Source organism: Streptacidiphilus sp. MAP5-3 (genome assembly GCF_041262505.1).
Lineage (GTDB): Bacteria > Actinomycetota > Actinomycetes > Streptomycetales > Streptomycetaceae > Streptacidiphilus.
The window spans coordinates 1-55,108 of record NZ_JBGCCL010000017.1 but is presented as its reverse complement, the minus strand read 5'-3'; the positions used below and the strand labels follow the sequence as shown (position 1 = coordinate 55,108).

The 55,108-nt window shown below is 71.1% G+C and carries 56 protein-coding genes and 2 pseudogenes (1 of these 58 cut by a window edge); 39 read left to right on the top strand and 19 right to left on the bottom strand.

Going from position 1 to position 55,108, the window contains the following annotated elements; translation table 11 throughout:
* Positions 1 to 616 carry the 3' portion of a DUF1684 domain-containing protein gene (locus ABH928_RS23740; RefSeq protein WP_370069752.1) on the top strand. It extends 164 nt beyond the left edge of the window, so only the last 616 of its 780 coding nucleotides appear in the window; the start codon falls outside the window, past its left edge; the stop codon is at positions 614 to 616.
* Positions 617 to 635: 19 nt separating this feature from the next.
* Here the strand turns inward: ABH928_RS23740 and ABH928_RS23735 are convergent, their stop codons facing one another.
* The gene (locus tag ABH928_RS23735) at positions 636 to 1,475 is read right to left on the bottom strand and encodes a TIGR03560 family F420-dependent LLM class oxidoreductase (RefSeq protein WP_370069750.1); all 840 of its coding nucleotides are present in this window, start codon (positions 1,473 to 1,475) and stop codon (positions 636 to 638) included.
* A 98-nt stretch (positions 1,476 to 1,573) separates the two neighbouring features.
* Here ABH928_RS23735 and ABH928_RS23730 point away from each other — a divergent pair, with 98 nt between their 5' ends.
* Entirely contained in the window at positions 1,574 to 2,338 is a 765-nt protein-coding gene (locus ABH928_RS23730) for a trans-aconitate 2-methyltransferase (RefSeq protein ID WP_370069748.1), read from the top strand.
* A 20-nt stretch (positions 2,339 to 2,358) separates the two neighbouring features.
* Here the strand turns inward: ABH928_RS23730 and ABH928_RS23725 are convergent, their stop codons facing one another.
* Positions 2,359 to 3,321 carry an ArsR/SmtB family transcription factor gene (locus ABH928_RS23725; RefSeq protein WP_370069746.1) on the bottom strand — a complete coding sequence of 321 codons (963 nt, stop codon included), beginning with the start codon at positions 3,319 to 3,321 and terminating at the stop codon, positions 2,359 to 2,361.
* A gap of 141 nt (positions 3,322 to 3,462) precedes the next feature.
* Between ABH928_RS23725 and ABH928_RS23720 the strand changes: the two genes are divergently transcribed.
* The 4 genes from ABH928_RS23720 to ABH928_RS23705 all read left to right on the top strand — a co-directional run bounded on the left by ABH928_RS23720 (position 3,463) and on the right by ABH928_RS23705 (position 5,391).
* The gene (locus tag ABH928_RS23720) at positions 3,463 to 4,023 is read left to right on the top strand and encodes a hypothetical protein (RefSeq protein ID WP_370069744.1); all 561 of its coding nucleotides are present in this window, start codon (positions 3,463 to 3,465) and stop codon (positions 4,021 to 4,023) included.
* Positions 4,024 to 4,153: 130 nt separating this feature from the next.
* Entirely contained in the window at positions 4,154 to 4,771 is a 618-nt protein-coding gene (locus ABH928_RS23715) for a DUF998 domain-containing protein (protein ID WP_370069742.1), read from the top strand.
* A 44-nt stretch (positions 4,772 to 4,815) separates the two neighbouring features.
* Positions 4,816 to 5,025: a hypothetical protein gene (locus ABH928_RS23710; protein ID WP_370069740.1), complete on the top strand. Its 210-nt coding sequence runs from the start codon at positions 4,816 to 4,818 to the stop codon at positions 5,023 to 5,025.
* A 24-nt stretch (positions 5,026 to 5,049) separates the two neighbouring features.
* Entirely contained in the window at positions 5,050 to 5,391 is a 342-nt protein-coding gene (locus ABH928_RS23705; RefSeq protein WP_370069912.1) for a DUF1801 domain-containing protein, read from the top strand.
* Here the strand turns inward: ABH928_RS23705 and ABH928_RS23700 are convergent.
* A complete protein-coding gene (locus ABH928_RS23700) occupies positions 5,280 to 5,867 on the bottom strand; it encodes a hypothetical protein (protein ID WP_370069738.1) in 588 nt (195 codons plus the stop codon). The genes ABH928_RS23705 and ABH928_RS23700 overlap by 112 nt on opposite strands.
* A gap of 104 nt (positions 5,868 to 5,971) precedes the next feature.
* On the opposite strand from ABH928_RS23700, the gene ABH928_RS23695 reads away from it, so the two are divergent.
* The 15 genes from ABH928_RS23695 (at position 5,972) to hypE (ending at position 22,106) form a co-directional block, all read left to right on the top strand.
* Positions 5,972 to 6,511 carry an SRPBCC domain-containing protein gene (locus ABH928_RS23695; protein WP_370069736.1) on the top strand — a complete coding sequence of 180 codons (540 nt, stop codon included), beginning with the start codon at positions 5,972 to 5,974 and terminating at the stop codon, positions 6,509 to 6,511.
* Positions 6,512 to 6,679: 168 nt separating this feature from the next.
* Positions 6,680 to 8,521 (top strand): hydrogenase maturation protein, encoded by a 1,842-nt coding sequence (locus ABH928_RS23690; protein ID WP_370069734.1) that lies wholly within the window; start codon positions 6,680 to 6,682, stop codon positions 8,519 to 8,521.
* 138 nt (positions 8,522 to 8,659) lie between these two features.
* The gene (locus ABH928_RS23685) at positions 8,660 to 9,724 is read left to right on the top strand and encodes a hydrogenase expression protein HypE (RefSeq protein WP_370069910.1); all 1,065 of its coding nucleotides are present in this window, start codon (positions 8,660 to 8,662) and stop codon (positions 9,722 to 9,724) included.
* A 79-nt stretch (positions 9,725 to 9,803) separates the two neighbouring features.
* On the top strand, positions 9,804 to 11,573 hold the full coding sequence (locus tag ABH928_RS23680; RefSeq protein WP_370069732.1) for a nickel-dependent hydrogenase large subunit: 1,770 nt from the start codon (positions 9,804 to 9,806) through the stop codon (positions 11,571 to 11,573).
* On the top strand, positions 11,570 to 12,130 hold the full coding sequence (locus tag ABH928_RS23675; RefSeq protein ID WP_370069730.1) for a hypothetical protein: 561 nt from the start codon (positions 11,570 to 11,572) through the stop codon (positions 12,128 to 12,130). Before ABH928_RS23680 ends, ABH928_RS23675 begins: the two co-directional genes overlap by 4 nt.
* Positions 12,127 to 12,798, top strand: coding sequence for a DUF5947 family protein (locus ABH928_RS23670; RefSeq protein WP_370069728.1), 672 nt, complete (start codon positions 12,127 to 12,129; stop codon positions 12,796 to 12,798). The genes ABH928_RS23675 and ABH928_RS23670 overlap by 4 nt, the downstream gene beginning before the upstream one ends.
* Positions 12,795 to 13,526, top strand: a complete 732-nt coding sequence (locus ABH928_RS23665) for a DUF6084 family protein (protein WP_370069726.1) — start codon at positions 12,795 to 12,797, stop codon at positions 13,524 to 13,526. Before ABH928_RS23670 ends, ABH928_RS23665 begins: the two co-directional genes overlap by 4 nt.
* Positions 13,523 to 15,013 (top strand): hypothetical protein, encoded by a 1,491-nt coding sequence (locus ABH928_RS23660; RefSeq protein WP_370069724.1) that lies wholly within the window; start codon positions 13,523 to 13,525, stop codon positions 15,011 to 15,013. The genes ABH928_RS23665 and ABH928_RS23660 overlap by 4 nt, the downstream gene beginning before the upstream one ends.
* The gene (locus ABH928_RS23655; protein WP_370069722.1) at positions 15,010 to 15,552 is read left to right on the top strand and encodes a hydrogenase maturation protease; all 543 of its coding nucleotides are present in this window, start codon (positions 15,010 to 15,012) and stop codon (positions 15,550 to 15,552) included. The genes ABH928_RS23660 and ABH928_RS23655 overlap by 4 nt, the downstream gene beginning before the upstream one ends.
* Before the next feature lie 271 nt (positions 15,553 to 15,823).
* On the top strand, positions 15,824 to 16,273 hold the full coding sequence (locus tag ABH928_RS23650; protein WP_370069720.1) for a hydrogenase maturation nickel metallochaperone HypA: 450 nt from the start codon (positions 15,824 to 15,826) through the stop codon (positions 16,271 to 16,273).
* Positions 16,274 to 16,278: 5 nt separating this feature from the next.
* Positions 16,279 to 17,049: a hydrogenase nickel incorporation protein HypB gene (gene hypB, locus ABH928_RS23645; protein ID WP_370069718.1), complete on the top strand. Its 771-nt coding sequence runs from the start codon at positions 16,279 to 16,281 to the stop codon at positions 17,047 to 17,049.
* Positions 17,050 to 17,061: 12 nt separating this feature from the next.
* Positions 17,062 to 19,500, top strand: a complete 2,439-nt coding sequence (gene hypF, locus ABH928_RS23640) for a carbamoyltransferase HypF (protein WP_370069716.1) — start codon at positions 17,062 to 17,064, stop codon at positions 19,498 to 19,500.
* Positions 19,501 to 19,538: 38 nt separating this feature from the next.
* Complete coding sequence (locus ABH928_RS23635) at positions 19,539 to 19,898, top strand: HypC/HybG/HupF family hydrogenase formation chaperone (RefSeq protein ID WP_370069714.1); 360 nt, start codon at positions 19,539 to 19,541, stop codon at positions 19,896 to 19,898.
* A 2-nt stretch (positions 19,899 to 19,900) separates the two neighbouring features.
* Positions 19,901 to 21,040 carry a hydrogenase formation protein HypD gene (gene hypD / locus ABH928_RS23630; RefSeq protein WP_370069712.1) on the top strand — a complete coding sequence of 380 codons (1,140 nt, stop codon included), beginning with the start codon at positions 19,901 to 19,903 and terminating at the stop codon, positions 21,038 to 21,040.
* Between the two features lie 76 nt (positions 21,041 to 21,116).
* On the top strand, positions 21,117 to 22,106 hold the full coding sequence (gene hypE / locus ABH928_RS23625; RefSeq protein WP_370069908.1) for a hydrogenase expression/formation protein HypE: 990 nt from the start codon (positions 21,117 to 21,119) through the stop codon (positions 22,104 to 22,106).
* 22 nt (positions 22,107 to 22,128) lie between these two features.
* Here the strand turns inward: hypE and ABH928_RS23620 are convergent, their stop codons facing one another.
* Positions 22,129 to 23,223: a hypothetical protein gene (locus tag ABH928_RS23620; protein ID WP_370069710.1), complete on the bottom strand. Its 1,095-nt coding sequence runs from the start codon at positions 23,221 to 23,223 to the stop codon at positions 22,129 to 22,131.
* 250 nt (positions 23,224 to 23,473) lie between these two features.
* Here ABH928_RS23620 and ABH928_RS23615 point away from each other — a divergent pair, with 250 nt between their 5' ends.
* Positions 23,474 to 23,677: a DUF1918 domain-containing protein gene (locus tag ABH928_RS23615; RefSeq protein WP_370069708.1), complete on the top strand. Its 204-nt coding sequence runs from the start codon at positions 23,474 to 23,476 to the stop codon at positions 23,675 to 23,677.
* A 139-nt stretch (positions 23,678 to 23,816) separates the two neighbouring features.
* On the opposite strand, the pseudogene ABH928_RS23610 reads toward ABH928_RS23615, so the two are convergent.
* Positions 23,817 to 24,317, bottom strand: a pseudogene (locus tag ABH928_RS23610) (YceI family protein); the annotation flags it as partial.
* A gap of 65 nt (positions 24,318 to 24,382) precedes the next feature.
* Here ABH928_RS23610 and ABH928_RS23605 point away from each other — a divergent pair.
* Together ABH928_RS23605 and ABH928_RS23600 are read left to right on the top strand one after the other, a co-directional pair.
* Entirely contained in the window at positions 24,383 to 25,852 is a 1,470-nt protein-coding gene (locus tag ABH928_RS23605; protein WP_370069706.1) for a glucose-6-phosphate dehydrogenase, read from the top strand.
* 90 nt (positions 25,853 to 25,942) lie between these two features.
* Positions 25,943 to 26,107 (top strand): hypothetical protein, encoded by a 165-nt coding sequence (locus ABH928_RS23600; RefSeq protein WP_370069704.1) that lies wholly within the window; start codon positions 25,943 to 25,945, stop codon positions 26,105 to 26,107.
* A 33-nt stretch (positions 26,108 to 26,140) separates the two neighbouring features.
* Here ABH928_RS23600 and ABH928_RS23595 read toward each other — a convergent pair whose 3' ends face one another.
* Positions 26,141 to 27,061, bottom strand: a complete 921-nt coding sequence (locus ABH928_RS23595; RefSeq protein ID WP_370069702.1) for an NADP-dependent oxidoreductase — start codon at positions 27,059 to 27,061, stop codon at positions 26,141 to 26,143.
* Between the two features lie 124 nt (positions 27,062 to 27,185).
* On the opposite strand from ABH928_RS23595, the gene ABH928_RS23590 reads away from it, so the two are divergent.
* Positions 27,186 to 27,410 carry an Hsp20/alpha crystallin family protein gene (locus ABH928_RS23590; protein WP_370069700.1) on the top strand — a complete coding sequence of 75 codons (225 nt, stop codon included), beginning with the start codon at positions 27,186 to 27,188 and terminating at the stop codon, positions 27,408 to 27,410.
* 9 nt (positions 27,411 to 27,419) lie between these two features.
* Here ABH928_RS23590 and ABH928_RS23585 read toward each other — a convergent pair whose 3' ends face one another.
* The gene (locus ABH928_RS23585; protein ID WP_370069698.1) at positions 27,420 to 27,641 is read right to left on the bottom strand and encodes a DUF1918 domain-containing protein; all 222 of its coding nucleotides are present in this window, start codon (positions 27,639 to 27,641) and stop codon (positions 27,420 to 27,422) included.
* A 135-nt stretch (positions 27,642 to 27,776) separates the two neighbouring features.
* Here ABH928_RS23585 and ABH928_RS23580 point away from each other — a divergent pair, with 135 nt between their 5' ends.
* Together ABH928_RS23580 and ABH928_RS23575 are read left to right on the top strand one after the other, a co-directional pair.
* Positions 27,777 to 28,754, top strand: a complete 978-nt coding sequence (locus ABH928_RS23580) for a Dyp-type peroxidase (protein WP_370069696.1) — start codon at positions 27,777 to 27,779, stop codon at positions 28,752 to 28,754.
* Positions 28,755 to 28,795: 41 nt separating this feature from the next.
* Positions 28,796 to 29,593 (top strand): family 1 encapsulin nanocompartment shell protein, encoded by a 798-nt coding sequence (locus ABH928_RS23575; protein WP_370069694.1) that lies wholly within the window; start codon positions 28,796 to 28,798, stop codon positions 29,591 to 29,593.
* A gap of 78 nt (positions 29,594 to 29,671) precedes the next feature.
* Here the strand turns inward: ABH928_RS23575 and ABH928_RS23570 are convergent, their stop codons facing one another.
* Both ABH928_RS23570 and ABH928_RS23565 read right to left on the bottom strand, forming a co-directional pair.
* Positions 29,672 to 29,953 carry a hypothetical protein gene (locus tag ABH928_RS23570; protein ID WP_370069692.1) on the bottom strand — a complete coding sequence of 94 codons (282 nt, stop codon included), beginning with the start codon at positions 29,951 to 29,953 and terminating at the stop codon, positions 29,672 to 29,674.
* 10 nt (positions 29,954 to 29,963) lie between these two features.
* Entirely contained in the window at positions 29,964 to 32,516 is a 2,553-nt protein-coding gene (locus ABH928_RS23565) for an ATP-dependent Clp protease ATP-binding subunit (RefSeq protein WP_370069690.1), read from the bottom strand.
* A gap of 263 nt (positions 32,517 to 32,779) precedes the next feature.
* On the opposite strand from ABH928_RS23565, the gene ABH928_RS23560 reads away from it, so the two are divergent.
* Together ABH928_RS23560 and ABH928_RS23555 are read left to right on the top strand one after the other, a co-directional pair.
* The gene (locus ABH928_RS23560; protein WP_370069688.1) at positions 32,780 to 35,092 is read left to right on the top strand and encodes an FdhF/YdeP family oxidoreductase; all 2,313 of its coding nucleotides are present in this window, start codon (positions 32,780 to 32,782) and stop codon (positions 35,090 to 35,092) included.
* Between the two features lie 115 nt (positions 35,093 to 35,207).
* Complete coding sequence (locus ABH928_RS23555) at positions 35,208 to 36,596, top strand: glutamate decarboxylase (RefSeq protein WP_370069686.1); 1,389 nt, start codon at positions 35,208 to 35,210, stop codon at positions 36,594 to 36,596.
* 52 nt (positions 36,597 to 36,648) lie between these two features.
* Here ABH928_RS23555 and ABH928_RS23550 read toward each other — a convergent pair whose 3' ends face one another.
* From ABH928_RS23550 to ABH928_RS23535, 4 genes are all read right to left on the bottom strand, one after another.
* On the bottom strand, positions 36,649 to 36,981 hold the full coding sequence (locus tag ABH928_RS23550) for a thioesterase family protein (protein WP_370069684.1): 333 nt from the start codon (positions 36,979 to 36,981) through the stop codon (positions 36,649 to 36,651).
* Between the two features lie 69 nt (positions 36,982 to 37,050).
* Positions 37,051 to 37,482 carry a VOC family protein gene (locus ABH928_RS23545; protein WP_370069682.1) on the bottom strand — a complete coding sequence of 144 codons (432 nt, stop codon included), beginning with the start codon at positions 37,480 to 37,482 and terminating at the stop codon, positions 37,051 to 37,053.
* Positions 37,483 to 37,909: 427 nt separating this feature from the next.
* Positions 37,910 to 38,188, bottom strand: a complete 279-nt coding sequence (locus ABH928_RS23540; RefSeq protein WP_370069680.1) for a DUF3995 domain-containing protein — start codon at positions 38,186 to 38,188, stop codon at positions 37,910 to 37,912.
* A 42-nt stretch (positions 38,189 to 38,230) separates the two neighbouring features.
* A complete protein-coding gene (locus tag ABH928_RS23535; RefSeq protein ID WP_370069678.1) occupies positions 38,231 to 38,959 on the bottom strand; it encodes a hypothetical protein in 729 nt (242 codons plus the stop codon).
* 224 nt (positions 38,960 to 39,183) lie between these two features.
* Between ABH928_RS23535 and ABH928_RS23530 the strand changes: the two genes are divergently transcribed.
* Positions 39,184 to 39,858, top strand: a complete 675-nt coding sequence (locus ABH928_RS23530; RefSeq protein WP_370069676.1) for a hypothetical protein — start codon at positions 39,184 to 39,186, stop codon at positions 39,856 to 39,858.
* Positions 39,859 to 39,883: 25 nt separating this feature from the next.
* Here the strand turns inward: ABH928_RS23530 and ABH928_RS23525 are convergent, their stop codons facing one another.
* The 3 genes from ABH928_RS23525 to ABH928_RS23515 form a co-directional block, all read right to left on the bottom strand.
* Positions 39,884 to 41,179 carry an RNA polymerase sigma factor gene (locus ABH928_RS23525; RefSeq protein ID WP_370069674.1) on the bottom strand — a complete coding sequence of 432 codons (1,296 nt, stop codon included), beginning with the start codon at positions 41,177 to 41,179 and terminating at the stop codon, positions 39,884 to 39,886.
* Between the two features lie 22 nt (positions 41,180 to 41,201).
* Entirely contained in the window at positions 41,202 to 41,561 is a 360-nt protein-coding gene (locus ABH928_RS23520; RefSeq protein WP_370069672.1) for a YciI family protein, read from the bottom strand.
* Positions 41,562 to 41,699: 138 nt separating this feature from the next.
* Positions 41,700 to 43,400, bottom strand: a complete 1,701-nt coding sequence (locus tag ABH928_RS23515; RefSeq protein WP_370069670.1) for a PP2C family protein-serine/threonine phosphatase — start codon at positions 43,398 to 43,400, stop codon at positions 41,700 to 41,702.
* 314 nt (positions 43,401 to 43,714) lie between these two features.
* Between ABH928_RS23515 and ABH928_RS23510 the strand changes: the two genes are divergently transcribed.
* A complete protein-coding gene (locus ABH928_RS23510; RefSeq protein ID WP_370069668.1) occupies positions 43,715 to 44,287 on the top strand; it encodes a hypothetical protein in 573 nt (190 codons plus the stop codon).
* A 9-nt stretch (positions 44,288 to 44,296) separates the two neighbouring features.
* Here ABH928_RS23510 and polX read toward each other — a convergent pair whose 3' ends face one another.
* Positions 44,297 to 46,069, bottom strand: a complete 1,773-nt coding sequence (gene polX, locus ABH928_RS23505; protein WP_370069666.1) for a DNA polymerase/3'-5' exonuclease PolX — start codon at positions 46,067 to 46,069, stop codon at positions 44,297 to 44,299.
* 213 nt (positions 46,070 to 46,282) lie between these two features.
* Between polX and ABH928_RS23500 the strand changes: the two genes are divergently transcribed.
* Positions 46,283 to 46,984 carry a ComEA family DNA-binding protein gene (locus ABH928_RS23500; RefSeq protein WP_370069664.1) on the top strand — a complete coding sequence of 234 codons (702 nt, stop codon included), beginning with the start codon at positions 46,283 to 46,285 and terminating at the stop codon, positions 46,982 to 46,984.
* A 195-nt stretch (positions 46,985 to 47,179) separates the two neighbouring features.
* The gene (locus ABH928_RS23495) at positions 47,180 to 47,710 is read left to right on the top strand and encodes a hypothetical protein (RefSeq protein ID WP_370069662.1); all 531 of its coding nucleotides are present in this window, start codon (positions 47,180 to 47,182) and stop codon (positions 47,708 to 47,710) included.
* A 35-nt stretch (positions 47,711 to 47,745) separates the two neighbouring features.
* On the opposite strand, the gene ABH928_RS23490 is transcribed toward ABH928_RS23495, so the two are convergent.
* On the bottom strand, positions 47,746 to 47,997 hold the full coding sequence (locus ABH928_RS23490) for a hypothetical protein (RefSeq protein WP_370069660.1): 252 nt from the start codon (positions 47,995 to 47,997) through the stop codon (positions 47,746 to 47,748).
* Positions 47,998 to 48,051: 54 nt separating this feature from the next.
* Positions 48,052 to 48,474: a universal stress protein gene (locus tag ABH928_RS23485; RefSeq protein WP_370069658.1), complete on the bottom strand. Its 423-nt coding sequence runs from the start codon at positions 48,472 to 48,474 to the stop codon at positions 48,052 to 48,054.
* 286 nt (positions 48,475 to 48,760) lie between these two features.
* Between ABH928_RS23485 and ABH928_RS23480 the strand changes: the two genes are divergently transcribed.
* From ABH928_RS23480 to ABH928_RS23455, 6 genes and pseudogenes are all read left to right on the top strand, one after another.
* Positions 48,761 to 49,144 (top strand): DUF3592 domain-containing protein, encoded by a 384-nt coding sequence (locus ABH928_RS23480; protein WP_370069656.1) that lies wholly within the window; start codon positions 48,761 to 48,763, stop codon positions 49,142 to 49,144.
* A gap of 638 nt (positions 49,145 to 49,782) precedes the next feature.
* Entirely contained in the window at positions 49,783 to 49,872 is a 90-nt protein-coding gene (gene kdpF / locus ABH928_RS23475) for a K(+)-transporting ATPase subunit F (protein ID WP_196193981.1), read from the top strand.
* Positions 49,872 to 51,536, top strand: coding sequence for a potassium-transporting ATPase subunit KdpA (gene kdpA / locus ABH928_RS23470; protein WP_370069653.1), 1,665 nt, complete (start codon positions 49,872 to 49,874; stop codon positions 51,534 to 51,536). Before kdpF ends, kdpA begins: the two co-directional genes overlap by 1 nt.
* A complete protein-coding gene (gene kdpB, locus ABH928_RS23465) occupies positions 51,536 to 53,674 on the top strand; it encodes a potassium-transporting ATPase subunit KdpB (protein WP_370069650.1) in 2,139 nt (712 codons plus the stop codon). The genes kdpA and kdpB overlap by 1 nt, the downstream gene beginning before the upstream one ends.
* Positions 53,675 to 53,712: 38 nt before the next feature.
* Positions 53,713 to 54,342, top strand: coding sequence for a potassium-transporting ATPase subunit KdpC (gene kdpC / locus ABH928_RS23460; RefSeq protein ID WP_370069648.1), 630 nt, complete (start codon positions 53,713 to 53,715; stop codon positions 54,340 to 54,342).
* A gap of 137 nt (positions 54,343 to 54,479) precedes the next feature.
* Positions 54,480 to 55,108, top strand: a pseudogene (locus ABH928_RS23455) (histidine kinase); the annotation flags it as partial.

The following is a 55,108-nucleotide window of genomic DNA, read 5'->3' as shown; positions in this document are numbered from 1 at the left end:
CTGCGTCACCCTCACCGCCGCCCGCCACGACGGTCTCGCGGTTGACGACGAACCGCTCGACTGCACCGTCCGGCTCTGCCCGGACACGGCCGCGAAGCCCTCCCGGATCACCTACGGCGGACGGCGGTTGCTGCTGATCCTGCGCGAGGGTGAGTACGCGGTCCGCGTCTACGACCCGGCCGCTCCGGCGCGTGCGGCGTTCGCCGGGATCGCCGCGCACCCCTACGACGCGGCCTGGGTGCTCCCGGCGCGGTTCACGCCCTATCCGGACACTCAGGTGGTGCAGGTCGACCACGCCGACGGCCGCCCGCGCGGACTGGCCCTGGCCGGGGAGGTCGCCTTCGAGCTGGGCGGCAGCGCGCTCCGCCTCGCTGTCGGCCGGGCGGACACCGGCGCGCTGCACGCGGTCTTCGCCGACGCGGACGAGCAGTCCCACCGCTTCCGCTTCGTCGACCTCCCAGCCCCGGCGGAGGACGGCAGCACGGTCCTCGATCTCAACCGGGCCTACCTCCCGCCCTGTGCCTTCTCGGACCACTTCCTCTGTCCCTTCCCGCCGCCCGGCAACCGGCTCGCGGTGGCCGTCACGGCGGGCGAGAGCCGCGTGCTCCGACACTGAACAGCCGAGGGTGCGCCGCTCAGCGCACCTGCTCCAGCGCCGAGGCGAGCGGCTCCAGCACGGACGGCGTGTAGGGCGTCGGCAGGTAGACGATGCCGAGGTCCGCGCCCGCCTCCGCGAAGGCCGCCGCCTCGGCCGCCGTCGCCGACGGGTCCCCGGCGTAACGGAGTTGGGCCGATACGCGGATCTCGGCCGGATCCCGGCCGAGATCCGCGCAGTGCCCGTGCAGGATGTCGCGGGCCTTGCGGAAGTCGGCGAGCGGACCGGTGTCGAAGTTCCAGTGCTGCGCGAAGCGGGCCGCGGTGCGGAGGGTCCGAGCCGCTCCGCTGCCGCCGATGCAGAGCGGCGGATGGGGTCGCTGCACCGGCTTGGGCTCGCACCGGGCGTCGGCCAGCCGGTAGTGACGGCCGGTGAAGGTCAGCGTCGGTTGCGGCGAGAGCAGGCCGACCAACACCGCACAGGCCTCTTCGAGCCGGTCGCTGCGCTCGCGCGGAGTCCCCAGCTCGATCCCGTACGCGGTCGACTCCTCCGCGCTCCAGCCGGCGCCTATGCCGATCTCCAGCCTCCCACCGGAGATGACGTCGAGCGTGGCGGCCATGTTGGCCAGCACCGCCGGATGCCGGTAGTGGACGCCGGTGACCAGCGTGCCGAACCGCAGCCGCGTCGTCGCCTGCGCCAGCGCGGCCAGGGCGATCCACCCCTCGAACCGGGGGACGGTCGGGTCCGCGCTGTGCGTCGGGTGGAAGTGGTCCGAGGTCCACCCGGACTCGTACAGCGGGATCGTGTCGGCCTCCCGCCAGACGGCGAGCAGGTCGTCCCACGAGGTGCCCTGCGGCGAGGTCTTGAAGGCGAAGCGCATGCGGCGACCGTACCGGCACCCGGTCGCCCCGGACAGGCCGGAGCCGCCGTCGGAAAACCCCTTTGCCGGACGCGACTCGGCGGCGCGACACTGCCGGGATGGACTCCGAAGCCGGGCACATCGAGGTCGGTTACTCCGACGCGGACGACGCCGCCCTCTACGACCTGCTCAACCCCTGGGAGCCGGAGGTCCGTCCGAGCGGCGACGCCTTCTACCACGACCTGGTCATGGCGGCCGACTCCGTCCTCGACGTCGGCTGCGGAACGGGCCTGATGCTGCATCATGCCCGCGCGCAGGGTCACCGTGGGCGCCTCGTCGGCCTGGACCCGCACGTCCCCTCACTCGCGCGGGCCCGCCGCCGGGACGACGTCGAGTGGGTCGAGGGCCGTGCGGCGGACGCCCGCTGGCGGCAGGAGTTCGCCCTGGCGACCATGGTCAGCCACGCGTTCCAGTGCCTGGTCACCGACGAGGAGGTGCGCACCTCGCTCGCCGCGATCCGGGCGTCCCTCCGCGACGACGGAGTATTCGCCTTCGAGACGCGCCATCCGCAGGCCCGCGCGTGGGACGGGTGGACCTCGGAGAGCCCCTCGACCGTTCTCGACGGCGCCGGGCGGACGCTGCTCGTCTCGAACGCAGTGGAGTCGGTGACCGACGGCGTCGTCACCTTGACCGAGACCACGTCCGCCCTCGACGGCACGGTACTCCGGGTCAGCCGGGCCGCCCTGCGCTTCCTGGCGGTCGACGCCCTTGACGCCCTCCTCACCGAAGCGGGCTTCACCGTCACCGTGCGCCACGGCGACTGGGCCGGTGGCCCGTTGGACGATCGCAGCAGGGAGATCGTCACCCTCGCCCGCCGCAACTGACCCCTTCGGACACCGGCCCTTCACCCGCGCCCCAGCAGCCGCGCACCCAGCGGGGTGCAGGCGTGCCGCACGAACTTGCCGTCCCGGGAGGTGGTCACCAGCCCGGCCGCCCGCAGCGTCTTGGCATGGCCGGAGGCGCTGGCCGGGCTGATCCCGAGCTGCTCGGCCAGCCCGCCGGTGGTCTGGGGCCGCGCCAGCAACTGCAGTACCTGCGCCCGCGTCGGACCGAGCAGCGCCGCCAGCGGGTCCGTGGACCCGTCCGGCGGCGGAACCAGTGACAGCGCCCGCAACGCGGGGTAGACGAGCAGCAAGGAGCCGTCCGGCGCCCAGGCCGACAGCGGCGCGCCGCGCCAGAGCAGTGACGGCAGCAGGGTCACTCCCGCCCCGGTGAGCCGGACCTCGCGCTCGCGGGTGCTGGGCAGCCGCAGCACGCTGCCCGACCAACTCGACCCCGGGGCAAGCCCGGAGAGCAGCGCCCGCAGCCCGTCGGTCGCCAGTACCTGGCTGCGCCAGGTCACGTCCGCGGCGAACCCTGCCTGCAGCTGCGGCCACCACGGCCGCAGGAAGTCGCGGTGCGCGGCGGTCAGTGCGGTCTCCAACTCCCGCCAGGCACGCGGCTCACCGCGCGAGAGCGCCACCGCCCGTGCCGGGACGACCGGTTGGTCGCCCAGGACCCGGCGCAGTTCGCGTGCTGCCTCCTCGCGCGGCGTCGCAGCGACGAGGGCGACCGCCTCGGCGGCGTCGGTCAACGGTGGGTCGATGAAGACCGGTCCGAGCCCGGTGTCCGGCCGCAGCAGCTGCAGCAGGGACTGCACCGGCGGAGTGAGCGTGGGCAGCGCAGCGCGTCGCCACCGGGCCAGCACCGGATCGGGACTGCCCGCGCGCAGCAGCGTCAGCGCCAGCCCCGCCTCGACCAGCGGCGCGGGCGCGGCGGCGAGGCGCACCCTGAGCAGGTCCTCCGGCGTGAACCGCACGCGCAGCATGACCCGCCCCCGCCCCCGATCGCGTCCGTCCGGTCGCTCCCAGCCTGCCACGCTTCGGCCGGGCCCGAAATGATCGCACGTCAATTCACCTGCGGAGCAGGCTTGGTGCGCACCTTCCGCAACTGCCCTGACGGAGGCCATGTGTACCGAGAGCAGAGACGAGAGCACAGACCTGCCCGAAGAACCCGCACCGCCGTCGGCCTGCTGCTGAGCGCGGGCGTCGGCCTCGCGTTCGCCCTGCCCGGGACAGCGGCGGCGGACCCGCCCGGTCCGTGGCAGAGCTACCGCAGCGGGCCGTTCACCGACGCGGCGGGCGAGGTCTGCTCGTTCCCGCTCAGCGGCCACTCGGTGGCGGACCAGGAGAAGATCCGGACCTTGGCCGTGGACAGCTCGGGGGAGCCCACGGAGCAGGAGATCACCGGTCAGCTCGTGTTCCGCTACACCGACGACGCCACCGGGGCCTGGACGGACGAGAACCTGACGGGAACGGCGTGGCTCTACCACCACGCCGACGGCAGCCAGACCTGGGTGGTCTCCGGCCACCTCGGCCTGGGCATCCGGGCGGGCAACCCCTACGCGGCTCAGGGCTACTCGATCCTCGACGGCAGCCTGACCGTGCAGATCACGGCCGACCACTACCCGTACGTCACCCGGCACGACGGGTCCACCGAGGACCTGTGCCAGGAGCTCGGCCGATCCTGAGCCCGGCGCCACCACCCGTCCGCGTGTGCCTCCGCGTGCGCCTCCACACCCGCCTGCGTGCCCGTGCCCGTGCCCGTGCCCGCGTCCGTCTCGGAGCGCGCGTCGGACGGGTGCGACCTACCGTGGACTGATGCGACCTGTTCCCTGGTGGGCGCTGGTGTCGGCGGGGATCGCGCCTCTGTTGCTCGTCGGCGGGTGGTTGGTCGCGGCCTCGTTCCAGGGGCCGGGATACGACCCGGTGACCGACACGATCAGTGCGCTGGCAGGCGGAGGCGCGGCGGACTCCTGGCTGATGGCCGGGGCCATCGGCGGGCTGGGCGCATGCCATCTGGTCACGGCGATCGGGCTGCGCGTCGCGGGGGTTGCCGGGCGGGTCGCGCTGGCGGCCGGGGGAGTGGCGTCGATCGTGGTCGCGTTCTCGCCGGTCCCGAGCAGCGGCGGGTCGCTGCGACACAGCGCCGCCACGGTGGTGGGGTACTCGTTCCTCGCCGTATGGCCGGTGCTGGCCGCGTACCGGCCGCACACACCGGCCTGGGGGCTGCGTCCGCTGCTGTCGGCGGCGGTCACGCTCGTGTCGCTGCTCGGGGCGGGCTGGTTCCTGCTGGCCTTGTGGGGGCACGGCGCGGCGGGCGTCGCCGAGCGGGTGGTGACCGGCGTGCAGGCGCTGTGGCCGCTGGTCGTGGTCTTCTCCTGCCTGGAACTCGAACGCGTGCGCCATCGAAGAACGGTCGCCCCCGACCGCGCGTGACGACGCGGGATGCCTGCAGCGGCCGCCTGAGGCACGCTGGAAACATGAGCACCAGCACCCTGGTCACCGTGCACTCCGTCGTCCCCGGCACGCGTCCGTTCCGCCGGGTCGAGATCCAGGGCTACGACGCGGGCCCGGCCTTCCGACAGGAGGACGTGCTGCGCCTCTGCCGCGACCGCGGATTCCACGACGTGAACCTCGACGACCCGAAGACCGTCACCTGGATCGGCGGCGGTCGCGAGACCTGGTCCTGAAGCCCTGAGGACGTGTCCGTGGCGATGGACAAGGCGGTCAGCGACTACATCGACGCGATCCCGGCGGAGCAACGCCCGCTCTTCGACCGGATCCACGGGCTGATCCTCACCGCCTGCCCCGACGCCGACGTCGTCCTCTCCTACGACATGCCGACCTACCAGGTCGGCAAGCGCCGGATCCACGTCGGGGTGTGGCAGCACGGCGTCTCGCTCTACGGCTGGCGCCGCGCGCAGCAGACCGGTTTCGTCGAAGGTCACCCGGAGCTGCTCCACGGCAAGGCGACGCTCCGCCTGCGCCCTGAGGACGCGGCAGGGATGTCCGACGACGAACTGCGCACGTTCCTGGCCGCCGCGCTGGGCGACTGACCGGGGGCGGCTGAGCGTGGGTGACTGAGCGCGGATGACTGTGCCGACACCTTGCCGTAGGAGGCGTTGGCGAGGGCGTTGCCGACGATGTCCCTGACCGCGTTGGCGATGACCACGATGACCACGGCGACGATGCCCTTGGGCAGCCAGGAGACGATCGCGTTGATCATCACGCTGATCGGGTTGTGTCCGAAGACGCCGAAGGCGAGCTGTAGGGCCATCAGCATGATCGCGTAGTACACGATCTTGGCGAGGATGCCGGTCATGGCGTACGAGGAGCCCTGAAGCGGACGTCCGATACCCGCCCGCTCGGCGACCCGCTCCGAGCCGACCCGCCGCAGCAACCGGTCGAGGACCTTGGCGATGAAGCGTGCCACGATCCAGCCGACGATCAGGATCGCCAGGAAGGCGATGAACTTGGGGACAAAGGCTGCGAACTTGGACCAGGCGTTCGAGATACCGCCACCGATGTCCACATTGAGGGCGAGATGGAGCCGGCCGATGCGCGACGCTCCCTCGTGTGACCTACTGGGGTGGTCGCTCTCGGAACGAACGACACGAACGAAGGGAACCAACGGTCATGACCACCACCGATGACGCGGGCCGCTTTCTCGAACTGGACCGGGGCCGCTCGGCCGTCCGCTTCGAACGTGTCTACGCCCGCCCGGTCGCCGCCGTCTGGGCGGCGGTCACCGATCCGACCGAGCTGGCCCAGTGGTTCCCGGCGCCCAAGGTCACCCTCGACCTCGTCCCGGACGCCGAGATCACCTTCGGAGGCGATCCGTCCGCACCGGACCTCGTCACCACCGGCCGGATCCTCGTCGCCGAGCGGCCCCGTCGGCTCCATTTCACCTGGGGCGCCGACGAGTTGCACTTCGATCTCGCGCCGCTCCCGGGCGGCGGCACGCGCTTCGCGCTCACCGACGTCCTCGATGTCCGCGCCGCCGCCGCCCGCAACGCCGCCGGTTGGGAGCTCTGTCTCGCGGCCCTCACCGCCCACCTCGGCGGCGGCGAGCACGCAGGGCCCCACGCCGGTCCCTCCGCCGCCTGGGAGGACCGCTACGCCGCCTACCTCACCGCCGGGTTCCCTTCCGGTGCCCCGATCCCGGGTCGTGACTGAGTGTCGGACCGGTGCATCGGCGTTCGCCGGCAGTTCTGACTTTTCGATTGCGCCGGTGGGGCGAATCGGGTGACCCTGCGGTGCGGCGTCTTCACGGGGCTCCGGGTGCGCAGGAGGCTCGGTGGTGGCCGAGTCCCGCGCTTCCGCCGCGGGGGCCGGGAGGTTGTGATGGAGATTCTGCTCGTTGCGTCCGCCTTCAACAGCCTGACGCAGCGCGTCTTCGCCGCGCTGCGCGACCGGGGACACACGGTCGGGGTGGAACTCGCGAGCGGATCTGCGCTGGTCGCGGCGGTACGGCAACGGTCGCCGGAGCTGATCATCGCACCGATGTTGAAGACGGCCCTGCCCGACGAGGTGTGGACGACCGTCGCCTGTCTGATCGTCCATCCGGGGCCGCTCGGTGACCGCGGACCCTCCTCGCTCGACCGCGCCGTCCAGGACGGTTGCGACACCTGGGGTGTGACGGTCCTTCAGGCCGAGGCGGAGATGGACGCGGGCCCGGTCTGGGCCACCGTCGACTGCCCGCTTCCGCCGCGCGGTAAGAGCGACCTCTACCGCAACGAGATCGCGGACGCCGCGCTGGAGGCGGTCCTCCTCGCTGTCGAACGCTTCACCTCCGGCGCGCACGAGCCAGGTACTGGCGCCTACGAGCTTGGCACCCATGAGCCCAGTGCCCATGAGCCCAGTGCCCACGAGCCCGGTACCTACGAGCCGCTGTCGCAGGAACTCCCCGAGATCCGCCAACGGGTCGTCACCAGGCCTTTCCTGCGCCAGCCCGAGCGGCGCATCGACTGGTCCGCCGACTCCACGGCCGACGTGCTGCGCAAGCTCCGTGCGGCGGACTCGCAGCCGGGCGTGCTGGACGAGCTGCTGGACGGGGAGTGGTTCCTGCACGGCGGGCACGAGGAGGACCGGCTGCGCGGCCGTCCGGGGGAGCTGCTGGCGACCCGCCACGGCGCCGTCTGCCGCGCCACCGTGGACGGCGCGGTGTGGATCCCGCAGCTGCGCCCGCGTCGGACTCCGGGCGCGCAGAGCACCTTCGCGCTGCCCGCGACACTCGCGCTCGGCCCGCAGCTGCCGCGACTGCCCGAGGAGCCGGTGGAGCTGGAGCTCCCCGCCGGTCGCCGGACCTGGACGGACATCCGCTACCGCGAGCACGGCGAGGTCGGCACGCTGTCGTTCTCCTTCGCGGGCGGCGCGATGGGGACGAGCCAGTGCCGACGTCTCCTCGCCGCCTACCGCGAGGCCTGCAGCCGGCCCACCTCCGTGCTGCTGCTGGGCGGGCAGCGGGACTTCTTCAGCAACGGCATCCACCTCAACGTCATCGAGGCTGCGGCCGACCCCGGGTTGGAGTCCTGGGCCAACATCAACGCCATCGACGACCTGGTGGAGGCCGTGCTCACCACCACCGACCGGCTCGTCGTCGCCGCGCTCGGCGGCAACGCCGCAGCGGGCGGGGCGATGCTGGCACTGGCGGCCGACGAGGTCTGGTGCCGCGACGGCGTCGTGCTCAACCCGCACTACCGGCTGATGGGCCTGACCGGCTCGGAGTTCTGGACCCTGTCGCTGCCCCGACGCGTCGGCCCGCAGGCCGCGCACGCGCTGGTCACCCAGGCACTGCCGGTCAGTGCGGAGCGCGCGGCCACGATGGGCCTGGTGGAGCGGGTGATCGCCTGCCCGCCCGAGGAGTTCGGCGCGCACGCCGCCCATCTGGCGGAGCACCTGGCCGGGATGCCCGGCACGCCCGCCCGGATCGCCCGGAAGAAGGCCGCGAGGGAGCGTCAGGAGGCAGAGCGTCCGCTGTGCCTCTTCCGCGACGCGGAGCTGGAGCGCATGCACACCATCTTCTTCGACCCCGAGCAGCCCTACCACGCGCTCCGCCGGGCCTTCGTGCACAAGCACGCCGTCCTCGCCACGCCGGAGCACCTGCGGCCACCGCTTCCCCGGACGCCTCAGGCGCGGCCTCAAGGCCGGTCGGTCGCCCGGTCGGCTGTGCACACGTCACTCTGACAGCCGCGCTTGGGGGGCGACTGCGGCGTGGCGCGCGGTATCCAGTAACCAGGACGCCGTTGTCTGGATCCATTGACGTCCGGGTCCGTTGATTCCTTCCCCCAGGAGGCATCCATGTCGGATGCGAAGTCTTCCACCATGACCGCAGGGGCCACCGCTCTGAGCGCCGAGGACGACGAGGCGCCGATCCATGTTCTCTGGATCAACGCCGGGCTGAGCTGTGACGGCGACTCGGTGGCGCTGACGGCCGCCACTCAGCCGAGCATCGAGGAGATCGCCATGCGCGCGCTCCCCGGTCTACCGAGGATCGCCGTGCACTGGCCGTTGATCGACTTCGAGTGCGGTCCGGTCCAGGGCGCGGACGCGTTCATCGAGTGGTTCTTCAAGGCCGATCGCGGCGAACTCGAGCCGTTCGTACTGGTGATCGAGGGGTCCATCCCCAACGAGTCGATCAAGCCCGAGGGTTACTGGTGCGGCTTCGGCGACGACCCCGTGACCGGTCAGCCCATCACCACCAGCGAGTGGTTGGACCGACTGGCCCCCAAGGCGCTGGCGGTCGTGGCCATCGGTACCTGCGCGACCTACGGCGGCATCCACGCCATGGCGGGCAACCCGACCGGCGCGATGGGCGTGCCGGACTACCTCGGCTGGAACTGGAAGTCCAAGGCCGGGATCCCGATCGTCTGCGTGCCCGGCTGCCCGATCCAACCGGACAACTTCGCGGAGACGCTGACGTACCTGCTCTACCAGGCGGCCGGGTCCGCGCCGATGATCCCGCTGGACGACAAGCTGCGGCCGACCTGGCTGTTCGGCGCGACCGTCCACGAGGGCTGCGACCGCGCCGGCTACTACGAGCAGGGCGAGTTCGCGACCACTTACGACTCGCCCAAGTGCCTGGTGAAGCTCGGCTGCTGGGGTCCGGTCGTCAAGTGCAACGTCCCGAAGCGCGGTTGGATCAACGGCATCGGCGGCTGCCCGAACGTGGGCGGCATCTGCATCGCCTGCACCATGCCCGGCTTCCCGGACAAGTTCATGCCGTTCATGGACGAGCCGCCCGGCGGCAAGGTGTCCAGCACGGCCAGCGAGATCTACGGCGCGGCCATCCGCAGGCTGCGCGCGATCACGGCGCACACGGTGGACCAGGAGCCGAAGTGGCGCCACACCGGCCGCGAGCTCACCACGGGTTATCGCAAGCCCTGGTGACGATCAGTCAGAGATCGGTCGGAGCCGTCGGTCAGAGCTCCGGACGAACAGCGCAAGCAGAAGGGCACGGCACACGACGATGGCAGCGGGAGACGGCACCGGACTGTTGGAGATGTCCTGGGATCCGATCACACGGATCGTAGGCAGCCTCGGCATCCACACGAAGATCGACTTCAAGCAGAAGCGGGTCGCCGAGTGCTACAGCACCTCGTCCGTCTTCCGCGGCTACAGCGTCTTCATGCGCGGCAAGGATCCGCGCGACGCGCACTTCATCACCAGCCGCATCTGCGGCATCTGCGGTGACAACCACGCGACGTGCTCGGTGTACGCGCAGAACATGGCGTACGGGGTGAAGCCGCCGCATCTGGGCGAGTGGCTGATCAACCTCGGCGAGTCCGCCGAGTACATGTTCGACCACAACATCTTCCAGGAGAACCTGGTCGGGGTCGACTACTGCGAGAAGATGGTCAAGGAGACCAACCCGGGCGTGCTCGAACTCGCCGAGCGCACCGAGGCCCCGCACGCCGGCGACCACGGCTACCGGACCATCGCCGACATCATGCGCTCGCTCAACCCGCTGGAGGGCGAGTTCTACCGGGAGGCGCTGCAGGTCAGCCGCTACACCCGGGAGATGTTCTGTCTGATGGAGGGCCGCCACGTGCACCCCTCCACCCTCTACCCGGGCGGCACCGGCACGGTTGCCTCGGTGCAGCTGCTCACCGACTACCTCAGCCGGCTGATGCGCTACGTCGAGTTCATGAAGAAGGTGGTCCCGCTCCACGACGACCTCTTCGACTTCTTCTACGAGGCCCTCCCCGGCTACGAGGAGGTCGGCCGTCGCCGAGTCCTGCTCGGCTGCTGGGGTGCCCTCAACGACCCGGAGTTCTGCGACTTCACCTACCGCAACATGACCGACTGGGGCCGGCGGATGTTCGTCACCCCGGGCGTGGTCGTGGACGGCAAGCTGGTCACCAACGACCTGACCCGGATCAACCTGGGCATCCGCATCCTGCTGGGCAGCTCCTACTACCAGGACTGGGAGGGGCAGGAGAAGTTCGTCACCCACGACCCGCTGGGCAACCCGGTCGACGCCCGCCACCCGTGGAACCAGCACACCATCCCGGCCCCGCAGAAGCGCGACTTCGACGACAAGTACAGCTGGGTCATGTCGCCGCGCTGGTTCGACGGTCAGGACTACCTCGCCCTGGACACCGGCGGCGGCCCGATCGCGCGGCTGTGGTCCACCGCGCTCTCCGGGCTGGTCGACATCGGCTACGTCAAGGCCACCGGCCACAGCGTCGTCATCAACCTGCCCAAGTCGCTCACCAAGCCGGAGACCACCTTCGAGTGGAAGATCCCGCAGTGGAGCAACGCGCTGGAGCGCAACCGGGCCCGCACCTACTTCCAGGCCTACGCCGCCGGCGTCGCGCTGCACAGCATCGACATGGCGCTGGCCGAGGTCCGCGCCGGGCGCACCCAGACCTGGGAGAAGTTCGAGGTCCCGGACGAGGCGATCAGCTGCGGCTTCACCGAGGCCGTGCGCGGCGTGCTCTCGCACCACATGGTGGTCCGCGACGGCAAGATCGCCAACTACCACCCCTACCCGCCGACACCGTGGAACGCCAGCGTGCGCGACTCCTACGGCACCCCCGGCCCCTACGAGGACGCGGTGCAGAACACCCCGATCTTCGAGGAGAACCCGCCGGACAACTTCAAGGGCATCGACATCATGCGGGCCGTCCGCAGCTTCGACCCGTGTCTGCCCTGCGGCGTGCACATGTACGTCGGCGGCGGCAAGACCGTCCAGAAGATGCACGTCCCCACCGGCCTGAGCGGAATGGCCGGATGACGGGGGATCAGCACCCGTCCGACGCGACCGCGGCGCGGGTCGAGGAGTTGCTGGACCGCCTTGCGTCCAGCAGCGACCCGGCCGCGGCGGCCACCGCCGAGGAGTTGGTCCGCGCGCTGATGGACTTCTACGGAGCGGGCCTGGCCCGGGCGGTGGAGCTGCTGTCCGGGCGCAGCGGCAGCCCCCTGGACGCACTGCTCGACGACGAGGTCACCGCCGGACTGCTGGTCCTGCACGACCTGCATCCGGACGACGTCCCCGCCCGCGTCCGCCGCGCCCTGCGCGCGGCGGACGCGGGGGAGTGGGAGCTCGTCTCGCTCGACGTGGAGACGGGTGCGCTGACGATCCGTCAATCCTCGACCGACAGTGGTGGCGGTGGTTGCGGCTGTGGCAACAGCGCCGATACCGTACGCGTCCGGGTGCGGGCGGCGCTGGCCGGGTTCGCGCCCGAGGTGACGCAGGTCGACCTGCTGGCTGCCGAACCAGCCCGTCGTGAGCCGCCGTTGCTGCAGATCGGCCTGCGGCCCGGTGCCGCCGCGCCGGTGGAGGCACGATGACGGCGCTCCCGTCCACGCCTGCGGCCCGTCTCCGGACGGGCCTGCGGCGCTTCACCGGCCCCCGCCCGCCCGCCGTCGAACGCTGCGAGCTGTGCGCGGCGGAGGTCGGCCCGGGCCACCGGCACCTCGTCGACACCGAACGCCGGGTGCTGGCCTGCGCCTGCACCGCCTGCGCCATGCTCTTCGATCGGCCGGGCGCGGAGACAGCCACGGGCGCGGGCCGGTTCCGCACCGTCCCCGACCGCTACCTGTCCGACCCCGACGCCGCGCTGGACGACGGGAGTTGGGCGGGTCTGCAGATCCCCGTCGGCATGGTCTTCTTCCTGCGCGACGGTGCGAGCGGCCAGGTGACCGCCTTCTATCCGAGCCCGGCCGGGGCCACCGAGAGCGAGCTGGAGCCGCAGGCCTGGGAGGCGATCCGGGCGGCGACTCCGCTCGCCGACGAACTGGCCCCGGACGTCGAGGCGTTGCTGCTCCGTCACCACCAGCACCGCAGCGCGTGCTTCCTGGTCCCGGTCGACGCCGCCTACGAGCTGGTCGGCCGGATGCGGCGACGCTGGCAGGGCTTCGACGGCGGCGCGGAGGCGCACGCCGAACTGGAGCTGTTCTTCGACCACGTCACCCGCCGGGCGCACCGTGCGCAACAGCCATCGAAGGGACGCCCATGAGCGGGCTCGACTTCGCCTGCACCGAGGTCCGGGCCGAGCCGTATGCGGCCGGGCCGACCCTGCTGTTCCGGGTCAGGATCACCGCCCAGGGCGAGCCGCAGCGGGTCCATGCGCTCGCCCTTCGCTGCCAGTTCCGGATCGAGCCGGCCCGCCGTCACTACTCCGAGCCCGAGGCGGAGCGCCTCGGCGACCTCTTCGGCGAGCGCTCGCGCTGGGGCAGCACGCTGCATCCGCTCCAGTTCGCCCAGGTCGGCGTGGTGGTCCCGGGGTTCACCGGCAGCACCGAGGTGGAGCTGCCGGTGCCGGTCAGCTACGACCTGGACATCGCCGCGACCCGCTACCCCGACGCGCTGGCCGAGGGCGAGGTGCCGTTGCTGCTGCTCTTCTCCGGCACGGCTTTCCGCGGCTCCGGCGGGTTCCAGGTCGAGCCGGTGCCATGGGACAAGGAGGCGGTCTGCCGGATGCCGGTCGCCGTCTGGCGCGAGGCGATCGACGCACACTTCCCCGGCTGCGGCTGGCTCCGGTTGCCACGGGACACCATGGCCGCCCTCCAGGCCTACCGCTCCCGGCACGCGCTGCCGTCCTGGGAGGCCACCGTGGAGCGGCTGCTGGGTGAGGCGGATGAGGACGCGGAGGGCGGACCGGCTCTCGCCGCAGCTGCGGCCCGTGCCGTGACCGCCTTTCCTTCCGTCCCCACCATCCACACCGCCGAGGGGAGCCTGCGATGACCGCCGGCCCGGCCAGGACGGCACCCGTCGACGAGCTCCTCGCGACGGCCCGCCAGGTCGCCGACGCCGTCCTCTACGAGGGCTACGTCCTCTACCCGTACCGCGCCTCCTCGGCCAAGAACCGGATGCGCTGGCAGTTCGGCGTGCTGGTACCGCCGTCCTGGGGTCGGGACAGCGGCGAGCACGCGCACCAGCGGACCGAGTGCCTGCTGGAGCCGCGCGAGGGCGGCCGGCTGCACGTGCTGCTGCGCTTCCTGCGCACCCAGCGCCGAACCGTCCACGAGGTCGCGCCCGACGGCAGCCACCGGCCGGTCGCGGCCCTGGAGCTCCCGGATCGGGTGCTGGTGCCCTGGGACGAGGGCGTGGAGGAGGAGCTCCGCCTCGACGTCGACGTCACCGAACTCGTCGACGGTGGCGTGGAGTTGCCGTTCTCCCGGCCCGCGGCCGAGGAGACCGAGGAGCTCCGCGACGCGGCGGGTGCGCGGATCGGCAGGCTGGTGCGCCGCCGCGAGCGGGTCGACGGCGTGCTGCGACTCGTCGCCACCGAACTCCCGGGCCCCTACCCGGTGTTGCGGCTGACGGCGGTGGTGGAGAACGGCGGCGGGTGGAGTCCGCTCCCCGGCGAGGAGGCCGACCGGGAGGCGGCGTTGGCGCATGCCCTGGTCTCCGCACATCTGCTGCTCGGTCTGACGGCGGGCTCGTTCGTCTCCATGACCGATCCGCCCGAGTGGGCCAAGTCGGCCGTGGCGGAGTGCCGCAACGAGCACACCTGGCCGGTCCTGGCGGGCGTCGACGGGGCGGCCGACGTGCTGCTCTCCTCGCCGATCATCCTGGAGGACCATCCGCGCATCGCTCCCGAGAGCCTCGGCACGCTGTACGACGCCACCGAGATCGACGAGATCCTCGCCCTGCGCACCGCCACGCTGACCGACCAGGAGAAGCGCGAGGCACGCGGTACGGACGCGCGTGCCGCCGCCGTGATCGAGCTGGCCGACAACATGCCACCGGAGATCCTCGATCGCCTCCACGGTGCGATCCGCTCGCTGCGCGAGGTCGGCGGCACCCCAGCTTCGTCCGCTCCGTCCGCTTCGTCCGCTCCGACGGTTGGCGTTGCCGCGCCGTTCGACGCGCCGCCGGACGCCGACCTCGTCTACCAGGAGTTCGACCCGTTCCGCACGGAGACCCCCTGGTGGGACCCGGCGGCGGATGCCAGTGTCGATCCCGGCCGGGACCAGGTGCTGGTCGACGGCATCCCGGTGCGGGCCGGCAGTCGCGTGGTGCTGCGTCCCGGACGGAGGCGGACGGACGCACAGGACATCTTCCTGCACGGCCGGACCGCGCTGGTCGAGGCGGTGCTGCACGACGTGGACGGCGGTGTGCACGTCGCGGTCACGGTCGAGGGCGACCCCGGCGCGGACATCCAGCGCGAGCAGGGCCGCTTCCGCTACTTCCAGCCCGACGAGCTCACCCCGGTGGAGGCGTCGTGACCGACTCCTACCCGGCTCCGGAGCCGCCGCGCACGCTGATCGCAGGGATCGGCAACATCTTCCTCGGCGACGACGGCTTCGGCATCGAGGCGGTCCGTCGCCTGGCCGAGCAGCCGCTGCCGGAGGGTGTCGAAGCCGTGGACATCGGCGTCCGTGGCGTCCATCTCGCCTACCAACTCCTGGACGGCTACCACACGGTGGTGCTGCTGGACGCGATGGCCCGGGGCGGCGACCCCGGCACGGTGTACCTGGTCGAGGACGCCCGCGTCGGCAGCGCCCGGGCCGACGCGGGGGCGGAGGGGCCGGTGCTGGACGGGCACCGGATGTCGCCGGACGCCGTGCTCGCCCTGCTCGACCACCTCAGCGCCGGGACCGGTGGCAGCAGGCCGCAGCGGGTCGTGGTGGTCGGATGCGAACCGGCGAGCGTCGCCGAGGGCATCGGGCTCAGCGACGCCGTGGCCGCGTCCCTGGAGCGGGCCGTGGCCGTGGTCCTCGACCAGCTCCCGATCGCGACCGTCCAACTGCCCGAAACTGACTGACCACTCGTCATATTCGTGTACCGACAGACAGAAGAAGGAGGTTCGCCCATGTTCAAGCTTCTCTTCGGAGCGGTGCTGGTCGCCGCGGCCGGTGCGGTCGTCGTCAACCTGCCCGACATCAAGCGCTATCTGCGGATCCGCAGCATGTGAGCTGCGACCGAACGGTGGAGCCGGGACGGACGCGTCGGCGTGGCGCGTCCGTCGGCATGTTCGGCCGCCGTGTAATGGAGCGGCGTCGGGGCGCACCGAGCCCGATGCCCAGGGAGTCCGCATGCACGAGATGTCCATCGCGCTGGCCGTCGTCGACCAGGTGCAGGACGCCGCACGCGCGGACCGGCAGGGCGCGTCCGGCATGGCTCCGGTCGGCATGGTTCCCGACCGGGTCACGCTGCGGATCGGCGAGTTGGCGGGAGTGGTGCCCGACGCGCTGCACTTCTGTTTCCAACTGGCCTGCGAGGGCACCCTGCTGGACGGCGCCCGGCTGCTCACCGAGAGCGTCGAGGGCCGCGCCCACTGCACGCCGTGCGACCACCAGTGGTCCACCGGAATGCCGCCGGACCTCTGCTGTCCGCGCTGTGGCTCCGGCGCGAGCGGCCTGCTGGCGGGACGGGAACTGGAGATCGCCGAGGTCCACTGGAGCGAGCCGGGCGAGCCGGGAGAGCTGAGCAAGCCGGGCGAGCCGTGCCGACCGGCGGACCACTTCGTCGTCGAGGAGGCCTGAGGACCGTGTGCCGGGTGACCCAGCTGCAACAGGCGATCCTCGCCAAGAACGACCACCACGCCGACGGCCTCCGCGCAGCGCTGGCTGCGCGCGGCACCGGTCTGGTCAACCTGCTCTCCAGCCCCGGCAGCGGCAAGACCGCGTTGCTGGAGGCGGAGTTGACCCTGGCGCGGCAGCGCGGCGTCCCGGTCGCGGCCCTCACCGCCGACCTGGCCACCGAGAACGACGCCACCCGGCTGGCCCGTTCGGGCGTGCCGGTCAAGCAAGTGCTGACCGACGGGCTCTGCCACCTGGAGTCCGAGATGCTCGACGCGCATCTGGACGGCTGGCTGCCGGAACCGACCCGGCTGCTCTTCGTCGAGAACGTCGGCAACCTGGTCTGTCCCGCCTCCTACGACCTCGGCGAGTCGCTCCGCGTGGTGCTGGCCTCGGTCACTGAGGGGGAGGACAAGCCGCTCAAGTACCCGACCGCGTTCGGGCTGGCCCAGCTGGTCGTGGTGACCAAGAACGACCTGGCGGAGGCCGTCGAGTTCGACCGCGAAACGCTGCTCGCCAACATCCAGCGGGTCAACCCGGGCGTGGAGGTGGTCTTCACCTCGACGCGGCGCGACGGCGAGGGGGTCGGCCTGCTGCTCGACCGGGCCCTCGCGGTCGCCGACGGGGCACCGGCCCACCGGCCGCTCATGGCCGCCGAAGCGGCCGCGAACGGGCACGGGCACGGGCACAGTCATGGGCACGGGCACAGCCGTCACGACCACGACGCGCACGCGCACTGAGAGCCGCGACCGATGACCGCGCCCACGACCACCCCCGAGCGCCCCGCCGGCGGGGAACGTCGCCGCGTGACGGTCCGGGGCGTGGTCCAGGGCGTGGGCTTCCGGCCGTTCGTCTTCGGGCTGGCCAACGAGCTCCGGCTGGCCGGGTTCGTCACCAACACCGGTGAGGGCGTGGTCACCGAGGTGGAGGGCGCGCACGAGTCCGTCGCCGCGTTCTGCCTCCGGATCGCCGCAGACGCGCCGCCGTTGGCCGTGGTCGAGTCGGTCAGCCACGAGAGCGTCGCCGCCGCCGGTGAGACGGGCTTCCGGATCGAGGTCTCCCGGTCGGAGGGCCCGCGCCGCACGCTGGTCTCGCCGGACACCGCCACCTGCGCCGCCTGCCTGGCCGAGCTGGCCGATCCGCGGAACCGCCGCTACCGGCACCCCTTCATCACCTGCACGCACTGCGGCCCGCGTTTCACCATCGTCACCGGCCTGCCCTACGACCGGGCCAACACCACCATGGCCCGGTTCCCGATGTGTGCGCGCTGCGAGCGCGAGTACACCGACCCCGCCGACCGCCGCTTCCACGCCCAGCCGGTGGCCTGCCACGACTGCGGCCCGACGCTGCGACTGCTGCTCGCAGACGAGGGAGGCGACGGCCGTCCGCCCTTGGACGCCCCGGGCGCCCCGGACTCTGACCCGATCGCCGCCGCCCGGCGTCTCCTTGCGGACGGTCGGATCCTGGCCGTGAAGGGCCTCGGCGGATACCACCTCGCCTGCGACGCGACCAATGCGGCGAGCGTCGCCCTGCTGCGCCGCCGAAAGAACCGCGGCGACAAGCCGTTCGCGCTGATGGTCGCCCAACTCGCCGACGTCGAGCCGCTGGTGTGTATCGACGACGCCGAGCGCCGACTGCTCACCGGAAACCGCCGCCCGATTGTGCTGCTGCGGCGTCGTGGTGATGTGGCGTCAGAAACGCTCGACGGTACGGTCCCGGCCGCCGAGGTCGCACCCGGCAGTCCGGATCTGGGCGTGATGCTGCCCTACACCCCGTTGCACCACCTGCTGCTCGGCCTCCCCGGCGACCGGCCCGGCCCGCGTCTGCTGGTGATGACCAGCGGAAACCTCGGCGGTGAGCCGATCGTCACCGACGACGCGGAGGCGCTGACCAGGCTCGCGCCGCTGGTGGACGCGTGGCTGACGCACGACCGGCCGATCCAGGTGCCGTGCGACGACTCCGTCGTGCGGGTGGTGGACGGCGAGGAACTGCTGGTCCGGCGTTCGCGCGGCTACGCGCCGCTTCCGGTCACGCTGGCCTTCCCGGTCCGGCCCGCGTTGGCGGTCGGCGGGGACCTGAAGAACGCCTTCTGCCTCGGTCAGCAGCGTCACGCGTGGCTCTCCGCGCACGTCGGCGACATGGACGACCTCGCCACGCTCACCGCGTTCAAGTGTGCCGAGCGGCAGTTGGAGAGCATCACCGGCGTCACGCCGACCCTGCTCGCCGCCGACGCGCACCCCGGCTACCGTGCCTCGGGCTGGGCGCGCCGCAACGCCGGGGAGCGGCCGGTGCGGTCGGTGCAGCACCACCACGCGCATGTGGCCGCAGTGATGGCCGAGAACGGCCTGGACGGCACCGGTCCGGTGCTCGGCGTCGCCTTCGACGGAACCGGCTACGGCGACGACGCGGCCGTGTGGGGCGGCGAGTTTCTCCTCGCCGACTACGACGGCTACCGACGGCTCGCCCATCTCGCCTACGTCCCGTTGCCCGGTGGCGACGCGGCGGTGCGCCGCCCCTACCGGATGGCCCTGGCCCACCTCTTCGCCGCCGGACTGCCGTGGGACGACCGCCTGCCCTGCGTCGCCGCCTGCCCGGACGACGAACGGCCGGTGCTGGAACGGCAGTTGCAGCGTGGTCTGGCCTGCGTGCCGACATCGAGCACGGGCCGCCTCTTCGACGCGGTCTCGTCCCTCGCGGGCGTCTGTCACCAGGCGCGCTACGAGGCGCAGGCCGCGATCGAGTGGGAGGCCGCGGCCTACGCCTGGCAGCGCGACGGCGGCGCGTCCGGCCGTGGCTACCGCTTCGCGCTCGCGTCCCCGGCTGGGGATGCGACCGGCGGTGCGGACGCGCCGCTGCGGCTCGACCCTGGACCGGTGCTCGCCGCTGTCGCGGCGGACGTGCTCGCGGGTGCGCCGACCGGCCTGATCGCCTCCCGGTTCCACAGTGGCCTCGCCGACGCGGTCCGGCAGGTCTGCGCGACCGTCCGGGAGCGGACCGGCGTCGGGACCGTGGCCCTGAGCGGCGGCGTCTTCGCCAACGCGCTGCTGGCCTCCGCGTGCGCGCGCGGACTGCGGGACGACGGCTTCACCGTGCTGCGCCACCGCCTGGTCCCGCCCAATGACGGCGGGCTCGCGCTCGGCCAACTCGCCGTCGCCGCCCGCGTCCAGACCGCTGAGCGACCCCAGGTTTGATCCTCCCAGGCTGATCCGAGACAAGGAGAAGAGCGTCCATGTGCCTCGCGGTACCCGGAAGAGTCCTCGAGATCGAGGAGCGGGACGGAACTCGGATGGCCACCGTCGACTTCGGTGGTGTGGTCAAGGACGTGTGCCTGGAGTACCTGCCCGACCTGCAGGTCGGCGAGTACACCATCGTCCATGTCGGCTTTGCCCTGCAACGACTTGACGAGGAGTCAGCACGCCGCACCCTCGCCCTTTTCGAGGGGCTCGGGCTGCTGGAGGAGGAGTTCGGCGACCAGTGGGAGATCGCCGCCCGGGCCGCCGGATCCGATGGCACAGACGCCACGCGCGGCACGGACGGCACACGCGGCACAGACGGCACGCACGGCGTAGACGTGCAGCGGGAGGCGTAGCGGTGAAGTACCTCGAAGAGTTCCAGAATCCCGACCTCGCCCGGCGGTTGCTCGACGAGATCCATGCCACGGTGACCCGACCCTGGGCGCTGATGGAGGTGTGCGGCGGTCAGACCCACTCCATCATCCGCCATGGCATCGACCAACTCCTGCCCGACCAGGTCGAGTTGATCCACGGCCCTGGCTGTCCGGTGTGTGTGACGCCGCTGGACGTCATCGACAAGGCACTGGAGATCGCCTCGCGCCCGGACGTGATCTTCTGCTCCTTCGGCGACATGCTCCGCGTCCCGGGCACCGGGCGCGACCTGTTCCAGGTGCGCAGCGAGGGCGGCGACGTGCGCGTCGTCTACTCGCCGCTGGACGCGCTGCGGATCGCGCAGCAGAACCCCGGGAAGCAGGTGGTCTTCTTCGGCATCGGCTTCGAGACCACCGCTCCACCCAACGCCATGACGGTGCATCAGGCGGGCAAGCTCGGCATCCGCAACTTCAGCCTGCTGGTCTCGCACGTCCGGGTCCCGCCCGCGATCGAGGCCATCATGAGCTCGGCGGAGTGCCGGGTCCAGGCCTTCCTGGCCGCCGGGCACGTCTGCAGCGTGATGGGCGTCGAGGAGTACCCCGAACTGGCCGAGCGGTTCCGGGTGCCGATCGTGGTCACCGGGTTCGAGCCGCTCGACATCCTGGAGGGCGTCCGCCGCGCGGTGCGCCAACTGGAGCGCGGTGAGCACACGGTGGAGAACGCCTACGAGCGCGCCGTCCGACCCGAGGGCAACCCGGCGGCCCTGGCGATGCTGGCCGACCTGTTCGAGGTCACCGACCGCGCCTGGCGCGGCATCGGCGTGATCCCGCGCAGCGGCTGGCGACTTGCCGAGAAATATCGCGAGTACGACGCCGAACACCGGTTCCAGGTAGGGGAGATCGCCACTCAGGAGCCGACCGCCTGCCGCGCCGGTGAGGTGCTCCAGGGCCTGATCAAGCCGCACCAGTGCGAGGCCTTCGGGACCGCCTGCACCCCGCGCACACCGCTCGGCGCGACCATGGTCTCCAGCGAGGGGGCCTGCGCCGCGTACTACCTCTACCGGCGCCTGGGCAGCACGCCCACGGCCCAGCCGCAGCAGACCCTGGAGGGGACCTCCGTTGGCTGACACCCTGGATGTTCAGGCACCGGACTTCTCCGGCTGGACCTGTCCCGCTCCGCTGCGTGACCTGCCCCGGATCGTCATGGGCCACGGCGGTGGCGGAACGCTCTCCGGCGAGCTGGTCCAGCACGTCTTCGCCCCGGCCTTCGGTGGGGAGCACCTGGCGGCGCTCGGCGACTCCGCCGTGCTGGACGTCGGGGGCGTGCGACTCGCCTTCTCCACCGACTCGTTCGTGGTCCGGCCGCTCTTCTTCCCCGGCGGCAGCATCGGCGACCTGGCGGTCAACGGCACCGTCAACGACCTGGCCATGAGCGGCGCTGAGCCGCTCTACCTCTCCTGCGGGTTCATCCTGGAGGAGGGCGTCGAGACGGCCACCGTCGCCCGGGTCGCCGAGGCGCTCGGCGCGGCGGCCCGCAGCGCGGGCGTCGAGGTCGTCACCGGCGACACCAAGGTGGTGGAGGCCGGCCACGGCGACGGCCTCTACATCAACACGGCGGGTATCGGGGTGGTCCCGACCGGTGTCGACATCCGGCCGCAGCGTGCGGTGCCGGGGGACGTGGTCATCGTCAGCGGGCCGATCGGCGTGCACGGCGTGGCCATCATGAGCGTCCGCGAGGGCCTGGAGTTCGGCGTCGAGGTGCAGAGCGACTGCGCGGCCCTCGGCGGCCTCGTCCAGACGATGCTGGGCGCCTGCCGCGACCTGCACGTGCTGCGCGATCCGACCCGGGGCGGACTGGCCGCGGCGCTCAACGAGATCGCCCAGGCCTCGTCGGTCGGCGTGGTCGTCCAGGAGCGCGCGGTCCCGGTCCCGCCCGAGGTGGCCAACGCCTGCGCGATCCTCGGCCTGGACCCCTGGTACGTGGCCAACGAGGGCAAGCTGGTCGCCTTCGTCCCGCGTGCCGAGGCGGACGCCGTCCTCGCGGCGATGCGCGCCCACCCGCTGGGCGCGCAGGCGGCGATCGTGGGCGAGTGCACGGACGATCACCCGGGCATGGTCGTCGCCCGCACGGGCCTGGGCGGCACCCGCGTCGTGGACACTCCGCTCGGCGAGCAGTTGCCCCGGATCTGCTGAACAGGGCCATGGTCGGGCGGACTCAGGACCTTCCCGCCCGCCCGACCATCGCAGCCCAGCGAGCGGGCGGCAGCTTCATAGTGATCGCCTGCTCCAGTGCCGCCCGCTGCCGTCGGCTCAGCTCGGGCTGGACATGGTGCAGGTGGCGCGGGAACATCAGCGAGACCAGGTTGTGCCTCGGCAACTCGACGGCGGGCAGGACCGCAGGCATCCGCAACTCGTACTGGCTGTACGCCAGGCCCGCCGCCTGGGCGACCTGCGCGACCTTGGAGTCGCTCATCCCGAGCCCCGGCATGGTGAGCAGCCGTCGGCTGCCGGCGTCCAGCAGCAGGAGCCGTACCTCCGAGGCTTGGCCGTAGTTCTCGCGCAGCCAGACCAGTTCCACCGGCACGTCGGCCAACGGCGAGCCGAGCGCCGACGGCGGGGTGTTCGGCCCGAGCTGGATCCTGAAGCTGCCGGCAGGTCCGTAGCAGACCACCAGCGCCTGGCCGGTCCAGTGCAGATAGGCGCTGTGCACCCACAGCTCGTCCTCGGGGGGGAGGTTCCGCACGCCCAGCATCTCCCGGCCCCGGCGCCGTGAAGGGTGGGCGCTGCACATCGCGCCCAACCCGCCGGGCGCGGGCAGGAACCGGTCCGGCACCAGCCAGCCGGACCGTCCGCGCGTCGGATCGAACTCCAGCGGCCGATCCTGCCCCGCCCGCGCAGTCAGAGTCTGCGCCTCCTCCAGGACCCGCCCGGCGCGCACGTCCCGACGCAGTGCGCGCGGGGTGAACTGCCAGAGCACCGTCTCCACCAGCAGCGGGACAGGCACCAACAGCGCGGCCCAGACCGACGCCGCGCCGAACCGGAGGGGCAGGGCGACTGCCGCTGCCATGGCCGGCACCGTGCTCACCCGTAGTGCGATCCGCCGACTCAGCCGCCGTAGCCGGAGTGCGTCCGCCAGCCCCTCCTCGGGGGCCGTCCAGACCCGCCAGCTGAACGCCGTGAGCAGGCACGGCAGCGCCGACTCGATCCACACCTCCCGCGCGGTAGTGGCGCCCTGCCGCAAGCCGACGGCGACACAGACGGCCCCGGCCAGCGCCGGGACGGCGGTCAGCACATACCTGCGCCGACGCATCCAGAACGCTCTGCAGCGGTGCCGCAGAACGGACATGACATTCCGTTGCACCCTGTCCATGGCGCCCCCCGTTTCCCCGTGTGCGCCCGACAGCAGGAGTATCCGCCCGGAACGGCGGCCGGGCACCGGGTCGGTCGCGGTCGGATCTCCCGGGCCGTGGCCACGCCGGTTGCCGGTGGTGCGGGGCGGTGGTGAGCTTGAGGGGAGCCGAGAACCGGCAGAGCAGCGTGGGGAAGCGGGTGACGACGGGATGAAGGCGAAAGTAGGTGACCGGCTGCGCTTCCTGGGGCACCAGGTGGGCGCGCCCGACCACTTCGGTCGGGTGGTCGAGGTGATGGGCAAGGAAGGCGATCCGCCGTACCTGGTCGAGTTCGACGACGGGCACCGGGCTGAGGTCTTCCCCGGGACCGACTGCGAACTCGAACACGCGGGTGCCCGTCACAGCGCCGCATAGACCGCAGAGAGCAAGGGCTTAGCCCCGCGCGTCTGCGCGGGGCTACGCCATTCGGGTGATTGCGCGGTTCAGGGCTGCCGGATCGCCGAGATCTCGAACTCCAGCCGGATCTTGTCGCTGACCAGCTGCCCTTGACCGACAGGTCGCCCACCACGTTGAAGTGCGTGGCGTCGACCGGTTCGACCGCCGTGGAGACGAAAGTGATCTCCGGGTGGTTCGGCAGGTCGAGGAAGTCGTTGCTGCGCAGGTGGCCGTCGCGCTGCTCGTTGCGGGTGTCGAGGCTGTCGGTCTTGATCGTGATGCGGACCGAGGACTTGCTCGGGTCGGCTCCGTCGACCTGCGCGGTGCCGTCGAACTCCTTGAAGAACCCGCGGACCTTGGTGACCATCGCGTGCCGGGCGACGAAGCCGATCTCGCTGCGCGCCGGGTCCAGCGCGTAGACCCCGGTCAGGTCGGCGTGGGGGTGGTCGTCATCACGGGCTCCAGAGGGACGCGGCAGGGGCGGGCGGGCTGCTCGGGCGGGCTCCGCGTTAGGCAGCCGCGCACAGGGCCGCTTCCCGTCGCGCGATCCCGACCTCCGGCCGACCTCCGAACGGCCCAACCCCGTCCCCGAAGCAATGGATTTCCGGCCGCCGGGCACCTTCTGCGCAAGGGACGGGTACGGCTGCGCGCATGTGCGCTGCAGCTGCTTCCCAGGGTTCCCAGGTGACCGCTTCCGCCGCCCTGGAGGGTGCCGATTCCGCCGCGCTGGAGGGCGCCGACGTGCTGGTGCTCTTCGGCATCACCGGCGACCTGGCCAGGAAGATGATCCTGCCCGCCCTCTACCGGCTCTCCGAGAACGGTCTGCTGACCGTCCCCGTCGTGGGAGTCACCACCCGGGCCTGGGACGACGGAATGGTGCGCGCCCACGCCCGCGAGGCGGTGACGGCGGCCATCGAGGACTTCGACGAGGACGTGTTCCAGCGCTTCGCCGCGCAGTTGTCCATCGTCGGCGGGGTCCAGGCCGACCCGAACACCATGAGGCCCCTCGCCGACGCGATCCACGGATTCGCCGCCTTCTACCTGGCTGTCCCGCCCTCGCTGTTCCTTCCCTTGGCCAAGGCACTGGCCGAGGCGGGGCTCAACCGCGGCGCGAGGCTGGTCGTGGAGAAGCCGTTCGGCCACGACCTCGCCTCCTGCCGCGAGTTGCAGACCGACCTGGCACGGTACTTCGACGACGACCACCTGCTGCACGTCGACCACTTCCTCGGGGAGGAGACCGTGCGCGGCCTGCCCGGCCTGCGCACCGCCAACACGCTGCTGACCCCGGTCTGGAGCCGGGACTGGATCGACAACGTGCAGATCACCCTGGCCGAGGACTTCGGCGTCGCGGACCGCGGCTCCTTCTACGACGCGGTCGGCTGCATCCGTGACGTGGTGCAGAACCACCTGCTGCAACTCCTCGCCTACCTGGCCATGGAGCCGATCGGCACCGAGGCCCTGCGGACCCGGGGGCAGCCCGACGCGCAGGCAAAGGCAGAGGCCCGGGCGCACGAGGCGTTGCGCCTGTTGCAGGCGGTGCGCACGCTCAGGCCCGAGGACGCCGTGCTGGGCCAGTTCCAGGGCTACCGGCAGGTGCGCGGGGTCCACCCCGACTCGACCACCGAGACGTACGTGGCGCTGCGTCTGTCCATCGACAACGAGCGCTGGGCCGGGGTGCCCTTCTGCATCCGCAGCGGGAAGTGCCTGGCCGCAACGGCCACCGAGGTCGTCGTCCAACTGCGCGCACCCTCGCTCTTCCCGGACCGGCCCGGGAGTGGGAGCCACGCCATGCCGCCCGACCTGATCCGGTTCCGGATCAAGCCGGACCCCGGTCTGACGTTCGCCGTCACCCTGGAGCGCCCGGAACCGCCGCACGAGCGGGTGACCGGCGCGGCCGGCGTCGACTTCGAGACGGTGCTCGGTCGTGAGCCGCTGCCCTACGAGACCGTGCTGCACGCGGCGATCGTCGGCGACCCGGTCCCCTTCGCCGCGTTCCCGTGCATCGAGGAGGCCTGGCGGATCGTCGGGGACGTGATCGACACCGGCAGTCGGCCGCTTCCGTACGAGCCGGGCAGCTGGGGGCCGGAGGCCGCGCGGCGACTCGTGCCGGGCGACGGCTGGCACCAGCCGCTCTGGGCGCTGCCGGGCACGTGACCGGCCGCAGTGACGACCGGGGCGGCGACCGGGGCGGCGACCGGAGTGGCCGGAGTGGCGGCCAGTGCGGGATGGGCGTGCGCTTGAGGTATGAGCGACGACGACATCATCACCGCGTGGACGGAACGCCTGCGCGTGCAGGCGCCCGGCCTCTCGCCCGAGCGGGCCCGACGCTTCGTGCATGACCTGTTCTACGCGGCGCAGCGCGAGCTGGACAAGGAGCAGGCGGAGGCCGACTACGACCGCGAGGAGTGACGCGACCGCTCGCCGGAGCCCGCTCTGCGGAACTCAGGGCACGATCACCAGCTTGCCCCGGGTGTGTCCGGTCCGGCTGGCGTCGAAGGCGGCGGCGACCTGGTCGAGCGGGAAGGTCTGCGCGACCTCCACGGTCAGTGCGCCCCGGTCGACGACGGTCGCCAGCTCGGCCAGCTTCACCCCGTCCGGGCGGACCCAGATCCACATGCCGCCGTGCTGCTCGACGGTCGGGTCGGCGACGGAGGCGTTCCGCCCGCCGGGCGCGAGCACGGCCAGGGTCACGTCCACCTGTCCGCCGACGAAGTCCGCGACGGCGGTGACCCCGTCCGGAGCCAGGGCGCGGATCCGCTCGGCCACGCCGTCGCCGTAGGCCACAGGCTCGGCGCCGAGCTTGCGCACGTAACCGTGGTTCCGCTCCGAGGCGGTGCCGATCACCTTGGCCCCACGGTCGACGCCCAGCTGCACGGCAATGCTCCCCACCCCGCCGGCCGCGCCGTAGACCAGCAGCACGTCGTCCGGGCCGACGCCCATCCGGTCCAGGGTGCGCAGCGCGGTCAGGCCCGCGAGCGGCAGGCCGCCCGCCTGCGCCCAGTCCAACCCGTCCGGCTTGCGGGCGACGTGCTGGGCTGAGACCGACACGAGTTCGGCGAACGTGCCCGCGTGGATCGCGTCCTTGCGGGCGTAGGCCATCACCGGGTCGCCCGGTGCGAACTCGGGCGTGTCCGGGCCCACGGCCACGACCGCCCCGGCCACGTCCCAGCCCGGGATCACCGGGAAGACGGTGTCCATCATCGGATCGAGGCCGCCCGTCATGACCTTCCAGTCCACGGGGTTCACCCCCGCCGCCCGGACCTGGATCAGCACCTGACCGGGCCCGAGCTTGGGATCGGGCACCTCGCCGAAGCGGAGCCGGGAGTTGTCCACGGCAAAGGCTTCGTATGTCACTGCGCGCATGAGCAGACCTCCTTGCTGCCATCCTCTGCTCCCCGACCACGCCTCGCGCGCCGATACCTGCCAAGGAAACCCGGTTGCAGCAGCGAGCCGTGCCCGGCCGTCCGGTGCGTGCCAGCATCAAGACATGAGTCGTCCCGAACCCACCCGCCGCACCGGCAGTTCGGAGCCCGCGTCCGTCGCCGCGCTGCGTCGCCCGCCGGGCTCCTTCGCCTACGGCATCCGTGTTCCCGGCGACGTCGACGGCGCGGGCATCCAAGCCCGGCTCGCCGACGGCGTGTTGACGGTCACTCTGCCCAAGTCCGGTCAGCCCGCCCGCCGCAGCATCGAGATCGAGGTAGCGGGCGAGTAGTTCGAGTGCCTACAGATAACAGGACTTGGGAGCCACCGTGACCACGCGCGGCTTCCGGACCCGGATGTACGTGGCCGGGCTGGCGACGACGACGGCTTCGTGCCCGTCCTCGTACTCGACCCGGTAGAGCGGGGCAGCTCCGCCGCTCAGGACTTCCTTGACCTTGGCGATCCGGTCGTTGGATCCGGCCGGGCCGTGCATCAGCAGCCAGTCGCCTTTGGCAGCCTGCATCGGGATCGCCTCCCAGGTGGCGCGGGCGGACGTGAATCCCCACCAGTTTAGGCCCGGCCCGTCCGCGTCGCTGCCGGGCGAGGGTGTGGTCCAGCACGTAGCATCGCAAAAGAATCCCGGCGCCAAGGGAGCCTCATGGCCATTCCGCAGACCGTTGTCGCACCCCCCAGCCCCGCGGCCGTCTTCCTCGTCGCCACGATTGCCGACGGCGGCGAGCGGACCGTCCGCGACCTGCTCCAGAATCTGGCCAGTGTGATCCGTACGGTGGCGTTCCGCGCCCCGGAGGACGGTCTCGTGTGTGTCGCCGGCATCGGCTCCGAGGCCTGGGGGCGGCTGTTCCCCGGCAGCCCGCGGCCGCGTGAACTGCACCCGTTCCGGCAACTGGACGGGCCTGTGCACCACGCCCCGGCCACCCCGGGCGACCTGCTGTTCCACATCCGGTCCCGGCGGATGGACCTCTGCTTCGAGCTGGCCCGCCAGGTGACCGAGCACCTCGGCGACGCCGCCACCGTGGTGGACGAGGTGCACGGATTCAAGTACTTCGACGAGCGCGACCTGCTCGGCTTCGTCGACGGAAGTGAGAACCCGACCGGGCCGACCGCCGACGCCACCGTCTACATCGGCGACGAGGATCCGCTGTTCCGGGGCGGCAGTTACGTGATCGTGCAGAAGTACCTGCACGATCTGGCCTCCTGGCTGGAACTCCCCACGCCGGAGCAGGAGAAGGCGATCGGTCGCCACAAGTTCAGCAACGTCGAGTTCCCTGACGACGCCAAGGCGCCGAATGCGCACATCGCCGTCAACCAGGTCGTGGGTGAGGACGGCAGGCAACGCCAGATCGTGCGCGACAACATGCCGTTCGGCGCTGTCGGGAGCGGCGAGTTCGGGACCTACTTCATCGGTTACGCGCGCACCCCGGCGGTGACCGAGCGCATGCTGGACAAGATGTTCCTGGGGGATCCGCCGGGAAACACCGACCGCATTCTCGACTTCTCGACGGCGGTCACCGGCTGCCTGTTCTTCGTGCCGACTGCGGATTTCCTGGACGCCGTCTCCGTAGGTGGCGACGACGGCGGCGGGTCCCTGGGAGTCGGCAGCCTAAAGGACGCCTGACTCAGCCTCAAGCAGCGTGAAGGAGCTGGACGATGTCCGGTATGAGCAATCTGCACCGGGAGTTGGCCCCGATCACACCGTCCGCGTGGTCCCAGATCGAGGAGGAGGCCCGCAGGTCGTTCAAGCGCCATCTTGCGGGCCGCCGCGTCGTGGACGTGACGGGGCCGCAGGGGCCGGAGTTGGCGGCCGTCGGCACGGGTCACCTCACGAACATCGAGCCGCCGGACGCCGACGTCCGCGCCCGGCTCCGTGACGCTCGGCGGTTGGTCGAGCTGCGGGTGCCGTTCACCGTCAGCCGCGCAGCCGTCGACGACGTCGAACGCGGCTCCCAGGACTCCGACTGGCAACCCGTCAAGGACGCGGCGCGGGTCATGGCGTTCACCGAGGACCGCGCTGTCTTCGACGGCTACCAGGCGGCCGGCATCGAGGGCCTGCGCGCCCGCAGCTCCAACCCGGTGCTGACGCTGCCCGCCGACCCGGACGGCTACCCGGACGCGATCAGCAGTGCGCTCACCGCGCTGCGGCTGGCGGGCGTCGGCGGGCCGTACTCGGTGCTGCTCGGCGCGGACGAGTACCGCGCGGTCAGCGAGACCTCCGACCACGGCTATCCGATCGCCAAGCACGTCGCCAACATGATCGACGGCGACGTGGTCTGGGCACCCGCGCTCACCGGCGCGTACGTGATGACCACGCGCGGGGGCGACTTCGAACTCCGGCTCGGTCAGGACCTGTCGATCGGCTACAGCTCGCACGACCGGGAGAACATCGAGCTGTACTTCCAGGAGACGCTGACCTACCTCACCTACACGGACGAGGCCGTCGTGGTGCTGCGCCCCTGAGCCCACGAACTGCGGTGACAGGACCGGGCCCCTCGGGAGTCATCTCCCGAGGGGCCCGGTCCTGTCACCACTGGTTGCTCACGTGTAGCTGCTCGGCGGGAAGTCCTCGCGGTCCTTGCGGTGGACGCCCTTGTCGGGGTTGAGTTCGCCCTCCGCGACCTCGCGGTCGACCTCGGACTCCTCGCCGCGGTACTGCTCCTTGGAGCTGGGTTCGGCCTCGGGGTCCAGGCCCACCTCCTCGCGGTCCTCCTCGGTGCGCTCCTCGAGTTCGTCCTCGTCGGGGCGGCGTGGAAGGCCGCCACCGTGACCCGTGTCGGGATTGCCCTCGACGGTCTTGTTGGACTTGTGGTGGTGCGCCATGTCTTCCTCCTTACGCGCCGGCGGCCTCGGCGGTGCCCGCGCCGGCCTTCGCCTCGTCCGCCGTGCTGTCCTTGTCGCCTTCCTTCTCGCCCTCGCGGATGGTGCAGTGCAGCGAGTCCTTCACGACGTCGGCGACGATCGTGTCGCCCGGACCCGCGACCCCGCCGAGCAGCAGCGACGCGATCCGGTTGTCGAGTTCGGACTGGATCGTGCGGCGCAGCGGGCGGGCGCCGAACTCGGGCTGGTAGCCGTGGGCGAGCAGCAGCTTCTTGGCGGCGTCGGTGACCTCCAGCGTCATGCCCTGGGCCGCGACCCGGCGTTGGCTCTCGTCCAGCAGGTGGTCGAGGATCCGCGAGAGGTCCTTCTCGGAGAGGGAGTGGAAGATGATGATGTCGTCGATCCGGTTGAGGAACTCCGGCAGGAACCGCCGCCGTAGGTCCTCCATCAGCTCGTCCTTGATCTCGGAGACGTCGCCCTCGTGCTCGATGATGCGGTGGGCGCCGATGTTGGAGGTCATGATGACCACGCAGTGCCGGAAGTTGACGGTCCGGCCCTGGGCGTCGGTCAGGCGGCCGTCGTCGAGGACTTGGAGCAGCGCGTTGAAGATGTCCGGGTGGGCCTTCTCGACCTCGTCGAAGAGGACCACGCTGTAGGGCTGGCGGCGCACCTTCTCGGTGAGCTGGCCCGCCTCCTCGTAGCCGACGTATCCGGGAGGGGCGCCGACCAGGCGGGCGACGGTGTGCTTCTCCTGGAACTCGCTCATGTCGAAGCGGGTCATGCGGTCCGAGTCGCCGAAGAGCTGTTCGGCCAGGGTCTTGGCCAGCTCGGTCTTGCCGACGCCGGTCGGGCCCAGGAACATGAACGAGCCGACCGGGCGGTTCGGGTCGCCCATGCCGGACCGGTTGCGGCGTACCGCCTCGGAGACCGCGGTGACCGCCTCGTCCTGGCCGACGACGCGGTCGTGCATCGCGTCCTCCAGGTTGAGCAGCTTCTCCTTCTCGCTGGCGGTGAGCTGCGAGACGGGGATGCCGGTGCGCCGGGAGATGACGTCGGCGATGTCGTCGGCGGTGACGGTGATGACGCCGGGGCGGCCCTCCTCCAGGCCCGCCAGCTCGCCCTCCTCGACGTCGATCCGGACCTTGATCTCGGCGGCCTTCTCGAAGTCCTCGCCCGCGACCGCCTGGTCCTTCTCCCGCTTGAGCTGGGCGATCCGTTCCTCGCGGTCGGTGACGTCGGTGGACGGTCCGGACGAGCGGAGCCGGACCCGGGCGCCGGCCTGGTCCATCACGTCGATCGCCTTGTCGGGCAGGAACCGGTCGGAGATGTAGCGGTCGGAGAGCTCGGCGGAGGCTGCCAGGGCCTCGTCGGTGAAGCGGACGCCGTGGTGGGCCTCGTACGCGTCGCGCAGGCCTTCCAGGATCTGCACTGTTTCCTCGACGGTCGGCTCGGGGATCAGCACCGGCTGGAAGCGGCGTTCCAGGGCCGCGTCCTTCTCGATGTGCTTGCGGTACTCGTCGATGGTGGTCGCGCCGACCACGTGCAGTTCGCCGCGGGCCAGCGCGGGCTTGAGCATGTTGCCCGCGTCCATCGAGCCTTCGCCCGCCGAACCGGCGCCGACGACGGTGTGCAGCTCGTCGATGAAGAGGATGATGTTGCCGGCCGAGTCCTGGACGTCCTGGATGACCTTCTTCAGGCGCTCCTCGAACTGCCCCCGGTACTGGGTGCCGGCGACCATGCCGGACAGGTCGAGGGAGACGACGCGCTTGCCCTTCAGCGTCTTCGGCACGTCGCCCGCCACGATCCGCTGGGCCAGGCCCTCGACGATGGCGGTCTTGCCGACGCCCGGTTCGCCGATCAGGACCGGGTTGTTCTTGGAGCGGCGGGAGAGGATCTCGATCGTCTGCTCGATCTCCTCGGCGCGGCCGACGACGGGGTCGAGCTTGCCCGCCTTGGCCTCCTCGGTCAGGTCGCGGCCGAACTCGTCGAGCGTGGTGGCGGGCTTCTGCTCGGCGGGCGCAGAGCCGTCGGCGCGCGCCGCGCGTTCGGTCGCGCCGCGGAGGTTGCCGACGTCCACGCCGGTGGAGCGCAGCGACCGAAGCGCGTCGGGGTCGGCGTCGGAGAGGAGCGCGCCGAGGATGTGCTCGGGGCCGATGTAGGAGGCGCCGGTCGCCTGGGCGTGCTCGTAGGCGGTGGCCAGGGTGCGCTTGGCGGAGGGCGTCAGACCCGGCTCGCCCGTCTCGGCGCCGCCGCGCGGCAGCACCGCGGTGAGCTTGGACGCCAGCGCGTCGGGTTCGAGGCCCGCGCGGGCGATCAGCGACCGCGACGGCTCGACCTGGGTGGCGGCCCAGAGCAGGTGCTCGGTGTCGAGGTCGGTCACACCGTCCTGTTCGGCGCGTTGCGCGGCGAGATTGATGAGTTCCTGGGAGGACTCGGTCAGGAGCCGTCCGATGGGCACCCGCTGCACGTTCGGGGGTGAGGACGCGGGTGACATCCCGAAGAAGTGGTTCAGCAGATCGCTGAACGGATCGGACGAGCCGAAAGCTGAACCGTACGACATCGACATGACAGCTCCAGATATGGAGGGACTACCCACCACTCAAACCCGAGACGTGCGGGGCCGCAAACGCAGCGGATTGCGCTGGACCGAGGCCGATTTCGCGCCTCTGACCCGCGTGTTCCCGCGTGCTTCGAGTGCTGCGTCGGACCGGTCTTCCGAGGTGTCCGCAGGCGCCGGTGATCGTCTGGCACGTGGTGATCAACAGCACTAGCCTGGGCGCACGAGCCGAGCCCCGGCCAGCAACCCCCGCACGGTGGAAGGTGAGTACGGTGAGCGCTCCCGAGGACCCGAAGGTCGAGCTGGAGCCCAGTGTCGGCGCCGTTCCCGCGGAGCGTCCGGAGTTCCACCCCTACCACCACCCCGCAGCGGGCTGGGGCGCTGCCAAGAGCGTCACGAAGTTCCTGACGCGTGAGGGCGAGTACGTCGACGGCCCGCGCGCGATCATGAAGATGAACCACGAGAACGGCGGCTTTGACTGCCCTGGCTGCGCCTGGCCCGACGACATCAAAGGCCTGAAGCTGGACCTGTGCGAGAACGGCATCAAGCACGTCACCTGGGAGATGACCCGCAAGCGGGTCGACCGCGCCTTCTTCGCCGCGCACACGGTCACCGAGCTCGAGGAGTGGAGCGACTTCGCGCTCGAGGACCAGGGCCGCCTCACCGAGCCGATGGTCTACGACGCGGCCACCGACCACTACGTGCCGATCAGTTGGAAGGACGCCTTCGAACTCGTCGGCCGCACCCTGCGCGAGCTGCCCGACCCGAACCAAGCCGCGTACTACACCTCCGGAAGACTCGGCAACGAGGCCACCTTCCTCTACCAGTTGATGGCCCGCGAGCTGGGCACCAACAACCTGCCGGACTGCTCCAACATGTGCCACGAGGCCAGCGGACGCGCCATGGAGGCGTCGCTGGGCACCGGCAAGGGCACCGTGGACCTCAAGGACTGGGAGACCACGGACGCGTTGTTCATCATGGGCGTCAACGCGGCGTCCAACGCGCCCCGGATGCTGACCGCGCTGGCCGAGGCGTACAAGCGCGGGGCGCAGATCGTGCACATCAACCCGCTGGTCGAGGCCGCGGCCACGCGGACGATCATCCCGCACGACTTCGTCGACATGGCGCTGAACAAGTCCACGAAGACCAGTACCCTCAACGTCCAGCCGCGCATCGGCGGGGACATGGCGCTGCTGCGCGGCGTGGCCAAGGCGGTGCTGGCGCAGGCGAAGACGGATTCCAGGGCGCTGGACCAGCTCTTCATCGACCGGCACACCGCGGGCTTCGAGAAGTACCGGGAGGTGTGCGAGGCCACCTCCTGGGAGGAGATCGAGCGCCAGTCCGGCGTCTCCCGCGCCGAGATCCTGCGGGTGGCCCGGATCTACGGGGACGCCGACCGCACCATCGTCTGCTGGTGTCTGGGCGTGACCCAGCACGAGCACGGCGTCGACACGGTGCGGGAGATCGTCAACCTGCTTCTGCTGCGCGGCAACCTGGGGCGCGAGGGCGCGGGCCCGTCGCCGGTGCGTGGGCACAGCAACGTGCAGGGCAACCGCACCTGCGGCATCGACCACCGGCCCGCGCCGCAGTTCCTGGACCGGCTGGGCGAGGTGTGCGGGATCGAGCCGCCGCGCGAGCACGGCAAGGACACCGTGAACACCATCGAGGCCATGCACCGCGGCGAGATGAAGGTCTTCGTCGGCATGGGCGGCAACTTCGCGCTCGCCGCGCCGGACACCCCCTACACCTACGCGGGCCTGCAGTCCTGCGAGTTGACGGTGCACGTGAGCACCAAACTGAACCGCAGTCACATCGTGCACGGACGCCAGGCGTTGATCCTGCCCTGCCTCGGCCGGACCGAGAAGGACCACCAGCGCGGCGGCGAGCAGAGCACCTCTGTCGAGGACTCGATGAGCATGGTGCACCTGTCCCGTGGCATGAAGCGCCCGGCCTCGCCGCACCTGCTCTCCGAACCGGCCATCATCGCGGGCATCGCACGCGCCGCGCTGCCGCAGAGCAGCACGCCGTGGGAGTGGTACGTCGAGGACTACGACCGCGTCCGCGAGACCATGGCCCAGGTGCTGGACGGCTTCGAGGACTTCAACCGCCGGGTCCGGCTGCCGCTCGGCTTCCGGATCAAGCAGCCCGCGCGCGAGCTGGTCTTCCTCACCCCCTCCGGCCGGGCCGAGTTCTCCGCCGCGCCGCTGCCCGACGTCGTCCCCGAGCCCGGCATGCTGGCGCTGGGCACGATGCGCTCGCACGACCAGTGGAACACCACCATCTACTCGGACAACGACCGCTACCGGGGCGTCAAGAACCTGCGCACGCTGGTCTTCATGAACGCGGACGACATGCGCGAGCGCGGCATCACCGAGTTCGACCCGGTCGACATCACCGCCACCGCCCGCGACGGCTCCACCCGCTCGGTCCAGGGCTACCTGGCGATCCCGTACGACATCCCGCGCGGCTGCGCGGCCGGGTACATGCCGGAGATGAACGTGCTCTGCGCGATCGGCGACTACAGCACGCAGAGCGACCAGCCGATCATGAAGCACCTGAAGGTCACGGTCACCAGGGCGCTGTGAGCCGGGCCGCCTGGTCAGCGCCTGGTCGGCGAGCACTCGGGGACCGGATGGGATTGACTGGTCGGGGAGTTGCCTTCACTGCCCGACACCTGTCCCGGCCTGCGAGGTGAGCACCATGGCGCACCGTCCCGACCCGAGGGATCCCGCCGACGTCACCCTCAACCCGCTGTTCGCGCGGCCCGGGGAGGCGCGCAGCCTGCCGCGCTACCGGCTCGGCGAGCAGCCGATGCTGCCCGAGACCGCGTACCAGATCGTCCACGACGAGGCGATGCTCGACGGCAACGCACGGCTCAACCTGGCGACCTTTGTCGGTACCTGGATGGACGACGAGGCCCGGCGCGTCTACGCCGAGGCCTTCGACAAGAACATGATCGACAAGGACGAGTACCCGCAGACCGCGGCGATCGAGGAGCGCTGCTGGCGGATGGTTGCCGACCTCTGGCACGCGCCCGATCCCGCGACCGCCATCGGCTGCTCCACGATCGGCTCCTCCGAGGCCTGCATGCTGGGCGGCCTGGCGCTCAAGCGGCGTTGGCAGGAGTCCCGTCGTGCGCAGGGCAAGCCCGTCGACCGGCCCAACCTGGTGATGAGCTCGGCGGTCCAGGTCGTCTGGGAGAAGTTCTGCAACTACTGGGACGTCGAACCGCGCTACGTCCCGATCAGCGAGGAGCACCGGACGCTCGACGGGCACGGGCTGCGCGAGCACGTGGACGAGAACACCATCGGCGTGGTCTCCATCCTCGGCGTCACCTACACCGGAATGTACGAGCCGGTGGCCAAGGTGAGCGCGGCGCTTGACGAGATCCAGAAGGAGACCGGGCTCGACGTCCGGATCCATGTCGACGGTGCGTCAGGCGCGATGGTCGCGCCGTTCCTGCAACCGGAGTTGGCCTGGGACTTCCGGGTGCCGCGAGTGGTGTCGATCAACACCTCCGGCCACAAGTACGGGCTGGTCTACCCCGGCCTGGGCTGGGTGGTCTGGCGCGACCGGAGCCTGCTGCCGGAGAGCCTGGTGTTCACGGTCACCTATCTCGGCGGTGACATGCCGACCTTCGCGCTCAACTTCTCCCGCCCGGGCGCGCAGGTACTGCTGCAGTACTTCCAGTTCCTGCGGCTCGGCCGGGAAGGCTACCGCGAGGTCCAGCAGGCCTCGCAGGACGTGGCGAAGTTCCTGGCCGCCGGGATCGGCAGGCTGGACGCGTTCGAACTGTGGAACGACGCCTCGGACATCCCCGTCTTCGCGTGGCGGCAGGCCCCCGGACACAGCCATAACTGGACGCTCTACGACCTCTCCGACCGGCTGCGGCAGAAGGGTTGGCTGGTGCCCGCCTACCCGATGCCGGACGACCTCGCGGATCTGACGGTGCAGCGCATCGTGGTGCGCAACGGCCTCAGCCGGGACATGGCCCGCAGTCTGCTCGACGACATCGAGGAGAGCGTGCGGTACTTCGACAAGCTCACCGAGCCGCTGCCGGACGCCCCCCGGTCGAGCTACCACCACTGACGGGCCGCTGAGGGGCCGCTGAGCGGCCGGCTGAGGGGTCGGAGCCTCGGTGCTAGGCCAGGAACCGTTCACGGTCGACGAGCACCCGGTCGATCTCCCCCGAGGCCACCAGCGTGTCCGTGCTGTCGACGGCCTTGACCAGGAAGGTGAGCCGACGGCCCTCCGCTTCGAGCGGTGCGAAGGCGGAGACCTCGACGTGGTCGCCCACGCGGGTGGCACGGACGTGTGAGACGCGGATCGCGGTGCCGACGGTGGTCTGTCCCTCCGCAAGGAAGGGCGCCGCCGCCTCGACGGTGGCCGCCTCCAGCCACGCGATCAGCCGGGGCGTGCCGAGCACGGGGACGTCGCCGCTGCCCAGCGCGATGGCCGTGTCCGCATCGGTCACCTGATGACGCATCCTGTTCCGCCTGTCCCTCGGGGTTGATGGGCGGCGCCGCGCGGGGTGAGCCGGGACCTACCAGGCGTAGATCCGGTCCATGATGTCGTGACGCGGCACCGACTCCGGTCCCGGAAAGGAAATCATGACCGGCGAGTCGCTCGGGTCGCGGCCCTCGACGACGCGGAATCCGTCCGCCTCCCAGGCGGAGACGAGGACCTTGCGGTCCTTGAGCAACTGCTCGCAGCGGTCCAGGTCGTCGCGGTCCACCGCGGTCCAGAACACGTACTGCAGCCCGACCGTGCCGGCCTGACGGGCTCCGCCCGCGCCGGTGGCCCGCAGGTAGACCTGGAGTCCGTCCTCGCGGGACAGCAGGGCGGCGGTGTCCGTGCGGATCCGGGGCTCCAGCTTGAGCAACTCGCGGTAGAAGGCGATGGATTCGTCCAGCTGGTGGACGAAAAGCACGACCGAGCTCGGTCGTGGGCCCTGCGGAGGCTGGTCCGTGGTCATCGTGGTCTCCCGTCGTCCGGGTTCGTCGTCCGGGTTCGTCGTCCGGGTTCGTCGTCCGCGTGCGTCCGCCGCTGCTGGGTACAACCGCTTCCGGCAGCCGCTTCTCGGTATAACACAGCGCACCAGCGGGACGGCCGTGTGACATGGGCCCGGCATGGGCACCCCGGAATGAAGGGTGGGGAGCGAAGCAGGCGTGTCAGGCGGCTTCGCTCCCCGGGCGGACTGCCGTCGATCGACCAAACCGCGCAGCCGCTCCGGCCGGGATCCAGGGGGCTGTCACCGGCCGAGAAGAAACGTTACGGCGCTGGGCACGGGCGGCCTGCGGGCTCGGGGCTGATTAGCCCCGAAGGGTGAACGCGGGTCGATCGCGCGTGCGACCCGGGGGCTGCTCCCGGCAGGGCAGGGGCGGAACGGGGCCGGCGTGGGGTCAGCGCGGCGTGCGGGGGAGGCGGTGCCCCCACGGTCGCACCAGGGCGAGCGCGAGGGCCGCGCCGACGAGCTTGAGCGCGCCGGTGACCCAGGCCGCCGCCAGCAGGGCCGGGTCGCCGGCGAGAGCCTGACGCTCCAGACTCCCGCCGAGGGTGCCCAGGCCGGTCCGGCCACCGGAGCCCCAGTACAGGCTGATCGCGCCGAAGAGCACGCCCCACACGCACGCGGCGTAACCGGGCCAACTGCGGCGCAGGTGCTGTCTCACCGTGGTTTCCACGGTCGGAAGTGTGCCCGCGCAGGCGCGGGGAACACGGACGCCTCAGACCAGCTTGAGGTCGCGCGTCAGCGTCGCGAGGTCGACGCCGTTGACCGCGCCCGCCTCCTCGTACTGGTGGGCGAGCACCGCCCAGGCCTCGTCCGCGTAGGTGGACCACCAGTCCCAGGAGATCTGTTGCACCGCGCCCCAGGTCACGCAGTGGAGTCCCTGGGCGTCGTAGCCCAGCAGCGGGACGGCGTGGCCGCCCACGATCGCCTGCTCCTGCCAGCCGGGCTCCAGCATCCACGGCTTGCCCGCCTGGAACTGCTGCTCGGCGTTGGCGGGCACCTGGATCCCGGCGAAGACGCCGCCGAACAGCGCGATGCCCTGCCGGATCGCCACCAGCGCGTGGACGTTGACGGGGGCGTAGGCGAGGATCTGGTTGCCCCACAGTCCGCTGGTCTGCCAGGTGTGCAGCACCTGCGACTCCACCAGCCCGGTGTCCTGGCCGCCGGAGAGCTGCAGGTACTCGTCGACGACCTGCTGCTCGGTGGGGACGGCGTCCTTCTGTCCGGTCTGGGCGTTCCAGGACTGCATCAGGTGGGCCGCGGCGGCGACGGTGCAGTCGCCGTAGCGGTCGTTGCCGTCCATCGGCCAGCTGGTGACCGACGCGCCCCAGTCCACCGACGCGGGCGGCTTGGGCAGCGGGGCGGTCGTGTAGGCGTTCAACTCCTTGAGCACGACCGGGAACTGCGGTGCGAGCTTGCCGAGCTTTCCTGCGACGCGGGTCATCTGCCGCTCCCTCCGGGCGATATGCACACTCCGTGACTGCTGGTCACGGTTGGTGACGCACCAGCTTTCCAGATGCGACCGCAGGTCAGGGCTGTGTCGCGTTACCCGTCAGAGTGAAGTTGCGCCGCGTGTCCCGCGCCCCGGTGCGGCGCCTCCGCCTACGCTGAGGGCCGCCCGAGGGAAGTCTGCGCCCGAAGGGGGCCCCGAGCCGGAGGAACGTGAACGTGCCGACAGCCGACCGCCGTAGGACCGACCCCGTCCGCCTCCGGGCGGTGCTGCTGACGGTGCCGTTGCTTTTCTGCGCCGCGTGCGGCAGTGGCGGCTCGGTCGCCCCGGCGGCTCCGGCCGCATCCGCGGCTTCCGGAGGTGCGACGCCGGCCGTCGGGCCCGGGCCGCAGCAAGAGTACCGGGTGGCCGCTCAGCCGCCGGCGGGGAGTTGCCACTACCGCAGCGGCGACGGGCAACCGCTGCCGGACCCGCGCTGCACTCCGGGCGCGATCAACCCGGCCGTCACGCAGGCGAATCTGCGCCAGACCCTCTGTCGTCACGGCGGCTACACCGCCGGGGTCCGACCGCCGCGTCAGGTGACCGACGCGGAGAAGCGGCTCAACGCTCGGTCCTACGGCTACACCGGGCGGCTGTCCGATGCCGAGTACGACCACCTGGTCCCGCTCGGGGTCGGCGGCGACCCGAACGACCCGCGCAATCTGTGGGTCGAGCCGCCGTCCCCGGGCCACGTGTCCGGTTCCGGCACGGCGAACCCCAAGGACGACGTCGAGTCGGCGGTGCACGACGCGGTCTGCTCGGGTCAGGTCACGCTCCAGGCCGCACAGCAGGCGATCGCGTCGGACTGGACGACGGCGCTGGACGCTCTCGGCATTGCGGCGAAGCGTGGCTGACGGGAAGTCACTTCTGGTTTCGTGGCTACGGTTTGAGTTCTGCGCGGCGCCTGGAGAGGAAGTCGCGCTCCGTGGCGTTGGTCGCGACTGCCAGCGCCGCGTCGTAGGCGGCGGCCGCCTCGGCGCGGCGGCCGAGTCGTCGGAGCAGGTCGGCGCGGGTGGCGTGGAAGAGGTGGTAGCCCGCCAGCGCGTCCGCCGGGAGGGCGTCCACCGCGTCGAGCGCGGCCTGCGGGCCCGCCACCTCGGCCAGGGCGACGGCGCGGTTCAGCGCCACGACAGGCGTGGGCGCGAGTCGCAGCTGGAGGTCGTAGAGGGCCAGCACCTGTTGCCAACGGGCCTGTGGCGTCAGTGAGTCGTCGCTGTGCACGGCGTTGACGGCGGCCTGGATCTGGTACGGACCCGGGCTGCCGCGCCGCAGGCAGGCGCGGACGAGATTCTGACCCTCCGTCACCATCTCGCGGTCCCAACGCGACCGGTCCTGGTCGTCGAGCAGGACCAGCATCCCCTCCGCGTCGGTTCGCGCCGCGCGGCGGGCGTGGGTGAGCAGCAACAGCGCCAGCAGGCCGACGGCTTCGGGCTCGTCCGGCATCAACTCGACCAGGAGGCCCGCGAGTCGGAGCGCCTCCGCGCACAGGTCCTCGCGGAGCAGCGCCTCGCCGCCCGAGGCGGCGTAGCCCTCGTTGAAGACCAGGTAGACCGTGTCGAGTACGGCCCGTAGCCGGTCCGGGAGTTCGGCCTCCGCCGGGACCCGGTACGGGATGCCCGCATCCCTGATCTTGCGCTTGGCGCGCACCAGCCGCTGCGCCATGGTGGCCTCGGGTACGAGGAAGGCGTGGGCGATCTCGCCGGTCTCCAGCCCGCCCAGCAGCCGCAGGGTCAGGGCGACTTGCGCGTTGCGGGCCAGGGCCGGGTGACAGCAGGTGAAGATCAGACGCAGCCGGTCGTCGCGCACCGGACCCACCTCCTCCCCGTCGTCGCCGTCGCCGCCGTCGCCGTCGCCGCCGTCGCCGTCGCCGCCGTCGCCGGTGGTCCGGAGTTCCAACAGTTGCTGCGCCTCGACGTGCCGGGCGTGCCGCGAGGAGTCCCGCCGCAGCCGGTCGATGGCGCGGTTGCGGGCGGTGGTGGTGATCCAGGCGCCCGGGTTGGGCGGCACGCCGGCCTCCGGCCAGCGCTCCAGGGCCACCGTGAAGGCGTCCTGCACCGCTTCCTCGGCGAGGTCGATGTCGCCGAGGAAGCGGATCAGGGTGGCCACGCACCGGCCGTACTCGGTGCGGAAGACCTCTTCCGTGGCCGTGCCGCCGCCCGCTGCGGGCTGATCCACCGTCAGCGTCCCGTCGCTCTGCCTACTGCTCCGGCACTTCCTGGAAGGGGCGGACCTCGACGGGGCCCTGGCAGGCCCGGCTGCCCTCCTCGGCGAGGGCCAGCGCCGCGTCCAGGTCGGGGGCCTGGACGATCCAGAAGCCGCCCAGGTGCTCCTTGGTCTCGGCGAACGGGCCGTCGGTGGTCAGCGCCTTGCCGTCCTCCTGGATCCGCACCACGGTGGCGACGTCTGCCGGGTACAGCCCGCCCGCGAAGACCCACGCGCCGCTCTTCTGCAGCCGCTGGTTGAACACGTCGACGTCGGCGAACATCTTCTGCATGGCCTCCGGAGCAGGCGGCTCCTGGCCCTCGACCATGTGCACCGACAGCAGGTACTGCTTCATGACGTTCTCCTCGTTCCGCTGGTTGGTGGTCTCGCTGGTTGGCGATCCCCGGGACCGGCGTCCTGCTGGCCCGATACAACCACTACGAACGGGACCGCGCCCGATCGACACTCCTGGTCGGAAATCCCGGAAAAATCTTCAGCGCTGGACGACGCGCGCGGCGAGCAGGGCGATGTCGTCCTCCGCCTGGGCCGGGTCGGAGCTGTGCAGCACGGCGTCGAGGAGGTCGTCGAGCTCGCCCGCAGCGGGGAGCGGGAGGGCGGCGAGGCGCTCCAGGGAGACGTCGATGTCCTCGTGGCGCCGCTCCACCAGGCCGTCTGTGTAGAGGAGCAGCACCTGGCCGGGCAGCAGCTCGCGGACCAGGTGCTCGTAGCCGCCGACGCCCGTGCCCAGGGGCGGGCCGCTCGGGAGGGCCAGCAGTTCGGTGGGCCGGCCCGGGGTGACGAGCGCCGGGGGCAGGTGTCCCGCGCTGGAGAAGGTGACGCGGTTGCGGCTCGGCTCCAGCAGGGCGAGCAGGCAGGTGGCCGGGCGGGCGGCCTCGTTCTCGGAGATCAGCGAGTCGAGCTGGCGCAGGATCCGGTGCGGGGGCAGGTCGGCGCCTGCGACGTAGCGCAGCATCGAGCGATACGTCGACATGTCCACGGCAGCCTCGACGCCGTGGCCCATGACGTCGCCGATGACCAGCAGCGTCCGACCGAAGGGAAGCCGCACCGTCTCGTACCAGTCGCCGCCGACCACCGAGCTGGTGCCGGACGGCAGGTAGCGGCAGGCGATCTCCAGGTTCGGGTGCGGGTTGGCCGGCTCGGCCAGCAGGGCCCGCTGGAGTTCCAGGGCGATGCCCTGGGAGCGCATGTAGCGGCGGGCGTTGTCGATGCTGAGGGCGGCGCGGTCGGCGAGATCCTCGATCATCGCGATCTCGGCGTCCGAGAACTCCCGTTCGCCGGCGCGGGCCAGCACCAGAGCGCCCAGCAGATGTCCGCGCGCGCTCAGCGGGAGCGCGAGCATCGCGGCGATCCCGGCGGCGCGGAAGACGCTGCGGCTGTGCTCGTCGGAGAGCGCGACGGCGAGGTCCTCCTCCGTGCGCAGCGTGACCGCGACCGGTTTGGCCGCCGCCAGGCTGCGGGCCACGGCCGAGCCGTCCCGGTGGCGGACGGTTTCGCCGGGGTGCGCCAGCGTCGCCAGCTGCGGATGCAGCTCCGGGGTGCCCGCGACGGCGGCGCGCAGCAGCCGGGCGGAGCCGAGCGGAGCGCCGAGCCGGTGGTCCGGAGCGCCGGGCGGCAGGATGTCCACGGCCGCGAGGTCGGCCAGGGTGGGCACGGTGAAGCGGGCGAGCTCGGTGCAGGTGGTGTCTATGTCCAGCGTGGTGCCGATGCGTGCGCCGGCCGAGGTCAGCAGCGACAGCCGGGCGCGGGTCCGGACGGCCTCCTCGTCGTCGACGTTCGCCAGGACCAGCACGCCGGCTCGGGCGGTGGCTTCGGCACCTTCGGCTTCGGCGGAGGCTGCGCCCTCGGTGGAGGCTGCGGAGTCCGGCTCCAGGTCGAGGCGCTGCACCCGCAGTCGGGCCGCGCCGTAGTCGCCGACCCTGGCGATCCCGTCCTGCAGCACGTCATGCGCCGCGTCGGCGACGGCGGCGATCGTGCGCGGGTCGTCCGTGCCGGTCAGGCGGACGAAGGTCTCGTTGACGTACTGGCAGGCGAGTTGCCCGTCGAGCAGGGCGACGCCGAACGGCAGGTCCGTGACAAGGGCGGAGAGCAGCGCATCCCGGTTCACGCCCATGGCGAGGGCCGCAGCGTCCATTGATGCGCCGACGGCGTCCCGTGGGGGGACCTCCGCGCCCACCGCTCCCTCCTCAGCGCCGGGCTCGGACCCGGCCGACAGAACTTACCCCATGATCACGCAGGTTTCGGGCAAACGCACCTGTGTTCGGCTCGCTGTCGTCCGGTTCACACGTGAGCGATCCGTGTGTGTCGTCGGCGTCACCGTTCGCTCACAGGAGTCCTGGGGGCTCGCGTTCCGATCCGGATTCCGACCCGGATTCGTCCGCGGGCTCCGCCAAGGCTGTCGACCGGTCGCCGACCGGCTCGGCGCGCGCCGGGCGGTGAGCTGGTGTACCCCGGAGGGAGGGGTTCGCACCGGTCTCGGAGGAGGGCGTCATGCGGCTACGGGAAGTGCCGACCCGCACGGTGGTCGGCGCGTTCGTGTTCCACTCCGGGTGGAGCAAGTGGAACGCCGACCAGCAGACCGCCGACGCGCTGCACAGCGTGGCCGCCGGCGCCTACCCGCCACTCGACCCGCTGCCCGCGGACAAGTTCACCAAGGCGCTCTCCGTCGCCGAGATGGCGGTAGGCGGCGCGTTGTTGGCGCCGTTCGTGCCGACGGCCGTCGCGGGCGCAGCGCTGACCGGCTTCTCCGGAGCGTTGTTGGGCGTCTACTTCCGCACGCCAGGCATGCGCGAGCCGGGCAGCATCTGGCCGACGCACCAGGGCATCGCGCTGGCCAAGGACTCGTGGATGTTCGCCATCGGCCTCGGTCTGCTCACTGACGCGGCGACCCGCCGCTGCTGGCACGGGCACGCCCACGGGCACGCCTACGGGCAGACTCATGAGCAGGCCCGTGCGGTCCACAGGGCTCGGGCCGCCGCCGCGACCCATGCCGCCCTCGCTGCTCGTGCCGCGCTCACCGCCCGGGCTGCGAGCGCGGGTCGGCCGGCCCGGCATCTTCGGTGACGCGACGACTCAGTTTGCCGCCGCCCGCGCGGACTTCTTGTCCGCCCGGTCGAGGCTGCGCTTGTCAAGGAAGTGCTTGAGCCGTTGCCACGGCCAGGTGTTGATCACCGCGTCCGGTGTCAGCCAGGCGCGTTGTGCCTGGCCCACGCCGTAGCGGGGGTTGTCCAGCTGGACCGTCGAGTGGGCGTCGCTGTCGATCGAGAAGTGGACGCCCGCCTGGTGGGCCCGTCGGATCAGTTCGTCGTTGAGGTCGAGCCGCTGCGGGGAGGCGTTGATCTCCAGCGCCGTCCCCGTGCGCGCGCAGGCCGCGAAGACCGCGTCCAGGTCCGCGTCGATGCCGCCGCGACGGCCGAGACGGCGCGTGGTGAGGTGCCCGATGATGTGGATGTAGGGGTTCTCGCAGGCCCGGATCAGGCGGCGGGTCTGCGCGTCGCGGCTGGCTCCGAAGTGGGAGTGGATCGAGGCGACGCAGAGGTCGAAGCCGGCCAGGAACTCCGCGGGCCAGTCGACGCCGCCGTCCGGGCCGATGTTGAGTTCGGTGCCGTGCAACAGCCGCATCCGGCCGTACTGTCCGGCCAGTTCGCGCAGCCGCTCCCGCTGGGCGAGCATCTTCTCGTCGGTCATCCGCTGCATGACCAGGTCGGGCGCGTGGTCGGTGACCGCGGCGTAGGTGTAGCGGCGCGCGGCGCAGGTGGCGAGCATCTCGTCGAGCGTGGCGATGCCGTCGGTCAGGTCGGTGTGCAGGTGCAGGTCGCCGCGCAGGTCGCGGACGGTGACCAGGGTGGGCAGCCGGTCGTCGAGTGCCGCCTCGATCTCGCCCCGGTCCTCCCGCAGGGGCGGCGGGATCCACGGCAGGCCGAGCGCGGCGTAGACCTCGTCCTCGGTGGCGGACGCGATCCGCTCCTCCGTCGACGTGTCGAAGAGGCCGTACTCGGAGAGCTTGAGCCCCGCTTTGACCGCCATGGTCCGGAGCCGGATGTTGTGGGCCTTGGAGCCGGTGAAGTACACCAGCGCCGCGCCCCGCGCGTCCGGCGGGACCACCCGTAGGTCGACCTGGAGCCCGCGCGCGGTTCGGATCGAGGTCTTGGTCGGGCCGTGGACGATGACCTCGCCGCCGTCCGTGACCAGCGGGAGCGCGACGAAGGCGTCCATCAGCGGGCCCGAGTCCTCGGCCGAGGCGAGGATGTCGAGGTCGCCGACCGTCTCCCGGAACCGGCGCAGCGAGCCCGCGTAGGTGCAGTCGTGGCAGCCGCGCACCGTGGACAGCGCGGCGACGATCTCGTCCGCGACGTCGAAGGCCACGTCCAGCGTGGTCCGCTCCGAGGACTGCTGGAGCAGGTCCAGGCCGTGCAGGATGTTCTGCTCGGTGCGGCCGCCGAAGCCCGGCAGGTCGTGCAGCCGTCCGGCCTCGGCGGCCTTGCGCAGTTCGGCGGGGGTGGAGACGCCCAGCTCGCGGTGGAGGGTGAGCGCCTTGCGCGGACCGAGGCCCGGGATCGCGGTCATCTCCCGCACGCCCGGCGGGATCTGGGCGCGCAGCGCCTCCAACGCCTGGATCGCGCCGGTGCTGCGGAACTCGTCGACCTTCTCCGCCACGGACTTGCCCACGCCGGGGATCTCGCGCAGCCCCTTGGCGTCCAGTCCGGCCAGGTCGGCGCCGTGACCGGCGATCGCCCGCGCCGCCTTGGTGTAGGCGCGGGCCCGGAAAGCGTCCCCGCCGGTGAGGGTCAACAGGTCGGCGTACTCGTCCAGGAGCGCGGCGACCTCGTCGTTGAGCCGGGCCATGGGCTCAGCCTACGGTCGCCCTGGGCGCCGCGCATGCGACGTCAGTCGCGCGGGTGGAGCTCGGCGCCGCAGCGCCGGCAGGTGGCGGCCCTCGGGTCGTCCGGGGCGGCGTCGCACTGCGGGCAGAGACGGTTACGCTGGTCCGCCGCAGGCCAGGGGTCTGCGTTCGGTCTGCGGGTGCTCGGGACCAAGATCAGCCCTACCGTGTAGAACGTGACAAAGGCGGACAAGGGTGACGGAGGGCGCCCCGCAGGGCCGATGAGCCCGGCGGGGAGCGTCCTGTGGGCGTTGCTGCCCCTGTTCACGATCGGACTCGGCACCTTCGCGGTGCTGGGCTGGGCCGCCTGGTGGTTGCAGCAGCGGGCGCTGGCCGTGCTGTCCGGGATCGCGCTGGCAGTCACGGTCGTCGCGCTGGTCATGGCCGACGCGCCGACCGACTCGGTCGAGAGCACGACGGCCGGCGGACTGGTCTCCGTGGTGCTGGTCGGCGGTGGGTTGGGCGCAACCTTCTCGGTGCGTCGACGCCTGGTCGGGGCGCCGCTCGCGCGGGAGGCGCTGCCGTCCCCGGAGGAGGCCGCGAACGAGGCGGTCCTGGCGGACGCGAGGGCGCGTCGGGAGCTCCGGGTCCACGCGCGCGAGTTGCTGGCCGACGACCCCGGGCTCGCCCGCGAACTCCGGATCGGCCGCCCGGACCTGCCCCGCGCCTACGACGACGGCGGTCTCGCCGACGTCAACCACGTCCCCGCGCCGGTCCTGGCGTCCCTGCCCGGCATGACGCCGGACCTGGCCCGGCAGATAGTCGAGACCCGGGAGTCGCGCGGCAGCTTCACCTGCATCCAGGAGCTGGAGGTCTTCGCCGATCTTCCTGACGAACTCGCGGTGGAGCTGGCGGACCGCCTGCTGTTCCTGAACTGAGTGAATATCCATCGCAGAACGGATGGTGACGTGACGTCAGGGTTTGTCGTTGGCGTGGGTGGGGGGTGGGGGATCGCCCGGTCCATCCCGTGTGTCCCAATTTTCTCCCATTTAACCGTGGCATCGTCGGCTTTCAGCACGTAGCGTGGGGGGCCGGGGGAGCGGCGGACGGGCGAGCGGACTCGGGAGCAGCTCATGGTGGCAGTCCTCAAACTGGCGGCGGTACTGGTGCTGGGCGCCGGTGCACTTCTTCCTGCGGCGGCCTCGCCCGGGCATGCGGCGACGTCGACGATTTCGAAATCGTCGGCGCAGTCGGCGCAGTCGGCACCGTCGACAACGGCGTCCGGGAGTACCGGTCAGACGAGCCCGCCGGTGGTCCTGGACTGCTCCGGCAAGCCCCAGTCGCAGCCGAGCCAGTACGTGCTGGCCTGCGGGGACGGCAACAACTACCTGACCTCCGCGCACTGGACCCGCTGGGACGGCGTGTCGGCGTACGCGACGGCGACGGACGTGGCCAACGACTGCCAGCCGTACTGCGCAGCGGGGCACTTCCACAGTTTCCCGGTCGACGTCACCCTCACCGACCCGGTCCCGTGGCAGGGCCACGCGGGCCAGACCCGGTACACCAAGGTGACGCTCTTCTACCCGGGACCGAGGCCCGCCCACGCGGCGCAGACGGTGACCCTCCCGTTGGCTGCGGGTCCGGCGATTTCCTCGGCGACGTAGACAGTTCTGCACTCAGGTAGGTGCAACTGCTACTGCTACAGGTGCAAAGCGCGGAAGAGGCCGAGGGTGTTGGCCATCAGGAACACCGCGTAGACGCACAGCAGCAGACCGGCCACCCGGGCGGGCAGGCGGCGCGCCGCCGTCCGGGTGGCTGCCGCGCCGTCGAAGCCGAAGCCGTCGCCGAGGGTGCGCATCGCCCGGGTCGGGGCCAGCAGCAGGGTGCCGCCGACGGCGAGCAGGGTGAAGGTGATGATGCAGGGCAGGGCGGCGAGTTCGATCAGGCCCACGGGGTGGTCTCCTCCGATTTCCGGTTCAGGCTCAGCGGCTCAGCGGTTTCGAGCTCAGCTGGCCAGGGCCACGCCGTGGCCGTGGTTGTGGTGGTGGCGCAGGCCCAGCCGGGCCAGCAGGCCCGCGCGTGGAGTGGGCAGGAAGGTGACGTCGCCGGGCCGCACCGCCACGGACTCGACGGCCTGCCGCAGGGTCTCCGACCGGACCACGGTCGGCTGGACCCGCACCGGCTCCTCGGGACCGATCGCGTCCGAGACCAGCTCGTCGAGCTGGTCGCACGCGCGGCGCTCCCAGTCGCGTGCCAGTTCCGGACACGGGTGCGCCCGGTAGAGCTGCTCGCCGCCGACCGGGTACCAGGCCAGCACGGGGACCAGCGCGGCATGCTGCCGCCGCGCCTCCTCCGCCGCGCGACGCAGCAGCGCGACGTCTCCGACCTCGTCGCTCACGCCGACGATCACTCGTGAGGTCTCAGTCATGGCACACGCTTCTTTCTGGCCCTCGGGCTTCCTGGCGTTCCGGCGTTCTGGCGTACGGATGTTCCGAACGGCAGAACAGCGCTACGGCGGTCCACCCGGACCGCCCGACTCCATTGGACGGCGTGAAAAGGTGTGCCACCAGGGCCATTGACGCGCTCCATACGCCTGCGGCCCGCTCCTTGACGCCTCCCTGACCCGTCCCTGGGCCCGGTGTTCGAGTGACGCGCAAACTGGGCAGGGAGCGGACGCGAGGGTGGCGGACGGTGGCGGGCGAGGAGAGGGTGCGATGAGCGATGCCGGCGGGATCGTCACCGGCGTCTTCCTGGGTGTCGGCGGGGTCGTCGCCTATCTGGCGGGGATCGTCGGCATGGGGCAGACGCGCCGGATCCGTCACGACGGCCGTCGGGTGCGTGCCCTGGTCCGGCTCCGGCCCGGTGCCACCCGGCCGTTGCTGCAGTTCACCACGGATGACGACCGCGAGCTGGTGATGGAGGTCTACGGCCCCTCCGGGCTGCGGGACGGCAGTGAGGTCTGGCTCCGCTACGACCCGGCCGATCCGCGCGAGGTGGTGGTGGAGGGCCGTGAGGGCAGCGGGCGCGAACGGGTCTTCGTCGCGCTCGGGGTGGTGGCGGTGCTGGCGGCGCTGGCGCTGCTGGTCGGGCCGGGCTGAGCTGCGGAAAGGCGGCCGGACAGGCGGCAGCGGGGGTGCGTTCGGACGCCCGCGTCAAGGGTTCGTCAGGAGATCGGCCAGGGGCGTGAAGGAGGCGTCAGGGCGGTCAGGTCGAGGTGCAGAACCCGGCTAGGTTCTCTGGTCAGGGGGAACCAGGCCCGCAGTTCCGTGGGGGAGCAACGGGCCGGGGGTTTGCTTTCCGCCGGTCAAGCCTTGCAGGGCGGCGACCGGTAAAGGTGGGAGAGCAACAGCGAGGGGCGTGCGGCCCGAGGGAGAGCCGCGCGCCCCTTTTCCTTTTGTCTCTGCTTCCCCTTGTCCTGACCCGGGTTGACCGAAACCCCGCTTGTTTCGCAACGCCCGGGCGACCCTCCGGTCTCAGCCGGATAAAGGACCGATAAGAGCGCGTATCGGTTCCTGGGGGCCGCGCAAGGAGGGCGTCAAGGATGTGCTGACGGCATCTGCACGTGCGCTTTCCTTTCGGTTGCCGCCCATAGGGCGGCGCCGCCCGGGAACTCTCCCGGCCGGATCACGCCTTCGTTCTTCTGGGGTGGCCTTCCCATGCAGGACCTGTTCTTCGTCGGGGTGACGATCGTGGTGTTCGCGGTCCTCGCCTTGATTGTCAAGGGGGTTGAGCGGCTGTGAACGCCGACAACATCATCGGCCTGATCGTGTCGATCGGCCTTGTCGCCTACCTCATCGCGGCCCTGATCCGTCCGGAGAAGTTCTAGTGAACCCTACCCTCGCGGGCTTTCTGCAGGCCCTCGCCCTGGTAGGAGCGCTGGCGCTCTCCTACCGGCCGCTGGGCGACTACATGGCCTACGTGCTGACGACCCGTAAGCACCTGCGCGTGGAGCGCGGCATCTACAGACTGATCGGCGTCGACGGTGACGCGGAGCAGACCTGGGCCGCCTATCTGCGCTCGGTATTGGCCTTCTCGTTCGTCTCGGTCCTCTTCCTCTACGCGTTCCAGCGGCTGCAGGAGCACCTGTGGCTCTCGCTCGGCTTTCCGGCGGTCTCGCCGGCGGTGGCGTGGAACACCGCTGCGTCGTTCGTCACCAACACCAACTGGCAGTCGTACTCGGGTGAGTCGACGATGGGCCACCTGGTACAGATGGCGGGACTGACGGTCCAGAACTTCCTCTCGGCCGCCGTCGGCATCGCCGTCGTCACCGCGCTGATCCGCGGCTTCATCCGTCAGAAGACCGACCTGTTGGGCAACTTCTGGGTCGACCTCAGCCGGCTGACGGTGCGGGTGCTGCTGCCGATCTCGGTCGTCTTCGCTCTTGTCCTGGTCGCGGGCGGTGTGGTCGAGAACCTGCACCTGCCGACGATCATCCACACGCTGAGCGGTACCGCGCAGTCGATCCCGGGTGGTCCGGTGGCCTCGCAGGAGGTCATCAAGGAGCTGGGCACCAACGGCGGCGGCTTCTACAACGCCAACTCGGCGCACCCGTTCGAGAACCCGAACCCGTTCACCAACCTGCTGGAGATCTACCTCCTGCTGGTGATCTCGTTCGCGCTGTGCCGCACCTTCGGCACGATGGTGAAGTCGCAGAAGCAGGGCTACGCGATCGTCTCGGTCATGGGCCTGTACTGGGCCGCCTCGGCTGCGCTGATCTCGTTCTTCGAGAACCAGCACTCGGGCATCGCCGCCCACATCGCCGGTGCGGCGATGGAGGGCAAGGAGGTCCGCTTCGGCATCCCGGGCAGCTCGCTGTTCGCCGCCTCGACCACGCTGACCTCGACCGGTGCGGTCAACGCCGCGCACGACTCGCTGACGCCGCTCGGCGGTGGCGTGACGATCCTGAACATGATGTTCGGTGAGGTCGCGCCCGGCGGTACCGGTTCGGGCCTCTACGGCATCCTGGTGCTGGCGATCGTGACGGTCTTCGTCGCGGGTCTGATGGTCGGCCGCACGCCGGAGTACCTGGGCAAGAAGCTCGGTGGCCGCGAGATGAAGTTCGCCTCGCTCTACATCCTGACCACGCCCTCGATCGTGCTGGTGGGTACCGGTCTGGCGATGTCGCTGAAGGCCGGTCACGGCGGCGGTATGAACAACACCGGCCCGCACGGCTTCTCCGAGGTCCTCTACGCGTTCACCTCGGCCGCCAACAACAACGGTTCCGCGTTTGCCGGTATCACGGTGACCAGTAACCACTGGCAGGAGGCCCTCGGTCTGGCGATGCTGTTCGGCCGGTTCCTGCCGATGGTCTTCGTCCTGGCGCTCGCCGGTTCGCTGGCCAAGCAGCAGCACGTGCCGGCGTCGACCGGCACGCTCAAGACCCACAGCCCGCTCTTCGTCGGCATGTTGTCCGGCGTGATCCTGATCGTCGTCGGGCTCACCTACTTCCCGGCCCTGGCGCTCGGGCCGCTCGCGGAAGGCCTCCACTGATGTCCACACCCACCCTGCACTCTCCGGAGGTCACGCCGGAGTCCCCGCAGCCCGAGCTTCCGGCTGAGCGTCGGATCGGCGGGGGCCTGCTCGACCCCAAGCAGCTGCTCAAGTCCTTCCCGGACGCGTGCAAGAAGCTCGACCCGCGGGTGATGTTCAAGAACCCGGTCATGTTCGTGGTCGAGGTGGGCTCGGTGCTCACCACGCTGTCCGCGATCGAGAAGCCCAGCGTCTTCGCCTGGGTGATCACCGTCTGGCTCTGGCTGACCGTCGTCTTCGCCAACCTGGCCGAGGCCGTCGCCGAGGGCCGTGGCAAGGCGCAGGCCGACACGCTGCGCAAGACCCGTACGGACACCCTGGCGCGGCGCGTCGTCGGCGCCTGGGCCCCGGGTGCCACGGAGGTCGCCGAGGAGGAGATCTCCGCCACCCAGCTCAAGCTGGGTGACCACGTCATAGTCCAGGCCGGTCAGGTCATTCCCGGTGACGGTGACGTGGTCGAGGGTGTCGCCTCGGTGGACGAGTCGGCGATCACGGGTGAGTCGGCTCCGGTCATCCGTGAGTCGGGCGGTGACCGTTCCGCGGTGACCGGTGGTACGAAGGTGCTATCGGACCGGGTCGTCGTGAAGATCACGTCGGAGCCGGGCAAGACCTTCATCGACCGGATGATCGCGCTGGTCGAGGGTGCCGCTCGGCAGAAGACGCCGAACGAGATCGCGCTGAACATCCTGCTGGCGTCGCTGACCATCGTCTTCCTGCTGGCAGTTGTCACGTTGCAGCCGATGGCGAAGTACGCCGGTGCGCCGCAGACGATCGTCGTGCTGGTGTCGCTGCTGGTCGCGCTGATCCCGACGACGATCGGTGCGCTGCTCTCCGCGATCGGCATCGCCGGTATGGACCGGCTGGTGCAGCGCAACGTGCTGGCGATGTCCGGTCGCGCCGTCGAGGCCGCGGGCGACGTCTCCACGCTGCTGCTGGACAAGACCGGCACCATCACCTTCGGCAACCGCCAGGCCGCCGAGTTCGTGACCGTCGGGGGTGCCGACGCGAACGAGGTCGCGAGTGCCGCGCAGCTCTCGTCCCTCGCGGACGAGACGCCCGAGGGCCGTTCCATCGTGGTGCTGGCCAAGGAGAAGTACGGTCTGCGCGAGCGTGCGCAGGGCGAGTTGGCCCACGCCGAGTGGATCGAGTTCACCGCCCAGACCCGCATGTCGGGTGTGGACCTGGACGAGACGACCGGCCTCCACGCCATCCGCAAGGGTGCCGCTGCCGCCGTCGCGACCTGGGTCCAGGAGAACGGCGGGCAGACGTCCAACGAGCTGGACGTGGCGGTCGAGCGGATCTCCAACCTCGGTGGTACGCCGCTGGTGGTCGCGGAGAAGAAGGGCGATGCCCCGGCCCGCGTGCTGGGCGTCATCTACCTCAAGGACGTCGTCAAGCCCGGCATCAAGGAGCGCTTCGCGGAGATGCGCACCATGGGCATCAAGACGGTCATGATCACGGGTGACAACCCGCTGACGGCCGCCGCGATCGCCGAGGAGGCGGGCGTGGACGACTTCCTCGCGGAGGCGACTCCCGAGGACAAGATGGCCCTGATCAAGAAGGAGCAGGAGGGCGGCCGTCTGGTCGCCATGACCGGTGACGGCACCAACGACGCTCCCGCGCTCGCGCAGGCGGACGTCGGCGTGGCTATGAACACCGGTACCTCGGCCGCCAAGGAGGCCGGGAACATGGTGGACCTGGACTCCAACCCGACCAAGCTGATCGAGATCGTCGAGATCGGCAAGCAGCTCCTGATCACCCGCGGTGCGCTGACCACCTTCTCCATCGCCAACGACGTCGCGAAGTACTTCGCGATCATCCCGGCCATGTTCGCCAGCGTGTACCCCGGCCTCGGCAAGCTGAACATCATGCAGCTGCACAGCCCGACGTCGGCGATCGCCTCGGCGATCATCTTCAACGCGCTGATCATCATCGGCCTGATCCCGCTGGCCCTGCGTGGCGTCCGCTACCGGCCCTCGACCTCGCAGTCGCTGCTCCGCCGCAACCTGGGGATCTACGGCATCGGCGGTCTGATCCTGCCGTTCGTCGGCATCAAGCTGATCGACCTCGTCGTCATGTACATCCCCGGCCTGCACTGAGCACTCCGTACGGAGAAGAAGAGAAGTGATGAATCGTCATGGCTAAGCCCCTCCCCACCTCGGTGCGGAACCACCTGACGGGTCTGCGGATCCTGCTCCTGTTCACGGTGCTCTGCGGCCTTGCCTACCCGCTGGCGATCACCGGGATCTCCCAGGCGGCCTTCAGCGACCAGGCCAACGGCTCGCTGGTCAAGAACGCGCAGGGACAGGTCGTCGGCTCCTCGCTGATCGGCCAGAACTTCACCGTCCTCTCCAAGGACGGCAAGTCCCAGACGCCGGACTCGAAGTACTTCCAGTCCCGTCCGTCGGCGGCCGGAGCGCTCGGCTACGACCCGACCGCGTCCGGCGCCACCAACAAGGGCACCAACGACGCCGGTCTGGCCGCGACCTACACCCAGCTGAAGGCGGCCCTGGCCGCGTTCAACGGAGTGTCGCAGAGCGCGGTTCCGCCGGACGCGATCACCTCGTCCGGCTCCGGCCTGGACCCGGACATCAGCCCCGCCTACGCGGCCATCCAGGTCAACCGGGTCGCCAAGGCCCGCGGTCTGTCGGTGGCTACCGTTCAGGCGCTGGTCACGAAGTACACGCAGGGCCGTGACCTCGGCTTCCTGGGCGAGCCCCGCGTGAACGTGCTGGAGCTCAACACCGCTCTGACCAACCTCGGCTGAGTCGACGTCAGGCAGCAGTATCCGCAGTACCCGCAGTACCCCGTAGTACGCATCACCGGTCCGGCCGCGCGGAGCAGATCGGCTCCGCGCGGCCGGACCGCACAGATCGTCACTCGTAACTCGCAAGGGAGTTCCTGGTGTCAGCGCGGAGCGGGTCGGTCCCGCCGGGCAGGTTGAAGGTCTTCCTCGGCTCGGCGCCGGGCGTGGGCAAGACCTACAAGATGCTCGACGAGGCGCAGCGCAGACTGGCCCGAGGGCAGGACGTGGTGGTCGGCTATGTCGAGTGCCACAAACGCCCGAATACCGAGGCGCTGCTGACCGGTCTGGAGACTGTGCCACGGCTCGAACGCGAGTACCGCGGCGGCCGGTTCACCGAGATGGACGTGGACGCGGTGATCGCCAGGGCGCCGCGCGTCGCCGTGGTGGACGAACTGGCCCACACCAACGTGCCCGGCGGGCGCAACGCCAAGCGCTGGCAGGACATCCAGCAAATCCTCGACGCGGGCATCGACGTCCTCACGGCCGTCAACGTGCAGCATCTCGAGTCGCTCAACGACGTGGTTCAGAAGATCACGGGGGTGCCGCAGCGGGAGACCGTCCCGGACGAGGTGGTGCGCCGCGCCGACCAGATCGAGCTGGTCGACATGGCCCCCGAGGGCCTGCGCCGACGGATGGCCCACGGCAACGTCTACACCGCCGAGAAGGTCGACGCCGCCCTCTCCAACTACTTCCGCGTCGGCAACCTCACCGCCCTGCGCGAACTGGC

Bases quoted from the DNA above. Each gene is read 5' to 3' on its own strand.
- ABH928_RS23615 (WP_370069708.1), top strand. From the start codon at position 23,474: ATGAAGGCGAAAGTAGGTGACCGGCTGCGCTTCCTGGGGCACCAGGTG.
- ABH928_RS23585 (WP_370069698.1), bottom strand. From the start codon at position 27,641: ATGCAGGCTGCCAAAGGCGACTGGCTGCTGATGCACGGCCCGGCCGGA.
- kdpC (WP_370069648.1), top strand. From the start codon at position 53,713: ATGGCTAAGCCCCTCCCCACCTCGGTGCGGAACCACCTGACGGGTCTG.
- ABH928_RS23705 (WP_370069912.1), top strand. From the start codon at position 5,050: ATGGACAAGGCGGTCAGCGACTACATCGACGCGATCCCGGCGGAGCAA.
- ABH928_RS23555 (WP_370069686.1), top strand. From the start codon at position 35,208: ATGGCGCACCGTCCCGACCCGAGGGATCCCGCCGACGTCACCCTCAAC.
- ABH928_RS23680 (WP_370069732.1), top strand. From the start codon at position 9,804: ATGGCAGCGGGAGACGGCACCGGACTGTTGGAGATGTCCTGGGATCCG.
- ABH928_RS23595 (WP_370069702.1), bottom strand. From the start codon at position 27,061: ATGCGCGCAGTGACATACGAAGCCTTTGCCGTGGACAACTCCCGGCTC.
- ABH928_RS23690 (WP_370069734.1), top strand. From the start codon at position 6,680: ATGGAGATTCTGCTCGTTGCGTCCGCCTTCAACAGCCTGACGCAGCGC.
- ABH928_RS23575 (WP_370069694.1), top strand. From the start codon at position 28,796: ATGAGCAATCTGCACCGGGAGTTGGCCCCGATCACACCGTCCGCGTGG.
- ABH928_RS23715 (WP_370069742.1), top strand. From the start codon at position 4,154: ATGCGACCTGTTCCCTGGTGGGCGCTGGTGTCGGCGGGGATCGCGCCT.
- ABH928_RS23675 (WP_370069730.1), top strand. From the start codon at position 11,570: ATGACGGGGGATCAGCACCCGTCCGACGCGACCGCGGCGCGGGTCGAG.
- ABH928_RS23600 (WP_370069704.1), top strand. From the start codon at position 25,943: ATGAGCGACGACGACATCATCACCGCGTGGACGGAACGCCTGCGCGTG.
- ABH928_RS23590 (WP_370069700.1), top strand. From the start codon at position 27,186: ATGAGTCGTCCCGAACCCACCCGCCGCACCGGCAGTTCGGAGCCCGCG.
- ABH928_RS23670 (WP_370069728.1), top strand. From the start codon at position 12,127: ATGACGGCGCTCCCGTCCACGCCTGCGGCCCGTCTCCGGACGGGCCTG.
- ABH928_RS23480 (WP_370069656.1), top strand. From the start codon at position 48,761: ATGAGCGATGCCGGCGGGATCGTCACCGGCGTCTTCCTGGGTGTCGGC.
- ABH928_RS23725 (WP_370069746.1), bottom strand. From the start codon at position 3,321: ATGCTGCGCGTGCGGTTCACGCCGGAGGACCTGCTCAGGGTGCGCCTC.
- ABH928_RS23535 (WP_370069678.1), bottom strand. From the start codon at position 38,959: ATGACCCGCGTCGCAGGAAAGCTCGGCAAGCTCGCACCGCAGTTCCCG.
- ABH928_RS23695 (WP_370069736.1), top strand. From the start codon at position 5,972: ATGACCACCACCGATGACGCGGGCCGCTTTCTCGAACTGGACCGGGGC.
- hypE (WP_370069908.1), top strand. From the start codon at position 21,117: ATGGGCCACGGCGGTGGCGGAACGCTCTCCGGCGAGCTGGTCCAGCAC.
- ABH928_RS23665 (WP_370069726.1), top strand. From the start codon at position 12,795: ATGAGCGGGCTCGACTTCGCCTGCACCGAGGTCCGGGCCGAGCCGTAT.
- polX (WP_370069666.1), bottom strand. From the start codon at position 46,069: ATGGCCCGGCTCAACGACGAGGTCGCCGCGCTCCTGGACGAGTACGCC.
- hypF (WP_370069716.1), top strand. From the start codon at position 17,062: ATGACCGCGCCCACGACCACCCCCGAGCGCCCCGCCGGCGGGGAACGT.
- ABH928_RS23565 (WP_370069690.1), bottom strand. From the start codon at position 32,516: ATGTCGATGTCGTACGGTTCAGCTTTCGGCTCGTCCGATCCGTTCAGC.
- ABH928_RS23570 (WP_370069692.1), bottom strand. From the start codon at position 29,953: ATGGCGCACCACCACAAGTCCAACAAGACCGTCGAGGGCAATCCCGAC.
- ABH928_RS23730 (WP_370069748.1), top strand. From the start codon at position 1,574: ATGGACTCCGAAGCCGGGCACATCGAGGTCGGTTACTCCGACGCGGAC.
- ABH928_RS23660 (WP_370069724.1), top strand. From the start codon at position 13,523: ATGACCGCCGGCCCGGCCAGGACGGCACCCGTCGACGAGCTCCTCGCG.
- ABH928_RS23650 (WP_370069720.1), top strand. From the start codon at position 15,824: ATGCACGAGATGTCCATCGCGCTGGCCGTCGTCGACCAGGTGCAGGAC.
- ABH928_RS23580 (WP_370069696.1), top strand. From the start codon at position 27,777: ATGGCCATTCCGCAGACCGTTGTCGCACCCCCCAGCCCCGCGGCCGTC.
- ABH928_RS23495 (WP_370069662.1), top strand. From the start codon at position 47,180: ATGGTGGCAGTCCTCAAACTGGCGGCGGTACTGGTGCTGGGCGCCGGT.
- ABH928_RS23485 (WP_370069658.1), bottom strand. From the start codon at position 48,474: ATGACTGAGACCTCACGAGTGATCGTCGGCGTGAGCGACGAGGTCGGA.
- ABH928_RS23685 (WP_370069910.1), top strand. From the start codon at position 8,660: ATGACCGCAGGGGCCACCGCTCTGAGCGCCGAGGACGACGAGGCGCCG.
- ABH928_RS23520 (WP_370069672.1), bottom strand. From the start codon at position 41,561: ATGAAGCAGTACCTGCTGTCGGTGCACATGGTCGAGGGCCAGGAGCCG.
- ABH928_RS23635 (WP_370069714.1), top strand. From the start codon at position 19,539: ATGTGCCTCGCGGTACCCGGAAGAGTCCTCGAGATCGAGGAGCGGGAC.
- ABH928_RS23735 (WP_370069750.1), bottom strand. From the start codon at position 1,475: ATGCGCTTCGCCTTCAAGACCTCGCCGCAGGGCACCTCGTGGGACGAC.
- ABH928_RS23710 (WP_370069740.1), top strand. From the start codon at position 4,816: ATGAGCACCAGCACCCTGGTCACCGTGCACTCCGTCGTCCCCGGCACG.
- ABH928_RS23510 (WP_370069668.1), top strand. From the start codon at position 43,715: ATGCGGCTACGGGAAGTGCCGACCCGCACGGTGGTCGGCGCGTTCGTG.
- ABH928_RS23545 (WP_370069682.1), bottom strand. From the start codon at position 37,482: ATGACCACGGACCAGCCTCCGCAGGGCCCACGACCGAGCTCGGTCGTG.
- ABH928_RS23620 (WP_370069710.1), bottom strand. From the start codon at position 23,223: ATGCGTCGGCGCAGGTATGTGCTGACCGCCGTCCCGGCGCTGGCCGGG.
- kdpB (WP_370069650.1), top strand. From the start codon at position 51,536: ATGTCCACACCCACCCTGCACTCTCCGGAGGTCACGCCGGAGTCCCCG.